This is a genomic window from Flavobacterium tyrosinilyticum (genome assembly GCF_023656565.1).
Lineage (GTDB): Bacteria > Bacteroidota > Bacteroidia > Flavobacteriales > Flavobacteriaceae > Flavobacterium > Flavobacterium tyrosinilyticum.
In genome coordinates this window covers 798,793-856,463 of sequence record NZ_JAMOKG010000002.1, presented here as the reverse complement: position 1 = coordinate 856,463, position 57,671 = coordinate 798,793, and the positions used below count along the sequence as shown (strand labels likewise).

51 protein-coding genes (1 of these 51 running past the window's edge) are annotated in these 57,671 nt (G+C 33.8%); 17 read left to right on the top strand and 34 right to left on the bottom strand.

Annotation, left to right across the window (positions count from 1 at the left end; genetic code table 11):
* Nucleotides 1-136: 136 nt before the first annotated feature.
* Together miaA and NCC77_RS11540 are read left to right on the top strand one after the other, a co-directional pair.
* Complete coding sequence (gene miaA, locus NCC77_RS11545) at nucleotides 137-1,057, top strand: tRNA (adenosine(37)-N6)-dimethylallyltransferase MiaA (RefSeq protein WP_250835692.1); 921 nt, start codon at nucleotides 137-139, stop codon at nucleotides 1,055-1,057.
* Nucleotides 1,058-1,137: 80 nt separating this feature from the next.
* Nucleotides 1,138-1,884 carry an acyl-[acyl-carrier-protein] thioesterase gene (locus NCC77_RS11540; RefSeq protein WP_250835691.1) on the top strand — a complete coding sequence of 249 codons (747 nt, stop codon included), beginning with the start codon at nucleotides 1,138-1,140 and terminating at the stop codon, nucleotides 1,882-1,884.
* A 174-nt stretch (nucleotides 1,885-2,058) separates the two neighbouring features.
* Here the strand turns inward: NCC77_RS11540 and NCC77_RS11535 are convergent, their stop codons facing one another.
* The 18 genes from NCC77_RS11535 to NCC77_RS11450 form a co-directional block, all read right to left on the bottom strand.
* Nucleotides 2,059-2,601 (bottom strand): hypothetical protein, encoded by a 543-nt coding sequence (locus tag NCC77_RS11535; RefSeq protein WP_250835690.1) that lies wholly within the window; start codon nucleotides 2,599-2,601, stop codon nucleotides 2,059-2,061.
* Entirely contained in the window at nucleotides 2,588-3,277 is a 690-nt protein-coding gene (gene prfH, locus NCC77_RS11530; RefSeq protein WP_250835689.1) for a peptide chain release factor H, read from the bottom strand. Before prfH ends, NCC77_RS11535 begins: the two co-directional genes overlap by 14 nt.
* Nucleotides 3,265-3,870 (bottom strand): hypothetical protein, encoded by a 606-nt coding sequence (locus NCC77_RS11525; protein ID WP_250835688.1) that lies wholly within the window; start codon nucleotides 3,868-3,870, stop codon nucleotides 3,265-3,267. The genes prfH and NCC77_RS11525 overlap by 13 nt, the downstream gene beginning before the upstream one ends.
* Before the next feature lie 12 nt (nucleotides 3,871-3,882).
* A complete protein-coding gene (locus NCC77_RS11520; RefSeq protein WP_250835687.1) occupies nucleotides 3,883-5,274 on the bottom strand; it encodes an RtcB family protein in 1,392 nt (463 codons plus the stop codon).
* Nucleotides 5,264-6,025 carry a hypothetical protein gene (locus tag NCC77_RS11515; RefSeq protein WP_250835686.1) on the bottom strand — a complete coding sequence of 254 codons (762 nt, stop codon included), beginning with the start codon at nucleotides 6,023-6,025 and terminating at the stop codon, nucleotides 5,264-5,266. The genes NCC77_RS11520 and NCC77_RS11515 overlap by 11 nt, the downstream gene beginning before the upstream one ends.
* A gap of 512 nt (nucleotides 6,026-6,537) precedes the next feature.
* On the bottom strand, nucleotides 6,538-7,254 hold the full coding sequence (locus tag NCC77_RS11510) for a response regulator transcription factor (RefSeq protein ID WP_095927693.1): 717 nt from the start codon (nucleotides 7,252-7,254) through the stop codon (nucleotides 6,538-6,540).
* A gap of 3 nt (nucleotides 7,255-7,257) precedes the next feature.
* Nucleotides 7,258-8,844 (bottom strand): sensor histidine kinase, encoded by a 1,587-nt coding sequence (locus tag NCC77_RS11505; protein WP_250835685.1) that lies wholly within the window; start codon nucleotides 8,842-8,844, stop codon nucleotides 7,258-7,260.
* Nucleotides 8,845-8,903: 59 nt separating this feature from the next.
* Entirely contained in the window at nucleotides 8,904-9,500 is a 597-nt protein-coding gene (gene coaE / locus NCC77_RS11500; RefSeq protein ID WP_250835684.1) for a dephospho-CoA kinase, read from the bottom strand.
* Between the two features lie 2 nt (nucleotides 9,501-9,502).
* Entirely contained in the window at nucleotides 9,503-10,501 is a 999-nt protein-coding gene (locus NCC77_RS11495) for a glycosyltransferase family 2 protein (RefSeq protein WP_250835683.1), read from the bottom strand.
* Between the two features lie 126 nt (nucleotides 10,502-10,627).
* Nucleotides 10,628-11,818: an enoyl-ACP reductase FabV gene (gene fabV, locus NCC77_RS11490; RefSeq protein WP_250835682.1), complete on the bottom strand. Its 1,191-nt coding sequence runs from the start codon at nucleotides 11,816-11,818 to the stop codon at nucleotides 10,628-10,630.
* Between the two features lie 21 nt (nucleotides 11,819-11,839).
* Nucleotides 11,840-12,361 (bottom strand): tetratricopeptide repeat protein, encoded by a 522-nt coding sequence (locus NCC77_RS11485; RefSeq protein ID WP_250835681.1) that lies wholly within the window; start codon nucleotides 12,359-12,361, stop codon nucleotides 11,840-11,842.
* Between the two features lie 9 nt (nucleotides 12,362-12,370).
* On the bottom strand, nucleotides 12,371-14,023 hold the full coding sequence (gene recN, locus NCC77_RS11480; RefSeq protein ID WP_250835680.1) for a DNA repair protein RecN: 1,653 nt from the start codon (nucleotides 14,021-14,023) through the stop codon (nucleotides 12,371-12,373).
* A gap of 58 nt (nucleotides 14,024-14,081) precedes the next feature.
* Nucleotides 14,082-14,966 carry a type IX secretion system protein PorD gene (gene porD, locus NCC77_RS11475; protein WP_250835679.1) on the bottom strand — a complete coding sequence of 295 codons (885 nt, stop codon included), beginning with the start codon at nucleotides 14,964-14,966 and terminating at the stop codon, nucleotides 14,082-14,084.
* A 69-nt stretch (nucleotides 14,967-15,035) separates the two neighbouring features.
* Nucleotides 15,036-16,250: a bifunctional phosphopantothenoylcysteine decarboxylase/phosphopantothenate--cysteine ligase CoaBC gene (gene coaBC, locus NCC77_RS11470; RefSeq protein ID WP_250835678.1), complete on the bottom strand. Its 1,215-nt coding sequence runs from the start codon at nucleotides 16,248-16,250 to the stop codon at nucleotides 15,036-15,038.
* A 7-nt stretch (nucleotides 16,251-16,257) separates the two neighbouring features.
* Nucleotides 16,258-16,575 (bottom strand): DNA-directed RNA polymerase subunit omega, encoded by a 318-nt coding sequence (locus NCC77_RS11465; RefSeq protein ID WP_008463064.1) that lies wholly within the window; start codon nucleotides 16,573-16,575, stop codon nucleotides 16,258-16,260.
* 9 nt (nucleotides 16,576-16,584) lie between these two features.
* Complete coding sequence (locus NCC77_RS11460; RefSeq protein ID WP_250835677.1) at nucleotides 16,585-17,379, bottom strand: outer membrane protein assembly factor BamD; 795 nt, start codon at nucleotides 17,377-17,379, stop codon at nucleotides 16,585-16,587.
* A 141-nt stretch (nucleotides 17,380-17,520) separates the two neighbouring features.
* Nucleotides 17,521-18,402, bottom strand: a complete 882-nt coding sequence (gene dapA / locus NCC77_RS11455) for a 4-hydroxy-tetrahydrodipicolinate synthase (RefSeq protein WP_250835676.1) — start codon at nucleotides 18,400-18,402, stop codon at nucleotides 17,521-17,523.
* Nucleotides 18,403-18,414: 12 nt separating this feature from the next.
* Nucleotides 18,415-18,927, bottom strand: coding sequence for a DUF6913 domain-containing protein (locus NCC77_RS11450; RefSeq protein ID WP_250835675.1), 513 nt, complete (start codon nucleotides 18,925-18,927; stop codon nucleotides 18,415-18,417).
* A gap of 47 nt (nucleotides 18,928-18,974) precedes the next feature.
* On the opposite strand from NCC77_RS11450, the gene NCC77_RS11445 reads away from it, so the two are divergent.
* Both NCC77_RS11445 and NCC77_RS11440 read left to right on the top strand, forming a co-directional pair.
* Complete coding sequence (locus tag NCC77_RS11445) at nucleotides 18,975-19,754, top strand: 5'-nucleotidase C-terminal domain-containing protein (protein WP_250835674.1); 780 nt, start codon at nucleotides 18,975-18,977, stop codon at nucleotides 19,752-19,754.
* A 45-nt stretch (nucleotides 19,755-19,799) separates the two neighbouring features.
* A complete protein-coding gene (locus NCC77_RS11440; RefSeq protein ID WP_250835673.1) occupies nucleotides 19,800-20,711 on the top strand; it encodes a bifunctional metallophosphatase/5'-nucleotidase in 912 nt (303 codons plus the stop codon).
* Here NCC77_RS11440 and NCC77_RS11435 read toward each other — a convergent pair.
* The 9 genes from NCC77_RS11435 to rpsF all read right to left on the bottom strand — a co-directional run bounded on the left by NCC77_RS11435 (nucleotide 20,701) and on the right by rpsF (nucleotide 39,898).
* The gene (locus NCC77_RS11435) at nucleotides 20,701-21,390 is read right to left on the bottom strand and encodes a hypothetical protein (protein ID WP_250835672.1); all 690 of its coding nucleotides are present in this window, start codon (nucleotides 21,388-21,390) and stop codon (nucleotides 20,701-20,703) included. The genes NCC77_RS11440 and NCC77_RS11435 overlap by 11 nt on opposite strands.
* Nucleotides 21,380-23,383, bottom strand: a complete 2,004-nt coding sequence (gene ligA, locus NCC77_RS11430) for an NAD-dependent DNA ligase LigA (RefSeq protein WP_250835671.1) — start codon at nucleotides 23,381-23,383, stop codon at nucleotides 21,380-21,382. Before ligA ends, NCC77_RS11435 begins: the two co-directional genes overlap by 11 nt.
* Before the next feature lie 243 nt (nucleotides 23,384-23,626).
* Nucleotides 23,627-25,564, bottom strand: a complete 1,938-nt coding sequence (locus NCC77_RS11425; protein ID WP_250835670.1) for an OmpA family protein — start codon at nucleotides 25,562-25,564, stop codon at nucleotides 23,627-23,629.
* 11 nt (nucleotides 25,565-25,575) lie between these two features.
* Nucleotides 25,576-26,508: a PorP/SprF family type IX secretion system membrane protein gene (locus NCC77_RS11420; RefSeq protein WP_250835669.1), complete on the bottom strand. Its 933-nt coding sequence runs from the start codon at nucleotides 26,506-26,508 to the stop codon at nucleotides 25,576-25,578.
* Nucleotides 26,509-26,555: 47 nt separating this feature from the next.
* Nucleotides 26,556-36,968 carry an Ig-like domain-containing protein gene (locus tag NCC77_RS11415; protein ID WP_250835668.1) on the bottom strand — a complete coding sequence of 3,471 codons (10,413 nt, stop codon included), beginning with the start codon at nucleotides 36,966-36,968 and terminating at the stop codon, nucleotides 26,556-26,558.
* Between the two features lie 1,170 nt (nucleotides 36,969-38,138).
* Nucleotides 38,139-38,612 carry a DUF6495 family protein gene (locus NCC77_RS11410; protein ID WP_250835667.1) on the bottom strand — a complete coding sequence of 158 codons (474 nt, stop codon included), beginning with the start codon at nucleotides 38,610-38,612 and terminating at the stop codon, nucleotides 38,139-38,141.
* A gap of 133 nt (nucleotides 38,613-38,745) precedes the next feature.
* The gene (rplI, locus tag NCC77_RS11405) at nucleotides 38,746-39,186 is read right to left on the bottom strand and encodes a 50S ribosomal protein L9 (RefSeq protein WP_095927713.1); all 441 of its coding nucleotides are present in this window, start codon (nucleotides 39,184-39,186) and stop codon (nucleotides 38,746-38,748) included.
* Between the two features lie 68 nt (nucleotides 39,187-39,254).
* Entirely contained in the window at nucleotides 39,255-39,551 is a 297-nt protein-coding gene (gene rpsR, locus NCC77_RS11400; RefSeq protein WP_002987043.1) for a 30S ribosomal protein S18, read from the bottom strand.
* A gap of 5 nt (nucleotides 39,552-39,556) precedes the next feature.
* Entirely contained in the window at nucleotides 39,557-39,898 is a 342-nt protein-coding gene (gene rpsF, locus NCC77_RS11395) for a 30S ribosomal protein S6 (protein WP_068842999.1), read from the bottom strand.
* 177 nt (nucleotides 39,899-40,075) lie between these two features.
* On the opposite strand from rpsF, the gene NCC77_RS11390 reads away from it, so the two are divergent.
* Nucleotides 40,076-40,774, top strand: coding sequence for a LytR/AlgR family response regulator transcription factor (locus tag NCC77_RS11390; RefSeq protein ID WP_008463025.1), 699 nt, complete (start codon nucleotides 40,076-40,078; stop codon nucleotides 40,772-40,774).
* A gap of 8 nt (nucleotides 40,775-40,782) precedes the next feature.
* Here NCC77_RS11390 and priA read toward each other — a convergent pair whose 3' ends face one another.
* The 5 genes from priA to nadC form a co-directional block, all read right to left on the bottom strand.
* Nucleotides 40,783-43,233, bottom strand: coding sequence for a replication restart helicase PriA (priA, locus tag NCC77_RS11385; RefSeq protein WP_250835666.1), 2,451 nt, complete (start codon nucleotides 43,231-43,233; stop codon nucleotides 40,783-40,785).
* Nucleotides 43,234-43,256: 23 nt separating this feature from the next.
* Complete coding sequence (bla-B1-FLAV, locus tag NCC77_RS11380) at nucleotides 43,257-44,015, bottom strand: subclass B1 metallo-beta-lactamase (RefSeq protein ID WP_250835665.1); 759 nt, start codon at nucleotides 44,013-44,015, stop codon at nucleotides 43,257-43,259.
* 10 nt (nucleotides 44,016-44,025) lie between these two features.
* Nucleotides 44,026-44,454 carry a DUF2147 domain-containing protein gene (locus tag NCC77_RS11375; RefSeq protein WP_250835664.1) on the bottom strand — a complete coding sequence of 143 codons (429 nt, stop codon included), beginning with the start codon at nucleotides 44,452-44,454 and terminating at the stop codon, nucleotides 44,026-44,028.
* 1 nt (nucleotide 44,455) lies between these two features.
* A complete protein-coding gene (locus tag NCC77_RS11370) occupies nucleotides 44,456-45,379 on the bottom strand; it encodes a YihY/virulence factor BrkB family protein (protein ID WP_095927719.1) in 924 nt (307 codons plus the stop codon).
* Between the two features lie 80 nt (nucleotides 45,380-45,459).
* Nucleotides 45,460-46,317, bottom strand: a complete 858-nt coding sequence (gene nadC, locus NCC77_RS11365) for a carboxylating nicotinate-nucleotide diphosphorylase (RefSeq protein WP_095927720.1) — start codon at nucleotides 46,315-46,317, stop codon at nucleotides 45,460-45,462.
* Nucleotides 46,318-46,522: 205 nt separating this feature from the next.
* On the opposite strand from nadC, the gene NCC77_RS11360 reads away from it, so the two are divergent.
* From NCC77_RS11360 to rlmH, 7 genes are all read left to right on the top strand, one after another.
* Nucleotides 46,523-47,623, top strand: a complete 1,101-nt coding sequence (locus tag NCC77_RS11360; protein ID WP_250835663.1) for a DNA alkylation repair protein — start codon at nucleotides 46,523-46,525, stop codon at nucleotides 47,621-47,623.
* A 251-nt stretch (nucleotides 47,624-47,874) separates the two neighbouring features.
* Nucleotides 47,875-48,756, top strand: coding sequence for a pirin family protein (locus NCC77_RS11355; RefSeq protein ID WP_250835662.1), 882 nt, complete (start codon nucleotides 47,875-47,877; stop codon nucleotides 48,754-48,756).
* Between the two features lie 2 nt (nucleotides 48,757-48,758).
* Nucleotides 48,759-49,154, top strand: a complete 396-nt coding sequence (locus tag NCC77_RS11350; RefSeq protein ID WP_095927723.1) for an OsmC family protein — start codon at nucleotides 48,759-48,761, stop codon at nucleotides 49,152-49,154.
* A gap of 6 nt (nucleotides 49,155-49,160) precedes the next feature.
* A complete protein-coding gene (locus NCC77_RS11345) occupies nucleotides 49,161-49,445 on the top strand; it encodes a GNAT family N-acetyltransferase (protein WP_250835661.1) in 285 nt (94 codons plus the stop codon).
* A 411-nt stretch (nucleotides 49,446-49,856) separates the two neighbouring features.
* Entirely contained in the window at nucleotides 49,857-51,272 is a 1,416-nt protein-coding gene (locus NCC77_RS11340; protein ID WP_250835660.1) for an amidohydrolase family protein, read from the top strand.
* Between the two features lie 175 nt (nucleotides 51,273-51,447).
* The gene (locus tag NCC77_RS11335; RefSeq protein WP_250835659.1) at nucleotides 51,448-51,750 is read left to right on the top strand and encodes an antibiotic biosynthesis monooxygenase family protein; all 303 of its coding nucleotides are present in this window, start codon (nucleotides 51,448-51,450) and stop codon (nucleotides 51,748-51,750) included.
* 210 nt (nucleotides 51,751-51,960) lie between these two features.
* Entirely contained in the window at nucleotides 51,961-52,434 is a 474-nt protein-coding gene (rlmH, locus tag NCC77_RS11330; RefSeq protein ID WP_008463006.1) for a 23S rRNA (pseudouridine(1915)-N(3))-methyltransferase RlmH, read from the top strand.
* Between the two features lie 28 nt (nucleotides 52,435-52,462).
* Here the strand turns inward: rlmH and NCC77_RS11325 are convergent, their stop codons facing one another.
* Both NCC77_RS11325 and folP read right to left on the bottom strand, forming a co-directional pair.
* Nucleotides 52,463-53,095: a hypothetical protein gene (locus tag NCC77_RS11325; RefSeq protein ID WP_250835658.1), complete on the bottom strand. Its 633-nt coding sequence runs from the start codon at nucleotides 53,093-53,095 to the stop codon at nucleotides 52,463-52,465.
* A 148-nt stretch (nucleotides 53,096-53,243) separates the two neighbouring features.
* Nucleotides 53,244-54,077: a dihydropteroate synthase gene (gene folP / locus NCC77_RS11320; protein ID WP_250835657.1), complete on the bottom strand. Its 834-nt coding sequence runs from the start codon at nucleotides 54,075-54,077 to the stop codon at nucleotides 53,244-53,246.
* Between the two features lie 212 nt (nucleotides 54,078-54,289).
* Between folP and NCC77_RS11315 the strand changes: the two genes are divergently transcribed.
* The 5 genes from NCC77_RS11315 to NCC77_RS11295 all read left to right on the top strand — a co-directional run.
* Nucleotides 54,290-54,832: a DUF1599 domain-containing protein gene (locus tag NCC77_RS11315; RefSeq protein ID WP_250835656.1), complete on the top strand. Its 543-nt coding sequence runs from the start codon at nucleotides 54,290-54,292 to the stop codon at nucleotides 54,830-54,832.
* Nucleotides 54,833-54,905: 73 nt separating this feature from the next.
* Nucleotides 54,906-56,006, top strand: a complete 1,101-nt coding sequence (locus tag NCC77_RS11310; RefSeq protein WP_250835655.1) for a BT_3928 family protein — start codon at nucleotides 54,906-54,908, stop codon at nucleotides 56,004-56,006.
* 137 nt (nucleotides 56,007-56,143) lie between these two features.
* Nucleotides 56,144-56,599 (top strand): hypothetical protein, encoded by a 456-nt coding sequence (locus NCC77_RS11305; protein WP_250835654.1) that lies wholly within the window; start codon nucleotides 56,144-56,146, stop codon nucleotides 56,597-56,599.
* A 41-nt stretch (nucleotides 56,600-56,640) separates the two neighbouring features.
* Nucleotides 56,641-57,300 carry an alpha/beta hydrolase gene (locus NCC77_RS11300; protein WP_250835653.1) on the top strand — a complete coding sequence of 220 codons (660 nt, stop codon included), beginning with the start codon at nucleotides 56,641-56,643 and terminating at the stop codon, nucleotides 57,298-57,300.
* A 325-nt stretch (nucleotides 57,301-57,625) separates the two neighbouring features.
* Nucleotides 57,626-57,671, top strand: the 5' end (the start) of a protein-coding gene (locus tag NCC77_RS11295; protein ID WP_250835652.1) for a TlpA family protein disulfide reductase. It continues 452 nt past the right edge of the window; only the first 46 of its 498 coding nucleotides appear in the window; it begins with the start codon at nucleotides 57,626-57,628; its stop codon lies off the right edge, out of view.

The window sequence follows — 57,671 nt, the reverse complement described above, 5'->3', positions numbered from 1 at the left end:
AGCTGTACATTGCAACTCCTCCTTATATTTGTAATTTTTTAAGGCATAAAAGGAGCTTCCGCTGGTCGCTCTTTTACACCAAAAAAATGCAACAAATATAAGTCCGGGGTTTCCATTTCCATCTGGGCTAAAAAATATGAAACACCTAATTACCATTGTCGGACCAACAGCTATCGGGAAAACAGCCCTGAGCATTGCTTTGGCACAGCATTTTAAATGCGAAATTGTTTCTTGCGACAGCCGTCAGTTTTTTAAAGAAATGACAATTGGAACCGCTGTTCCAAGTCAGGAAGAATTAAGTGCTGCAAAACACCATTTTATTCAAAACAAATCTATTTTCGAAAATTATACCGTTGGCAATTGCGAAAAAGAAGCACTTTCAAAACTAGAAGAATTATATCAAAATAATGATTTTGCAATTTTAATTGGCGGATCAGGACTATACGTCGATGCCATATTAAAAGGTTTTGACGAATTTCCAGAAATTGCTCCAGAAATTCGTGCCGAAGTAAATTCAAACTATGAAAAATTCGGAATCGAATATCTTCAAGAACAATTACAAAATTTAGATCCAGATTATTATCAAAAAATAACGATCGAAAATCCGCAGACCTTACAAAATCCACAACGAATGATGCGTTTTGTAGAAGTTTGCATCGGATCGCAAAAACCCTATTCTTCATTCTTAAATTTAAAGAAAAACAACAGAAACTTCACTCCTATTTTAATTGGCTTAGACGCCGACAGAGAAATCATCTATAGCAGAATCAACCAACGTGTCGATATTATGATGGATATGGGATTGTTGGAAGAAGCCAAATCACTTTATCCTAACAAAGAGTTAAATGCTTTACAAACGGTCGGTTATAGAGAATTATTTAGTTATTTTGACGGAGATTTCACTTTGCCATTCGCAATTGAAGAAATAAAAAAGAACACACGCCGATTTTCTAAAAGACAATTAACGTGGTTCAAACGAAATGAAAACACCAAATGGTTTGATTATTCGACTGCTAGAAATGAGATCATAAATTACATAGAAAATCTTATAAAATAGAAGTCTTTTCTCTTTCATCTTTATTCTATTTTCCTCAGGAAAAATCTAAAATCAACAATCTAAAAATCTAAAAATTAAAAATGCCAATATCACCAAATTTCACATCAGTTTTAAGTAAAGACTGGGAAATTAATTTTACGCAATGTACGCCAAACGGCTACTTAAAATACACCGATTTATGCAATCTTTTACAGCTTACCGCTGCTGCACATTCAGAAGTTGGCGGAATCAGCTTTACAGATATGCAGGAATTTGATCAGGCTTGGGTTTTAAGCAGAATGCGTGTCGAAATAACTGAATTACCAAAATGGCAGGATGTTGTAACTGTAAAAACATGGATTAACAGCTTAGAAAATTCACGTTCGGTTCGTGCACTTGAAATGTATGTAAACGGAAAAAAGATTGTTGGAAGCGAAACTTATTGGGCTGTTTTTAATACCAAAGCACGTCGTCCAGAAGCTTTAGCTTTGCCTTATGAACATTTCGAATTGTTCCCAGAAAAAAGAGCAACAATAGAAGGCTTTTCTAAAATAAATATCAACCACGAAAAAGAAGCTGTTTTCGAAAAAACAGTTTATTTATCAGATTTAGATATTGTAAACCACGTTAATAACGTAAAATACTTAGAATGGTGTCTGGATCATGTCGATCCAAGAAGAATTATAAAACAAGAAGTAAAAAGCTTTGAAATGAATTTCATGAAAGAGCTTTCATTACAAGATAACGTGGTAATTCATGAAAGCGAAGACGACGATCATACAACAGCAACATTCAGCATTACGAAAGACGATAAAACTTGTTTTGCTTTAGAATTGCATTGGAAATAAAATAGAAATTCCATTCCTGCAAGGTTTTCAAAACCTTGTAGGTATTTACTTTTCAAAACATTTTTTGAAATTTCGATATTCCTAAATAATAAACCTACAAGGTTTTGAAAACCTTGCAGGAGGTTAAACCTAACAAAAAAACGATGCAAAATTGCATCGTTTTTTTGTTTAAAATCATTTTGATTTCTTTTTAGATTCTTTCTTAGATTTGTCCTCTTTCTTTTCTTTCTTTTTTTTCAAGAGATCAATTTTACCTTTAATTCTTTTCTCCACTTCACTAATTCCAGAATCATAATCATGTTGAATAGAATATAATTTTGCTTGCTTAATTTCTTTTAAAGCATCTTTAAATTTATGCTGTACTTCTAACAGAATTGCTTTTTTGATGTAAATTTCAGACTTGTTTATTCCTTTTACAGTTAAAGCAAAATCAATTAGCTTTTGAGCTTCTTCATAATCTTCATTCACAATCAAGGTTTGCAAATAATACGGATATACTTCAAGAGCATGAATATTAATCGATAAAGCTTGCTGAAAATAAGATTTTGCCTCTTCATAATTCATTAATTGCTCTGCCTGAATTCTTCCGTATAAACACAAAACCATTGTATTTTTTGAATCATAAGAAAAAGCATAATCCAAAGATTCTATAGTTTCTTCAAGCGAGTAAGGATAATTATCCAACGCTTGAAAAAGGTATTTATCAGTTGTTTTCATTTCGTAAATCATTTTTTAATTTCTGACGAGTCCCTTTGTAACTTTTCTCCACTTTATTCTTTTTAAAATCACTTCCGGTAAAAACTCTCACTGGATTTCCTCGTTGTACATTAAGCTGATTTTCCCATTGTTTTCCCACATGATTTTTAAGCTGAATCAGTTTCTCGTCTTCTAGTTTTTTAATTAGCCTTTCTGTTGCCAATTTTTTATTTTGGTGCTGCGAACGGCTGTCCATAGAAACTACTGCAATTCCGGTTGGGATATGCGTCGCTCTAATCGCAGAACTTACTTTATTTACATGCTGTCCTCCTGCTCCCGAGCTTCTCATGGCCTGATATTGAATATCGTTTTCAGAAAATAAGTTGTTTTTCTGTTGTTCAATTTCAAAGATTCCAATAAACCAGTTTTTACGCTTGTGCATTTTCCTAAACTGACTTTGGCCAATCCACTGAACTGTTCCTACCCAAGAATTAACAAACACATCAACGTTCTTTCCTCTTATAGCGATTGATGCTGTTTCTACAGTTCCATTTTCAGTTCCTGCTTCTCTTTGTAGCAAAACAGTTTCCAATTGCTGTTCTTGTGCTTCTTCAAGTACTTTTTTAAGCACTTGGGCAACTACCCAAGTGCATTCTGCAGGTCCGCGACCCGCTGTTATCTGAATTATTCTTTCCATTTTTCTAATACCTTAAGAAGCTTTTCTCTGTTTTTTGCTTCTTTAATAAATTTTGGAAGTCTTGAAACCATAGTTCCATTACCACTTCCATTATTACTTCTTTCTCTTAAGTCGGCTTTAATATATCTTTCCAAGTACATTATGTGTTCATAATTGTAAACCCAAAAAATATTTCCTTTGATTTCTTTTTGAAACCAGAGAAGCAAATTATGCCATGGCTCTCTTATCAAACCGTCTTTCTTAGCTTCTTTTCTAATTCTAGAAACTCCTGGCTTTATTTCTTCCTGAAAACTGCAATGCGGGCATTTAACCTGGTATATTTCTGGAATCTCTTTAAAAATCTGAGATTCGTAATCGAATTTTTCAAAGCAATTACCACAATAATGCTTTCCATATGCTTTGTATTGATAAACAGGTTCATCAATCTTATAAAAACACGTTTTGCATTCGAAAGCCATTGTAGTACATTTTCCGCATTCACAATTTTCAGGCACTTCTTTTAAAACTCCTTTAGATTCACATTTGGGACATCTTACGAAAATCTCGTTATAAAAATTTCCCAACCATTTATTTTCGTCTTGAAATCTTTCCATAATTTTAAATTTTTAGCGGTCCATCCTAACAATTTTAGGCGTAAATGTTCCTAAAACTTCAACTAAATCAGTTTGGTTTGCCATTACTTTTGTAATGTCTTTGTATGCCATTGGTGCTTCATCAATATTTCCTCCAATTAAGGTTACATCGTTGGCTTTCAAAACCTTTTTGATTTCACTTTGCGTAAAAGTACTTTTGCATTTAGCTCTCGAAAACAAACGTCCAGCACCATGCGAAGCAGAGTTTAAACTTTCAGCATTTCCTTTTCCTTTTACAATAAAACCTGGCGCTGTCATAGAACCTGGAATAATTCCCAATTGCCCTTCACCCGCAGGTGTTGCTCCTTTTCTATGCACAATACATTCCTGACCATTTACCATTTCTTTCCAAGCAAAATTGTGGTGATTTTCTATTGTTACCACTACTCTTTTTCCAATCGTTTTAGCAATTCTTCTATGAATATCATCGTGACAAGCTTTTGCATATTCTCCAGCTAAATTCATAGCCAGCCAATATTCCTGACCATCATGTGTATTCAAATCTAGCCAAGCTAAATGCTGTACATTTTTTGGCAACGGACATTGTTTTGTGGCCAGATACGTGTAATGTTTTGCAATATTAGCACCCAATCCGCGGGAACCGCTATGCGAAAGAACAGCAAAATATTCTCCTTTCTCCAACTTCCATTCGTTTTCTGGATTATCGATTTTTGCAATTCCGAATTCTACAAAATGATTTCCTCCTCCTGAAGTTCCCAATTGTTTGTAAGCTTTTGGTAAAAGATTCTTTAACAACGGAATATCCTTGAATTCACTTTTATAAAATACTTCATGATCTACTCTTGAAGCATGCGTCTCGTACATTCCAAACTTTGTATTGTCTTTCAAAATAGCTTCTAATTGATGTTCTTTTCCTTTGAAATGAGAAGCTGGCAAATCAAAAATGGAAAGACTCATTCTGCATCCAATATCAACTCCAACTCCATACGGAATCACGGCATTGTCTGTTGCTAAAACGCCTCCAATAGGCAATCCGTAACCTGAATGTGCATCTGGCATTAAAGCTCCAGCAACCGATACTGGGAGTTTCAACGAATCGTACAATTGAAATTTAGCCTGTTCGTCTATTTCATTCTCACCAAAAATCTTAAAGGGCGCTCTTGTATTTTTAAGCTGATGCATTCTTACCTGAACAGGTTTGATTAAACCTTCCGCTACTTTACCCCAAGTTCCATTTCCTTCATATTTTTCAGGATTTAGCAAAACATCCTTTGCTTCTGTTAGAATAGATTCCTTTTTTTCTCTTTTTCTATATCTGTTTATCTGCCCTAAGGCAATATTTATTGAATTGTTTTTTGGAAAACCCAATTTAATCAGGTCTTTTCCAGATAATTTATTTCCCATGATTTTCTATCATTTCGTCTGCATATTGCTGATACAAAGCATGCAGACTTTTATTTTTAATTGGGCTTATCTCTTTTGGATTTTCCTTTTCATAGTAACTCCATTTATAAGAACTGCCGTGTATTAATCTATTTATTTTATCTCTCAGATTATGATTAACAACATAATTGTCAAGAAGCTGAATTTGGCTTTCTAAATCTGAATCGACCATTCTAGTATGTGTTATCATATAAGGGCTTACACGAAGAACATATCGCCAAGGTTCGTTAAATACATAATGAATTTTGTATCGTTTAAAATTGCTGCACCAACGTTCCCTTTTGTAAAAATGTGCTTTTTCTTTTTCGGTCAATTCTAATTTTGAACTTCTCCACTCCCACTCCGAAAATTCTTTTACAGTTTGGAGTTTTTCAACATACACATGTTTTCTTTTTCTCTTTTTCTTTCTTTTAAAAGATTTTTCAGGAGAAAACTGCCATGTATTAATTTTTTCCAATAACTCTCTGTAAAACGACGCTTCACTTGATCTGGCAATATCATCTCTTAATTTAAAATTACGTTGCCAGCCTTTTTGATACGGAATTTCCAAAGGAACCAATGGTAAGTCTTTACGCTTTTTCCAAAGTTCAACTTCAAGCTTTCTTAACTGAATTAATTGTTTTTCAATATCTTCTTTTACTAATCTTTTCTTTTTTCTTTTACTTTTAAAACGAGTACATAAAGCATACTCGTCTACCGTATAATTTTCCATAAAAAAATTATCGCGCATTAAATTAACAGCCAAAAGGCCAAACTATTTATCCTGACGGATAAATTCTAAAAATCGATTTTCGGGAAAATTTTGAAGAGTCTAGAATAAAAAAAAGCCCGAAACTTATTGTCTTCGGGCTTTTTTATATATCTAAAAATATATTTCTAGGATTGAAATAAGCCACGAAGAATTGCTTCACCAAATACGTTTGGTGTAAAGCTCTGAGATGTCAATGTAAGTACAAACATTTTTTCTTCGTTTTTAAAGGGTTATTATTTTTTTCGTGTGCAAATATTCATAATACTTTTTTGATTTTCCAAATTTATTTAAAGAAAATTCTTCAAAATAAATTTTACCAATATATTTTGAGCTTTTAAAACCAATACTATTGTTTTTAAAATCAAACAATTAAAAGCAAATCTATATCACAAAAAATAAATTAAAATATTTTAATTTCATGCACAAAAAAAGCCCTGATTTCTCAGAGCTTATCTATTTTTTTTGCTGAATGATTATTCAGAAACTTTGCTTTTTATCACCAATCTGAAACCTTCACCGTGAATGTTTAAGATTTCAACATCTTCATCTGCTTTTAGATATTTTCTTAATTTAGCGATGTAAACGTCCATACTTCTTGATGTAAAGTAGTTATCATCTCTCCAGATTTTTGTTAAAGCTAATTCTCTTGGCATTAAATCATTTTCATGAAGAATAAGCATTTTTAACAATTCATTTTCTTTTGGAGACAATTTAATTGGCTCTTCATCTTGGAAAGTTAAGAATCTTAGTTTTGAATTCAAGTGGAATTTTCCAATATTAAACTCAAACTGTACTTGTTCTGCTTTTGTATCAGCTGATTTTCTCTGAATGATTGCTTTAATCTTCATCAAAAGCACTTCTGAATCAAAAGGTTTATTTAAATAGTCGTCTGCACCAGCTTTATAACCTTTTAACACATCTTCTTTCATAGATTTTGCTGTTAAAAATATAATTGGCACTTCACTGTTCTTCTCTCTAATTTCTTTGGCCAAAGTATAACCATCTTTATAAGGCATCATTACGTCAAGAATACATAAATCGTACACATCTTTCTTGAACTTCTCGAAACCTTCCATACCGTTTTTAGCTAAAGTAACTTCAAAGTCATTTAACATTAGATAATCTTTAAGAACCGCCCCAAAATTTAGGTCATCTTCTACTAAAAGTATTCTTTTGTTAGTATTTTCCATATTTTAATTTATTAATGGTATTTTTATTATAAAGGTGCTACCTTTTCCTTTTTCGCTTTCTACATATACTTGACCATTGTGATCCTCTACTATTCGTTTTACGTAAGCAAGTCCTAATCCGTGTCCTTTTACATTATGAAGATCTCCCGTGTGCTCTCTATAAAATTTCTCAAACACTCGTTTTTGAGCTATCTTACTCATTCCCAATCCATGATCTCTCACTTTTATCAAAATCATATCTTTAATATTTTCAGTAAAGATTTCGATCTCTGGTGCGTCTGGAGAATATTTAATGGCGTTTTCCAAAATATTAACCAGCACATTTGTAAAGTGAACTTCGTTAATCAAACAAGTTGTTCTTGCTGCGTTATAATGCTTTACTACCGAACCATTTCTGTCTTCTAAAATAAGATTTACATGCTCAATAGCATCGTCAATTATATCTGTAATTACAGTTGGCTCTTTTGTTATGTCAAGTTCTCTCTTTTCTAATTTTGAAATACGGAGAACATTCTCAACTTGAGCATGCATTCTTTTGTTTTCATCTCGAATCATTTGAAGATAACGATACACTTTTTCTTTATCTTCAATAACTTTCGGACTTCTAATAGCATCTAATGCTAGGTTTATAGTTGCAATAGGAGTTTTAAACTCATGCGTCATGTTATTAATAAAATCGGTCTTGATTTCAGAAATGTGTTTCTGACGCAATAATTGATTTAACGCACTTGTATATGCAACTATTATAATTAATGTAAAAACTATTGATAAAATAGTAATACTTAATAATTCAGATAATAAGAATTTCTTTTTGTGAGGAAAAGTAACTGATAATTCATATTTGCTATTCCCTTCATTATCTGTATAAATTGGAATATCATAGGTAGATTCTTTATCAAAATGAAATCCATCGGATTTAATCTTTGTTGGAACGCCACTGCTGTATATTCCGAATTCAAATTTGGTTTTTACACCATATTCTTCAAGTTCTTTTTTCAATAATTTAAAAAGCCTTTCCTTTGTAACTCTCCCTTCAATTGGAGTTAGAGAAGCAATATCTTTGTATTGAATCTGCTGTTGAACTTTATTTAAAATATCTAAACTTCCTGATTTTTCAAATCTTTGATCAGGAATTATACTTTGACCTAAATTATTATTATCAATTCCGTTGTGGTTATTATAAACTTCAGTTATCCTTTTTGAACTAAAATTTTTAAAACGCTCGCTACTGAATTTTTTGTTAAAAACTGAACCATTAATATCGTAATCTTCCGATGTCAATGTGCTTGAATAAACAATTGTTTTATTCGTTTTTGTGTTTCTTTGTACATAAAGTACTTCTAGTAAATCTTCTTTTTTTGGAATTTTACCCGTACTGTCTTTAATACGGTTGTATTTGTCGTAGAAACTGTACTCTTCTTGTTGTTCCAGCTTGTCTGCAACATTTCCAATTACTTGAGTAACGTGGTATTTAAATTGCTCTTCATTATTTTTGAACGAAGAATTGAACCAAAACACTTGCACCAGAATTATCCCTATCAAGGACAAACTCATCAATAAAACAAGTATTCTAAAAAATAATTTATTCATCGAAACAAAATTAATATTTTAACAATATACTAAATAATACATTAACCAAATATTAACATTTAAGACTGTTTTTGTTTTATATTTAAAATTTTAAGAATTTTAACAACTTCTTCTTTAGCATTTTTAAGATTATTGTTATTAATCACGAAATTGCTCTTAGAAATTCGTTTTTCATCATTCCACTGCATTTTCATTCTACTTAAAACTTCTTCTCGGGTGGTTTGATCTCGTTTTATAACCCTATCAATTCTTACCTCTTCGGGGGCTGTTACGGTTATTATTACGTCACAATCTTTATATCGGCCACTTTCAAACAAAATAGCAGCTTCATACATTACATAATCATTATTCTTGTGCTCTTTTACCCAATCATCAAAATCTAATTTTACCGCTGGATGCACAATCGCATTTAATTTTGCCAATTGTTCTTTATCATTAAAAACAATTTGTGCTAGTTTAGCACGATTTAAAATATCATTATCAAAAATATTGCCACCAAATGCAGCTTTTACTTCTGCGAGAATGTTTTTTGACTGCATTACTCTTTTAGCACCGTCATCGGCAATATAAACAGGAACGCCCAATTCTTTAAAATAGTTGGCAACAGTAGTTTTTCCGCTGCCAATTCCTCCTGTAAGACCAATAACTTTTGTCATTCTTATAATTTAAAAAACATACGCGGAAAAGCCTCTTGTGGTTTTTTCTTTAATAAAATTACTTTAATGTAGGATTTTAAAAATCCTGTTCCGTAACCAAAAAACTGTTTCCACACTGCAATTACAGACAGGTATCCAATTTTGATACTTTTATTTTGAATACTAGCTGTAAGAAAAATTATAACGAAATATACGAAATATAATTGTAATAAAATATCGATATTGAAAATTAACAATAAAAAAGCTAATAATAATCCGAGTATAAATAAAGTCGGAAAGAAAAAAGTTAATTTATTATGCTCTGGATACCAACTATTTAAAATAGGTCGAGCAATCCCAAATTTATTTACTTGGATCGAGAATTTTTCCCAATCAATTCTTCTTTTATGATACACATAAGCCTCTTTGAAAAGCCTTGTCTCGAAGCCTAAATTCCATAAACGAATTGATAAATCTGGATCTTCACCCGGGTGAATGTTTCCAAATCCTTTTGATGCCTCAAAAGCTTTCTTAGAAATACCCATATTAAAACTACGTGGCTGAAACTTGTTTATCTTCTCCGAACCACCTCTAATTCCACCTGTCGTCAAGAAAGAAGTCATAGCAAAATTGATGGCTTTTTGAATATTAGAAAAGCTATCCAATGCTTTATCAGGCCCCCCAAAACAGTCCACATATTTTTCGTCCAATTCTTTACGAACTTCTGTCAAATATTGTGATGGAATAATACAATCTGAATCAAAAATGATAAAATAATCACCTTTAGCTCTCTGCATCCCAAAATTTCTAGAATCTCCTGGTCCTGAGTTTTCTTTAAAATAATATGATATATTTAATTTTCCTTGATAATTCATCACCACATCTCGACATGGAATAGAAGATCCATCTTCGACAAGAACAATTTCAAAAGCTTCATTATAATCAGATTTTGAGAGACTTTCCAAAAGCTCATCAACTTCATCAGGACGATTATACACGGGTATAATTAAAGAAAAAATCATAGCAGAATGTGCGTTATTAAAGGGTATATTTTTATTGTTTCAAAATTTTAACAAAGATATGGTATATTCACAAAAAAACCATCAACTTTTGGCTGATGGTTTTTCGTTTTACTAAGTAAAAATATATTATTTGATACTTTCAATCTCAACAACTTCGTTAGTATCTGCGTTGTAATCAACACCAGGAACTTCGAATCCGAATAAATTTAAGAAATCACTTCTGTAACCAGCTAAATCACCAATTTCTGGCAATGTTTCAGTCGTAGCTTCCAACCAAAGTTTAGCCACTTTTTCCTGAACATCTTCACGCATTTCCCAATCATCAATTCTGATTCTTCCTTTTTCATCAACAGGAACTTCAGAACCATTATACAATCTATCTTGAAATAAACGCTGAATTTGCTCAATACAACCTTCGTGAATCCCTTCTTCTTTCATGATTTTATATAAAAGAGAAATATACAATGGAATTACTGGAATTGCAGAACTTGCTTGAGTAACTAAAGCTTTATTTACAGAAACATAAGCTTTTCCTCCAATAGATTTCAATGAATCTTCGATAGTAAATGCTGTAGCCTCTAAGTGATCTTTTGCACGACCGATTGTTCCTTTTCTATAAACCGCTTCAGTTAAAGCTGGCCCGATATAAGAATAAGCAACTGTTGTAGCTCCTTCAGCTAATAAATTTTCAGCCTTCAAAGCATCAATCCACATAGCCCAGTCTTCACCTCCCATTACCGCTACAGTATTTTCAATATCTTCCTCATTTGCAGGATTGATAGAAACATCTGAAACTTTTCCTGTGTGAAAATCAACAGTTTTATTCGTAAAAGTTTGTACTATTGGTTTTAAAACTGAACGATGCGTAACTCCTGTATTTGGATTTGTACGCACTGGAGAAGCTAAACTATAAATTATAAGATCTACTTGTCCTAAATCTGCTTTAATCAAATCTAAAGTTTCTCTTTTTATTTCATTTGAGAACGCATCACCATTGATACTTTTTGCATATAAACCTGCTTTATGAGCTTCTTTTTCGAATGCTGCAGAATTATACCATCCTGGAGAAGCTGTTTTTCCTTCAACTGGTGGTTTTTCAAAAAACACTCCAATTGTTGATGCACCAGAACCAAAAGCACTAGTAATTCTTGAAGCCAATCCGAAACCTGTAGAAGCACCGATTACTAAAACTTTTTTAGCACCAGCAATTTCTCCTTTAGATTTTACGTATTCGATTTGATTTTTTACATTTTGCTCAGCTCCCGTTGGGTGGGCAGTCAAACAAATAAATCCTCTCATTCTAGGTTCTATAATCATCTTGCAATTATTTTTTTTGTATTATTTCAATTTCAGTTTTAATTTTTCAAAAATAGACATTTTATCCTTAACCCTTTTCATATTAGCCTTCATATTGTCAATAAAATTTGGGTTTAATGCATTCCTCTTTGCTTCTTTATAAAAATTGAATGCCTTAGTATATTGGCTTTCATACTCCGCCATCCTTCCTAATTCACTGTTATAAGTAGAGTTATCTGCATTTTCTAAATTAGCCAATGTAAAATCAATATGCTCTTTTGCTTCTGCATATCTCCCTATATCAATTAGCAGATAGGTGTAATTTAAATATGGAGCTGGATATTTAGAATCAAACTTCATGGCCAATTTATAATGATAGATTCCTCTTTCGAAGTCACTTAATTTATTATAGTAAATCCATCCCAAATGATTATGAGCTTTACCAAAATCAGGATACTGAGATAAAATTTCTTCCAGCAGCTCTTTTGCATCTGCTGAATTTCCTTCAGAAATTAATGCATCTGCCTTAATAAATTGATTTTCGTAAAAACTCAAACTTTCCATTCGTCTATTTTAATTCAATAATTCTTTTGCGTGATTTAATGCTGAGTCAGAGATGTTTGCTCCTGATAACATTTGGGCTATTTCTATAATTCGGTCTTCTTGCGATAAAAGTTTCAATTCAGATTGCGTATCGTCACCAACTGTAGACTTAGAAACTTTAAAATGAGAATCTCCTTTTGCCGCAATTTGAGGTAAATGCGTAATGGCAAATATCTGCATTGTTGCACTCATTTCTTTCATAATTTCTCCCATTCTGATGGCAATTTCTCCCGAAACCCCTGTATCAATTTCATCAAAAATCAAAGTTGGTAGTTTTGAATATTTAGCTAAAATTGCTTTTACAGCCAGCATAATACGAGACATCTCTCCGCCTGACGCTACTTTTTTTAGCAAGCCAAAATCTGTTCCTTTATTTGCTGAGAACAAGAATTGCAATTCGTCTTTTCCGTTTTGAAAATACGTTTCAGAAGGCTGCAATTCCATATTAAAACGTGCATTAGGCATTCCTAAAGTCTCGAGAATTGAAACCAATTGTGCTGATAGCGTAGGAATTGCATCTAATCTATTTTGATGTATTTTCGATGCGTAAACATCAAGCTCTGTTGCTTTTTCCTCGATAATTTTAGTCAATGAAGCTATTTCTTCATCCATATTATCAAGCTCAAGCAAAGAATTTCCTAAATCGGACTGAATTTGCAATAACTCATCTACAGTACTTACCTGATGTTTTTTTTGTAAATTATAAATCGACTGCAGTTTTTGGTTGATCAATTCTAATTGTGCAGGATCATTCAATAATTTTTCTGAGCAATTTTCCAATTCTTTAGAAACATCATCAAACTCTATCGTCAAACTTGTTACTCTTTCAAACAAATTTTGGTACTCTACAGAGAAAGGTGCAACTTTTTGCAAAGCATTTTTGATTTCATTCAGACTATGAAAAACACCAAATTGCTCTTCATTAGCAATTGTCAAAGATTTATCTAGAGATTCTTTAATTATCTCAACATTATTCAGTTTTTCGTAATCTGCTTCTAACTCTTCCTGCTCTCCAGATTTCAATTGAGCCGCAACCAATTCATTCAATAAAAATGTATGATATTCTTGCTCTTTCCCAGCATCACTTTGTTTTTTAAGCAAAGCATTTAACTTCGATTTATCTGACTTATAAGATTTAAGCAGTTTCTGATACTCAGCAATTATATCATTATTGTTTGCAATGGCATCAATAATTCTAAACTGAACATTTTCATCTGATAATTCCTGAGTTTGCTGCTGCGAATGAATATCAATCAAATACAAACTCAAATCTTGCAATTCTTGAAGATTTACCGGACTGTCATTTATAAAAGCACGAGATTTTCCAGAAGGTAAAATTTCTCTCCTAATGATCGTTTCCTCTTCATAATCCAAATCATTAGCTTCAAAAAACTCCTTTAAATTATATTTTCCAATTTCAAATTGTGCCTCAATAACACATTTTTCTTCTTTATTTTTTAATGAAGTCAGATCTGCCCTTTTACCCAAAACAAGACCAATAGCCCCTAAAATAATTGACTTTCCCGCACCTGTCTCACCTGTAATTATAGAAAAACCTTTAGAAAAATCTATAGCCAGTTTTTCGATAAGAGCATAATTTTTAATTGACAGTGATGTAATCATAGGTCGATTTGTAAAATATAAGGTTAAAAAGTAGCGAAGATAAAAATGAAAAACGAGATTAGTATTTAATCTGTGACCATTTTGTAGAATTTAACGGCGAAACTTTATTTAAGACATCGGTTAAATCTGTAATTGTAATACTTGGCCCTCCAGAAAAAATAGAAACAATTTCATCTGATTTTGCATCAAAGAAAACTCGGGTTATAAAAGAATTTGGCTTAACAGAGTTTAACTTACCAATAAGCATTAATGCATTTTTGATTTTTTCCTTAGCAGCTTTTGTATCCAATGTCATTGCATCCAATCCTGTATGATATGCATAAGTAGTCTGACGCAAATCGCTATAGGTTGGAGCAATCATATCATTAATTAAATAGTATCGATTTTGAAGTCCGTCTGATTGGTTCCACCCTTTAAAACCTCCCTGTTGTGCAACATTGGCAATATTTTGCGCGGTTTGAAGATATGGATTTCCTGCTCCCATCTGGAAGGTATCGGCATCCATTCCTAAAATCACATAACAATAGAAAGATATTACAGAAACCAAATTTGACTCGTAAGTACTTGGGTTAAACAATAATGGTTCGTACTCTGTATATCTAAAATTAAAATCTTTATCGTTGTAATTTAAAACCGGAGAAGAATAGGTTGAATTAAAAATCAATCTCGAAGACTGAACTTGAATGGTTCCAGTGAATTGATCTGAACTGTTAGATGATAAAGTAATATACATTGAACAGTTTATTCTTTCATTTTGTTTTAAAACAGAGCCTGTCCAGTCTGTTTTATTGACAAACTCAGCCAAAGAAGTCTGAAGCGTTTTAAAAACCTGATTATTTGGATTTGTTAATCGTTCTGTATTAATAGTCACTGTACAATTTAACTGTTGAGCTTGTACAAAACCAAAGCTTAAAAATACTAATAGCGTAACTATCTTCTTCATAATCGTCTAGATATTTAATTTTATAACATAAGTTGTTTCCAATTTATGTTTTCGGCGTATATTCTAAATTTATGATTTTGAAAAATGCAGAATAACTTTATTCAAAATATCAGCCGCAACAGATTCTTTTGATTTTAATTCCATAGGTTCGATTTCAAAATTTTTATCAATAAAAGTAACTTTATTGGTCTCTTTTTTAAAACCGGCACCTTTATCTTGTAAGGAATTTAAAACAATCAAATCTAAGTTTTTTTTCTGAATTTTCAGCTTAGCATTTTCAATTTCATTTTCAGTTTCTAATGCAAACCCGATTAAAAACTGATTTTTTTTGATAGCGCCTAAAGAAGACAAGATATCTTTTGTTTTCTCTAAATCTATCGAAAATTCGACAGTATTCTTTTTAATCTTTTGATCTGCAACAAATTTAGGTCTGTAATCTGCAACAGCAGCAGCAGCGATTGCCGCATCAACTTCATTAAAATACAAATGACAAGCATCGTACATTTCTTGAGCCGAAACAACATCTATCACTTTTATCAGACTATTTTTTGCTTTTAAATGAGTTGGTCCTGCAATTAAGAACACTTCTGCTCCTAAGCTTGCCGCTTCATTAGCAATATCAAACCCCATTTTTCCTGACGAATGATTTCCTATAAAACGTACAGGGTCTATCGCTTCGTATGTCGGTCCTGCGGTAACTAGTATTTTTTTTCCTTTTAAAGGCAATTTACTTTCTAAATCAGCTTCTAGAAAAGCTACAATATTCTCAGGTTCAGCCATTCGCCCCTCACCTGACAAACCACTTGCCAATTCTCCGCTTTCAGCAGGAATCATAATATTTCCGTACTGTTTCAATGCTGCAAAGCTCGATAAAGTCGAAGGATGCTTGTACATATCCAAGTCCATTGCTGGTGCAAAATAAACTGGACATTTTGCCGATAAGTAGGTCGCAATTAAAAGGTTATCACAATTTCCTGTAGCCATTTTAGACAAAGTATTTGCAGTAGCAGGCGCAACCAGCATAAAATCTGCCCAAAGAGCCAATTCTACGTGATTGTTCCAAACTGCGTCTTCATCATCCTGATTAAAGAAACTTGAATGTACTGGATTTTTTGATAATGTAGATAATGTAAGTGGAGTTACAAAATCCTTAGAAGCAGGTGTCATGATCACTTGGACATGTGCACCTGCTTTTATAAAAAGTCGTACTAAAGTGGCTGTTTTATACGCTGCGATTCCACCGGAAACACCCAGTAAAATCTTTTTCCCGTTTAAAACTGACATTGTACTATTATTTGTTTGAACTTCTGTGGTAAGTTTTACCGTCTAACCATTCTTGAACAGCTAAAGCGTGTGGTTTTGGTAATTTTTCGTAAAATTTAGAAACTTCAATTTGTTCTTTATTTTCAAAAACTTCTTCTAGACTATCATTGTAAGTAGCAAACTCTTCTAATTTTTCAGTCAATTCTTTTTTAATCTCTGAATTAATTTGATTTGCTCTTTTAGCCATAATGGTAATTGCCTCATACACATTTCCTGTTGGCTCTTCAATAACTGTTTTATTGTAAGTTATTGTGTTTACAGGAGCATTCGTCTTTTTTAAATCCATGACTTTATTTTATTTAGTAAATTTTTGTAAATCTGTTTCAACTCTGGCATTCATTTCGTCTGCCTCTTTTTTATATTTCGTATCGCTTTTAAACTTCAATAAGTTAGCATAGCATGTTTGTGCAACATGTAAACGATCTTCCATTTTTGAAGGAACACTGTTAATTGCTAATTTATATGCAGAATCGTATTTATAGAAAAGCGCATCTTCTTTAAATGGTGTACCAGGAAAATCAGCAATAAAATTATCAAAAGCTATTAAAGCCGATTTGTAATCTGATATTGTATTGTATCCTTTAGCATTCTCGTAAGCTTTTTTCTCCAATTTACCATTTAGCTTCTGTACAGTCTCATTTGCTTGAGGAATATATTCAGAATTTGGATAATTTTCAATAAAAGTCTGTAATTTCTCTAATGCCTTTACCGTATCTGCTTGATCTAAGCTATAAACTGGCGACAACTTAGAATAACTATAAGCTCCTAAAAACGCAGCTTCCTGCACTTTTTCACTTCTTGGATATCCCGAAACAAAAGCTTCAAACTGATAACCAGCTAAATAATATTGTTTTGTTTTATAATACGATTGCGAAAACATGTAAAACAGTTTTTCTGCTTGTGGTTTTCCTCTGTACGAAGTTGCCAGTTGCTCAAAAAGACGAATCGCCTTTGTGTATTTACCAGCATCATACATTTTTGTTGCCACTTCAAATTTTGCTGCAACATCATCATTTTTCAACGCTTTTTGATATTCTCCACAAGAATAAAAAAGAGTTACAACAATTAATAGCGATACTATTTTTTTCATTTTCTTACTGTTATTACAATCTCTCAGACAATTAATTATGCCAAAGTGAAATCGCACCGAAGTTTCGGTGGCAAATTTAGTTATTAATTTAGCTACTGCAAAATAATTTTTTAGTATCTTAAAATACTAGCACTTTAACAATTATTTAATGCTGTTTTTTACAAAGTCATTTAACCTTGTTGCTAGAGATTCATCAACAGAAACTAATGGAAGACGAACAGTATTCTCAGCAATTCCAAGGGCTTGGAAGATTTGTTTGATTCCAGCTGGATTTCCCTGCTCAAAAATCATATCAATACTGTCTGACAAAAAGTAATGTGTTTTGTAAGCGTCAGCCGCTTTTTTATTTAGTCCTAAACGAATCATTTCTGAAAATTCTTTAGGAAAACCTTGTCCGATTACAGAAATAACACCTGCTCCTCCAGCCAAAACGATCGGTAAAGCCAACATATCGTCTCCAGAAATCACTAAGAAATCTTTTGGAGCATTTTTAATAATCTGCATCGCTTGAGCCATATCTCCAGCTGCTTCTTTAATAGCTACAACATTTTTAAAATCGTTAGCCAAACGCACTACTGTTGAAGGAAGCATATTGCTTGCCGTTCTTCCCGGAACATTATATAGGATTACTGGAATTGGAGAAGCTTCAGCAATTGCTTTAAAATGTTGATAAATTCCTTCCTGAGTTGGTTTATTATAATATGGAGAAACCGATAATATCGCTTCAAAAGCAGAAAAATCTCTTGTTTTTAGCTCCTCAACAATCTGCATAGTATTATTTCCTCCAACTCCTAAAACTAGAGGCAATCTTCCTTTATTCACATCGATTACAGTCTTTATAACCAACTCTTTCTCCTCTGCTGTAAGGGTTGCATTTTCTGCTGTTGTCCCCATCACAACAAGATACTCCACTCCGCCATCTATAGAGAAGTTTACAATTCGCTGTAAAGCCTCAATGTCAACTGAAAAATCTTTTTTAAATGGCGTCACAAGCGCAACACCAGTTCCTATCAATGATTGCATATTATTATTAATTTATTTTATATTTTTTAAATACCTAAACAATTCTGAAACGAATAGTTTATAGCTTCCTAATTCTGTACTAATCATCCAACGATTTAGCCTCTGATCTACAGCAGAAAATCCGACTTTAAATTTAGCTTTTGACTTGCTCGTGATTAACATCAAAATACTATTCTCGACATTATAATAACTCAGCAAAAGATCAAATTCTGAATTCACAAAATCATTCAAGAAACCTTCTGTAATTTCTCCGTTCCAACTGATGTGTTTTTTACCAAAAGTAGGACGAGAATAGGTTTCTTTTTCCTTAAATTTTCCTGTGTACGCAAGAACTTTTATATTTTCTAAAGCAATTCCGTGGAGCGTTAACTCCTTTACTACCGCTTCCGAATACTCAAAATCGCTCTCATCTATCAATAAACCAATTGATTGGATGTTCTTAGTAAATACTTCGTTTTTTTCCTTATTTAAATTATTATTTAATGATTTTTTTACAAAAAATTCCTTTATATAATTCAAAAACATAGTACTTTTACTAGATTACAAAATTAATTATTTAAGTTGCATTTAAAATGGTAAAACTAAAAAAGTATAACGGATTTTTAAAACTTTTTGTTATATTCTTAACACTTTTTTTAATCTCTTCCTGTAGTAAGAATAACTACAATTTAACTAAAATTGAAGGAAAACAACTCCCTGTTACTGAAAAAGCTGCAGAAACTCCTGAAATTGAAAACTTTATTAAGCCTTATCGCGATCACATTAATAAAGATTTGGATAATGTATTGGCTTATTGCCCAGAAACTCTTGACAAAAGCACTGGAAAATGGCAAACTGGCATTGGAAGCTTGATGGCAGATGTTTGTGTACTAAGAGGAAACATTGTTTTTAACGCTCGCGAAAAGAAAGATATCGATTTATGTCTTTTAAATCATGGCGGTATTCGTGCTATTCTTCCAAAAGGAAATGTTACAACTAGATCGGCTTTTGAAATTATGCCTTTTGAAAACAGCTTGGTTGTTCTCGCTTTAAAAGGTGAGCAAATCTCAGAAATTGCTGCTTATATTATTAAGGAGAAAAAACCTCAGCCATTGTCTGGAATGACTTTTACAATTACAAAAGACAATAAGGCAAAAAACATCATGGTGCAAGGCAAACCGCTTGACTTAAACAAAACGTACTATGTTGCTACAAACGATTACTTGGCAAATGGCGGAGACAGCATGACTTTCTTTGCAAAAAGCACTCAAAAGTTTGACTTAAACTACAAGCTTAGAGATGTATTGATTGATTATTTTAAAGAAGTTGACACTGTAGTTGCTCCAAAAAATATCAGAATCACAGAGGAATAAAAATTATAAAAAACAAGCAAAGCATTTCTCCAAAAAATATATAAAATGAAAAGAAGAGAGTTTATCGAAAAAACAGCAGCGAGTACTGCCCTATTAAGTTTAGGATTGTCTTTGAGCAGTTTTGAAAGTAACGAGATTAAGCATTTAACGATTCTACATACTAATGATGTGCATAGCCATATTGACCCTTTTCCTGCTGATGATCCGCGTAATCCTAACAAAGGTGGTGTTTCTCGTCGTGCAGCGTTGATTGAAACTATTCGTAAAGAAAACCCAAATGTACTTTTATTGGATGCTGGTGATATTTTTCAGGGAACGCCATATTTCAATTATTACGGAGGTGAATTAGAATTCAAATTGATGAGTATGATGAAGTATGATGCTTCTACAATTGGAAATCACGATTTTGATAATGGTCTTGACGGATTATATGCACAGCTTCCGCACGCAACTTTTGACTTTATCAACTCTAACTATGATTTTAAAAATACGGTTATGGACGGACATGTGAAACCGTACAAAATCTTTAATAAAAATGGAATTAAGGTTGGTGTTTTTGGTGTTGGAATTGAATTGCAAGGTTTAGTAGATAAAAAATTATATCTAGAAACAGTTTACAATAATCCAGTGGAAGTTGCTCAGGATATGACAAAACTTTTAAAGCAAGAACAAAAATGTGATTTGGTAATTTGTCTTTCGCATTTGGGTTATAAATACAAAGATGATGCAACAAAAATTAGTGATTTGACATTTGCAGAACAAACGCAAGACATTGATTTAATTATTGGAGGACATACGCATACTTTCTTAGACAAACCTACAATTGTAAAAAATAAGGCTGGAAAAGAGGTTCTTGTTAATCAAGTTGGGTGTTACGGAATTAATTTAGGCCGTATCGATTTCTATTTTGATAAAAACAAAGCGCATACAAACCAAAGTGCAACTATTATTGTATAGTCTTTTTTTGAATTCTAGCTTTTTCTAAAAAGTATTCTACCATAAAGAAATAAGCTAGAATTTGAGTTGTATCTCGTATTAAAACTAAAACAATAGAATACGAGAAATATTCATTAAAAATATAGAAGATATCTGAGAAAATGTAGCTTATTGCCATGAGCGACATCAGTAGCGCTATATGTGTTCCCTTTGTGATGTAACTTACAAAACAGAAATAGCTCAAGATACTCAGAACGATTCCGTACACGGTGTATATTACAATAAATTTTCTCATGCTGTCGAGCTGCAGACTCAAAACAGAGATTAACAAATAGACTATAAAAACAACTACAATAGAAATTGGCAGAATATCGCGTTTGGTTAATCTGATTCTTTCGTGCTGTCGAATAAATATAGTGACGATTAAACTATAAACAACTAGAAAACTGAGCACTCCTCCTAATTCAGAGCTTTCAACATCCATTAAATCATAAACTTGTCCAACAAAACAGAATAAAAAAATTAATCCTTCTGTTTTTCCGATTTGAAACTCACTGCTAATTAAATAATAAATAAAAATAGCAGGGAGAACAATCGCTTTTGCATATGTCGCAAAAACATCTTGTTCTGTCCAATCAAAAATGATGGTACAAAACAAGCCGAAAAAGAACAAAATTAATGATGGTTTATTAGGCTTCATTCAATTTGTTTATAAAGTCTTCTTCTGACAATATAGTGATGTTCAGCTTTGTTGCTTTTTCCAGTTTTGCTGGTCCCATATTATCTCCCGCGACTACAAAATCTGTTTTTGCAGAAATTGAGCTTCCTACTTTCCCTCCGTTATCTTCGATAGCCTTCTTTAATTCATCTCTAGAAAATTGGCTAAAGACGCCAGAAACTACAAAAGTTTTTCCTACAAATTTATCAGTAGCATTTGGGTTTATTTTTTCTTCAATTTCAAATTGAATTCCATAACTTTTTAATCGTTCAATAATTTTTCTATTTTCTTCATTTTCGAAGAATTCGATAACACTTCTAGCAATTCTTTCTCCAATTTCATCAACCAAAATTAAATCCATTAAAGAAGCCTGTGCTAAAGCATCTATGTTTTTATAATGTTTGGCTAGTTTTTTGGCAACTGTTTCTCCAACAAAACGAATTCCAAGCGCAAACAATACGCTTTCGAACGGAATTTCTTTTGATTTCTGAACTCCGTTTACCAGATTTTCAGCAGATTTTTGAGCCATTCTTTCCAAATGCAGAATATCCTCAACTTTCAATTCATACAGATCGGCATAATTGTGCACTAGGTTATTTTTGAAAAGCAGCGCCACTGTTTCTCCCCCAAGCCCTTCAATATCCATTGCTTTTCTTGAAATGTAGTGCTGAATTCTTCCAATAATCTGCGGAGGACATCCATAGAAATTAGGACAATAATGATTGGCTTCTCCAACATTTCGAACCAATTCTGTATGGCACTCTGGACAATAAGAAATATAATGTGTTGGTTCTGAATTTTCAGGACGTTTTTCTAAATCTACTGCAATGATTTTCGGAATAATTTCTCCTCCTTTTTCAACAAAAACAGTATCATTTATTCTAATATCTAATTTTTCAATTTGATCAGCATTATGAAGAGAAGCTCTTTTTACAATAGTTCCAGCTAGCTGCACAGGTTCTAGATTGGCAACTGGCGTTATAGCTCCAGTTCTTCCAACTTGATACGAAATTGATTTTAATTTAGTTGAAACTTGTTCTGATTTAAATTTGTAAGCAATTGCCCAACGTGGCGATTTTGCTGTATATCCTAATTCCTCCTGATGCTGAATGCTGTTGACTTTTACAACAACTCCATCTGTTTCATAAGGCAAATTATGACGGTGAACATCCCAATAATCAATGAAGTCAAAAACTTCTTGCATACTATTAACTAGTTTTGCTTCTTTTGGAACTTTAAAGCCCCAGCTTCTAGCTAATTCTAGTCCTTCATATTGCGTTTTAAAAGGCAGATTGTTTCCTGTTACAAAATAAAGTAAGCATTCTAGTGGGCGTTTGGCAACCTCAGCACTGTCTTGTAATTTTAAACTTCCTGAAGCGGTATTTCTTGGGTTTGAATATGGAGTTTCGCCAATTTCTATTAATTCCTGGTTCATTTTTTCAAAACCGGCAAACGGAAGAATAATTTCTCCACGAATGTCAAACTTATCAGGATAATTTCCTTTCAAATGCAACGGAACTGATTTTATGGTTTTTATGTTGCTCGTTACCTCATCTCCTTGAAAACCATCTCCACGCGTTAAGGCCTGAACCAATTTTCCGTTTTCGTACGTAATACTTATTGAGGCTCCATCGTATTTTAGTTCGCAGGTGTATTGCAAGTTTACGTTTCCTAAAACTTTCTGAATGCGGTTTTCCCAGTCTAAAAGATCTTCTTTAGAATAAGAATTATCCAAAGAATACATTCTGTATTGATGCGCTATGGTTTTGAAATTTTTGGTAACAGTTCCTCCTACTCGTTGAGTTGGCGAATTTTCGTCAAAAAACTCTGGATGTTTATTTTCTAAATCCTGAAGTTCTTTTAGCTTAATATCAAAATCATAATCTGAAATTGTAGCATTGTCTAACACATAGTAATTATAGTTGTGCTGATTAAGTTCATTTCGTAATGCTTGAATGGTCTCTTGAATGCTCATAAATAGTAAAATATTGCAGATTATAATAATGTAAAACTGAATATCAAAATTAGAATTTATTTTTGTTCAAATGCAGAAAAAATAAAAGTTTTAAAAAATCAAAAATCAGACTGCAAATACATGCAGTCTGATTTCCTCCTTGTCCATTATTCTTAAAAAAGAATTAAAAAAACCAACTTCCAAATGGTTTCGACGTTTTATATTTTAAACTGAAAATCAATACTTTACAGCACAAATATAGAACTATTTTTGAATAATGATAAAATCTGAACGTCTATTTAGCACATGCTCCTCTTCAGAACATTTTACACCATTTTTACATTTATTAATTAATCGTGTTTCACCATAGCCGATAGCACTTTCGATACGAGAAGCATCTATGCCCTGCGAAAGGATATAATCTCGAGTTGATTTTGCTCTATTATCTGAAAGTTTCAAGTTGTACGAATCCTTTCCGCGTGAATCGGTATGCGATTCAATTTTGATTCTGATGTTTGGAAACTTCTGCATAATGAAGACCACTTTAGACAATTCTTCTACAGCTTTTGGTGTAATGTCATACTTGTCATAATCGAAGTAAATTGGATTTACATCCACTTTTTCAACTCCTTGTTTTTTGACAACTAAGTCATCATAATTGCTCAATTCAAAATTTACATCTTTTATTTCGCCACCATTTTCACCAGTTGTTTCAACTGTTTTATCATCACTACTGTAATTTTGTTTTGCGGCAATCATTTTTACCACTTTGTTGCAAGGAACTTCAATAGCATATTTTCCGTCAAAGTTTGTTTTGGTTTCGCCCAGAACTTCACTAAAAGAGTTGTACGCCATTATCGTAACATCTGTTAAAGGCTTTTTTGTTTTATGATCGATAGCCATTCCAGAAATACTTTGGTTGCAAACTGGTTTTCCTTTTACAAAAGAGTAAATATCATCATCGCCCTTTCCTCCTGCTCTATTTGAAGAAAAGTAGCCATAAGCATCTGTTCTATCAATTATAAAAGAAAAATCGTCTTTATTACTGTTGATAGGTGCTCCAAGATTTCTTGGCGCAGAAAATGTTCCATCGGGTAAAAGTTTACTTTCATAAACATCTAAATCACCCCAGCCATAATGTCCATCAGACGAAAAGTACAAAACTCCATTTTGGTAAAATGGAAACACTTCGTTACCAATCGTATTAATATTTGGCCCTAAATTTTTAGGAGAACTCATGGTTCCGTCGGCCGCAATTTTCACCACGTACAAATCTGTTTCGCCTTGACCTCCAGGCATGTCTGAAGCAAAGAAAAGCAATTGTCCGTCTTCGCTTAATGATGGATGTCCTACAGAATAATCATCGCTATCAAAAAATACTTTCTGAGGATTTTCTAATTTATTATTGACAATTGATCCTTTGACAATCTGAAAATTGTTTACTCTGGCCTCATCAACAACCAATTTATTTTTCTTTACAATATTGGTCGAATAATAAATGGTACTTCCTTTACTATCAAAACTTGCCGTAGCTTCATGATACTTGGTCATTACGTTTGGAAGAAAAACCGTCTCGTTGAATAAACTTCCGTCTGCGGGATTTCTTTCTGCAATGTACAAGTTAAGAAAAGGCTGATTATTCCAGGTATACAATTTCTCACTAAACTTTGTTGTATCACGAGCTGACGTAAATACTACATTATCTTTAAAAAATGTAGCTCCAAAATCTGATTTACTGGTATTAATATCCAAATTTTTAATAGTGTAAAGCGGTTTTGCTTTAGCAACGCTGTCCATATATTTCTTTTGGGCAACATATTTATTAATCTCTACTTTATCACCTTTTTTATCTAGATATTCTTTTGTGATTTTATCTGCCTCATCATAATCCATAACTGCTTTCATAGATTGAATATAACGCAGGTAGTAAATATCAGTCAGATTATTTCCTTGCACTTCATATAGCTTTCTATACCATTTTAATGCATTTCTAGAATCAGAAATAAAATAGTAGGAATCTGCCGCGTTCTTCAAAGTCTGCGCTGATGGATCTTTTATGTTTTGCAAACATTCTTCGTAAGCTTTGGAAGCATCCAAATAAGAGAAGTTTTTAAACAAAGCATCAGCTTTCTTTAAGTTAGTTTTTTGAGCGAAACTAAACGTAACGCTCAAAATTAAACATAGGATATATAGTTTTCTCATAAGTTTTGTTTTTAGAAGAATCGAGGAGATTTAATTTTGCTTTGGTTTTTCACAAATTGATAACGCAAGATGATCTCGTGTGAGCCATCATTGTATTTATTCAATTGGCTTACAGTATAATCAAAAGCATATCCAAGAGAGAAACTTGGTGATATTTGAAAACCTGCCAATATGCTTATCGAATCATCTGTTCGATACGCTCCTCCTATAACAAACTTTTCTTGAATCATGAAATTTGCTGATACATCTGCGGTAAGCGGTGCTCCACTTACGGCTTTTACTAAAAATGCTGGTTTAAATTTCAAATTTGGATTCAAATCAAAAACATATCCCCCCATTAAATAGTAGTGCAAACGATCATAATCTATAGATTCTTTCACATCGTCATAGTAATCATTCTGAATAAAACTTGGAATAGAGAATCCTACATACCATTTTTCTGTATAGTAGTAAATACCAGCTCCTACAGCTAGTTTCATCTGATTGTTAATGTTCTGATTTAACAAAACATCATCATCATCGTAGTATCTTCCTTTAGACCAATCGATGTTTAACATTCTCGTACCAGCTTTTATACCAAAAGCTAATCTTTTTTCATATCCGAGAGGTAATGAATAAGAGAAGTTCCCATCAAGATACAGTTCGTTGGACGGTCCGATTTTATCATTTACAATACTTAGACCTACTCCTAATTTTTCATTTCTAAGAGGAGCATGAATAGAGAAAGACTGTGTTTCTGGAGCTCCAGGCATTCCGACCCATTGAGAACGATATAAAAGTGCTGCTTCTATGGTTCCGGTAGATCCAGCATACGCTGGATTTACCGCCATAGTATTATACATATACTGGGTATATTCGGGATCTTGTTGTGCCGAAGCGCAAACCGTAATAAAAGAACATATTAAAATGAAATATGTTTCTAATGATTTTATATATAGTTTCATAACGATACTTATTTAGTTTAATTAATTAGATGATTAATAGAAGTGGATTATCTCATAATAGACAACCAGCCTTTTTTAACCGTTCCATCTCCAATGGTTATCACATAAAAATAAGTACCTGTTGGCAGCATATCTCCTCTATTAACTACACCGGATACATTTGCTGTACCGTTCCAATCATTTTCATAACGTGTTTTACTATACACTAATGCTCCGTATCTGTTAAATACTTTCAGTTCGTTGTTTGGATAAGACTCAATACAGTCAATTCTGAACAAATCGTTTTTACCATCATTGTTTGGAGTAAACTCATTGTAAACCGTTAGACAAATTGGTTCTAATGTAACCGAAGCTGAATTATTTGATGCATCAACATCTAAAGGAGTCGAAATTTCAACGGTAGCAACGCTAGTGTAGTTTCCGCTTGATAATACTTCTGCAACAACTGTCAATACTACGCTCTGACCTGCCGTTAATGTTGGTATAGTCCAAAGCTGTGTCGCTGGATCGTATGTTCCTGCGGTTGCCGAAGAACTTACCAATTGTAAACCGCTAGGAAGCAAATCACTCACAATAGTATTTATAAAATCTCCTTCACCTACATTGTTTACTGTAATCGTAAACGTTACTTTATCTCCAAAGTTCGGTGTTGGATTATCTACAGTATGCGTAATAGTTAAATCTGAACAGCTTGCAACAGTAACATCTAACGTTTTAATTGTTCTTTCGTCGCAATTATTAACATAAGCTACAGTTACTTTTCCTGGACCAATATCTGACCAAGAAACGGTTACAGAACCATCGTTTGTACCACCGCCTGAAACAATTGTACCTCCATTAATAGTCCATACATAATTAGATTTACCATTTGCAATTGAATACGTTACACCTTTGAATACACAAGGAGTATCATCTGTAGTAGCAAGCTGAACTGCAGAATCATTTTCGAATGCAATTGTAACTCCTAATCTTGGTCCGTTATCACAGCCATTAAATGTATTAGTCAACGAACCTGCATAATAAGTAGTCGCCGTAAGCGGAGTAGTATTTGCTAATGCTGTTCCGCCAGTTGCAGATGCGTACCAAACTACATTTGTTTCGTTTACAAAAATACTAGCCAATGTTGGCAAAGCTGATAAACAGAATGTCTGTGTAGTTCTTGGTGTTGTAATTACGCTTGGCGAATTTACATTTACCGTAACAGCTAATCTAGCTGGGTTTTCGCATCCAATAGCACTTGAAACTGCACCATAATATGTACCTGTAACAAGAGCTGTTGTTGGCGCAATTGCTGTTCCTCCTGTAGCTGTGCTATACCAAACAACATTTGCTTCGTTTACTTGAATATTTGCCACTGTTGGCGAATTTAAAGTACAGAAGTTTTGTGTTGTGTTAGCTGTAGTCGGTGTTGGACTTGGATTAACTAAGGTAACAGTCACCTGAAGACGAGTTGAACTTTCACATCCTGATGGATCAACTATATTTCCGAAATAAACTCCTGAAGTAAGAGCTGTTCCTGCTGGAATTGCTGTTCCTCCTGTCGCTGCTGTAAACCATGTTACATTGTTTTCGTTTACCTGAATATTGGCAATAGTTGGAGCATTTGCAGAACAGAAAGTCTGTACTGTACTATTTGTCGTTGGATTTAATGTATTACCAACTGTTACAGCCACTTGCAATCTGACACTGCTTTCGCAACCTGTTACTGGATCTTTAATTGCTCCGAAATAAGTTGTTGTAGTTAGCGCAGTTGTCGCAGCCAAAGCAGTTCCTCCTGTTTGAGTTGTGTACCAAACTACATTACTTTCATTCACTTGAATATTAGCAACTGTAGGATTTGTACCTGTACAGAAAGTTTGTGCTGTAGCAGTTGTTGTTGGTGTTGCAGGGTCAGTCACATTTACATTAACTGTTAATCTTGAAGCGCTTTCGCATCCTGTTGATGGATCTAAAATTGCTGCAAAATACTGGCCTGTTGTTAAAGCTGTTGCTGATGGAATCAATGTTCCGCCTGTTAAAGCTGTATACCAAACAATATTTGTTTGATTAAACTGAACACTTGCAAAAGTCGGCGCATTAACCAAACAGAAGTTTTGTGTTCCTGCTGTTACTAAAGTTGGCGTTCCTGGATCGTTTACAATTACATCAACTGTTAATCTTGAAGCGCTTTCGCAACCTGTTGTTGGATCTGAAATTGACGCAAAATATTGTCCTGTTGTCAAAGCTGTTGTCGGCGCAATTACTGTCCCGCCTGTTAAAGCTGTGTACCAAACAATGTTAGTTTCATTAGTTTGGATGCTTGCAAACGTAGGAGCATTTGCCAAACAGAAGTTTTGTGTTCCCGCAGTAACCAATGTTGGAGTTCCTGGGTCATTTACAATCACATCAACTGTTAATCTTGTAACGCTTTCGCATCCTGTTGCAGGATCTGAAATTGCTGCAAAATACTGTCCTGTGGTTAAAGCTGTTGTTGATGGAATCAATGTTCCGCCTGTTAAAGCAGTATACCATACAATATTCGCTTGATTAAACTGAACGCTTGCAAATGTCGGAAGGTCTTCTTTACAGAAAGTTTGTGTTCCTGCTGTTACTAAAGTCGGTGTTCCCGGATCACTTACAATTACATCAACTGTCAACCTTGAATTGCTTTCACAGCCTGTTGTTGGATCTGAGATCGCTGCAAAATATTGGCCTGTTGTTAAAGCTGTCGTTGGCGCAATTACTGTTCCGCCTGTTAAAGCTGTATACCAAACAATATTTGTTTGATTAAACTGAACACTTGCAAAAGTCGGTGCATTTACCACACAGAAGTTTTGCGTGCCTGCTGTTACTAAAGTCGGTGTTCCCGGATCGTTTACAATTACATCAACCGTTAATCTTGCAGCGCTTTCGCAGCCTGTTGCTGGATCTGAGATTGCTGCAAAATATTGTCCTGTTGTTAAAGCTGTTGCTGATGGAATCAATGTTCCGCCTGTTAATGCTGTGTACCAAACAATGTTAGTTTCATTAGTTTGGATGCTTGCAAACGTAGGAGCATTTGCCAAACAGAAGTTTTGTGTTCCCGCAGTAACCAATGTTGGAGTTCCTGGGTCATTTACAATCACATCAACTGTTAATCTTGTAGCGCTTTCGCATCCTGTTGCAGGATCTGAAATTGCTGCAAAATACTGTCCTGTGGTTAAAGCTGTTGTTGATGGAATCAATGTTCCGCCTGTTAAAGCCGTATACCAAACAATATTCGCTTGATTAAACTGAACGCTTGCAAATGTTGGAAGGTCTTCTTTACAGAAAGTTTGTGTTCCTGCAGTCACCAATGTTGGTGTTCCCGGATCGCTTACAATTACATCAACTGTTAATCTTGAATTGCTTTCACAACCTGTTGCAGGATCTGAAATTGCCGCAAAATATTGTCCTGTTGTCAGAGCCGTAGTAGATGGAATCAATGTTCCGCCTGTTATAGCTGTGTACCAAACAATATTAGTTTCATTTGTCTGAATGCTGGCAAATGTAGGCTGATCTACCTGACAGAAATTTTGTACTCCTGCTGTTACCAAAGTTGGCGTTCCTGGATCGTTTACAATTACATCAACTGTTAATCGTGAAGCGCTTTCACAACCTGTTGCAGGATCTGAAATTGCTGCAAAATATTGTCCTGTTGTTAAAGCTGTTGCTGATGGAATCAATGTTCCGCCTGTTAGAGCTGTGTACCAAACAATATTAGTTTCATTAGTCTGAATGCTTGCAAATGTCGGAGCATTAGCCAAACAGAAGTTTTGTGTTCCCGCAGTCACCAATGTTGGAGTTCCTGGGTCATTTACAATTACATCAACTGTTAATCTTGTAGCGCTTTCACAACCTGTAGTTGGGTCGGAGATTGCTGCAAAATACTGTCCTGTAGTTAGAGCCGTAGTAGATGGAATTAATGTTCCGCCTGTTAAAGCCGTATACCAAACTATGTTAGTTTCATTCGTCTGGATACTTGCAAATGTTGGAAGGTCTTCTTTACAGAAAGTTTGTGTTCCTGCAGTCACCAATGTTGGTGTTCCCGGATCGCTTACAATTACATCAACTGTCAACCTTGAATTGCTTTCACAACCTGTTGCAGGATCTGAAATCGCTGCAAAATATTGTCCTGTTGTTAGAGCCGTATTAGATGTAATCAACGTTCCGCCTGTTAGAGCTGTGTACCAAACAATATTCGCTTGATTAAACTGAATGCTTGCAAATGTAGGCTGATCTACCTGACAGAAATTTTGGACTCCTGCTGTTACTAATGTAGGTGTTCCTGGATCGTTAACATTTACTGTTACTTCCAATCTCACTGAACTTTCACAGCCTGTAAGTGCATCTGTAGCTGCTCCGTAGTAAATTCTGCTTACTAAAGGAGTAGTTGAAGCAATTACATTTCCACCTATCGCTGCATCATACCAAATAACATTGCTCTCGTTTACTTGAATATTTGCAACTGTAGGATCAGTAGATAAACAGAAATTCTGAGTATCGTTTGTAGTTGTTGGCGTATTTGGATCGCTAACTATAATTACTGCATCTTGTAATGTTCCTGCTAAATTTTCACACGTATTAGTGCTTGAAACCGCTACATAATAGGTGATCGGACTTACTGCTTTTGTTAAACCTGTAGCAGTTAAAATACCAGCTGCATCTATTGCATAAGTTACTCCACCTATAATAGCTCCATTAGTAATTGGTTGCGTTTTTGCAGCGTCTAAATACCAAGTAAATACTGGACTAGTTAATGCTGGTGCAGTCGGAGTTAATGATGCTGATAAACCTGGGCAAACCGTTACATCATCAACCAAAATATCGCTTCCTATTGAAGGAGGCAAAATTGTGAATGTGATTTGTTTTCTATCTGCTGCTGCAGTTTCACACAATTCATCTGAACTCACTCCAACGAAATAAGTATAAGTTCCTGGAGCCAATCCGTTTACTATCAACTGTGCAGTTGTTTCACCAGGAATTAACTGACTCGTTGTTCCATTAAGACTATACCAATGGTATACAGGATTTGTTAAAATAGGTGTTCCGCTTAAACCCGTTGCTAAAGTTACAGTTCCAGAAGCAGAACAAATTGATGTTGCTGTTCCTCCGTTTAATGTAATATCTGTTAAAGCATTTACTGGAGCAGAAGCTTTTACTTCGACAGTAACCTCTCCTCTTGCGTAATTTTCACAACCGTAACGTACTGGTTGTACATAATACTTGTAGATACCTGCAGTTAAATTATCTGGTAACGTAAAGGTTGGTCCGCTAGCCACCAAGTTTCCTCCTGTCTCGGCATCATACCATCGATAGGTCGAACAGGCGACTTCAGGAATCTGGAGTTCAATTTCGCTGCCCGGACAGACCGTAATTTTATTCTGCGGATCTGCTCCAATAACGGTGGTGTTAGCTGTTCTTTCTACAGTATGAACTCTTAAGAAATCTAATACTCCAGCAACACCTCCTAAACGAATTCTAACTCTATCATAAATCTCTGTTGGAGAAGACACTAATACCATTGCCAAAGAATTTCCTGGCAATAATTTTATACTCAATAATGTACTAGTATTTTGAATTGGAGCACCAACTGCCACATTTCCTAAATAACGCTGAATTGAGAATCCTGTAAGCAGATTCACGCTTAAAAGACTGCCTGGTTTTGAAACCACAATTCTTAAAGTATCACTAAGAACAGAAGGTGTTTTAAATTGCACCGTTAAATCTGCTGCTGCTGCAACTCCAACTCCACTATACATTGTAGCAAAAGTTGTTACGTCATTATCAGCAACATTCCAAGCATCACTTACACCTATTAAAGCAGTTGCCGCACCTATAGGAAGGTTTATATCTGTAGCGCCATAAAAAATATCCTGAATATCTCCTGGAGTACAAGTTACAGCAGTAACTGGTTTATTATAATGAGCTTCAAACACTTTTGTATTTTGAGCAAGACTTAAAATTGAAGAAGATACAATACGAATACCATCATAATCTTGCGGACCTGATGCATCTGAAGGAACAAAAGTAAACTCATAAGTATTGTCTCCTGAAATTAGTTTTAATAGCGATCCCGACACAGGCTGCATTGCTCCAATAAGATTACCTCCAATAGTTCCTACTACCGATAAGTTCTCACCAACAGCCAATAAACTATATTCTGAACCTAATTTAACTGTTACAGGAGTACCTTTAGCAATAGGAGTTGCCCAAGTTAAATTCTGCCATGTTGTGCCAATTCCTAAAAGTCCTAAACCAGTAGTAATTGTTGAGAATGTCTGAGGATTTCCATCAATTGCATTTGCATTGTTTGAAACACTCCCAGTAAGTATAAAGCCTTCACTTTCTCCTGATGCATAAACTCGTTCTGTCAAGTTTTGACAGCTAGTAAGATCTATCACATTGATTACCTTAGTTGCAGTAACACTACAAGTTCCTAAAGTTGCAACAGCCGTGTAGGTGTAAACTCCCGGAACATTTAAAGAACCTGTTGTAAATGGAGGACCTGCAAGCGCAACACCTTGTGGATTAAACCATGTTACAGTTCCTGTAGAAGTAGCATTTAATGCAACATCAGCTCCAACATTTACAGATTCTTGCGGATTAGTCACCACTAAAGTTGGTACCGCATTAATTGTTACGGTCACAGATTGTCTAGCTGACGGGCAAGTGCTTGTCGCGCCCTGTGCTTGTATAGAATAAATACCACTTACTGTTACATTTGCAGCAGCATCGGCGGTCATTACATTATTTAAAGGATCATAAAAAGTATAAGTAGCTGCTGAATCAAAATTAGTGATTGCATTAGCCAAATTGGCGGTACCACAGGCTACTAATGGAGTAGTGATAACCGTTAAAGGTGTTGTTGAAGGAAAATTAACCGTTACTAGTTTTAAATCTCCATTCACATTCTCACAAGTACCTCCATTAACTGCAGATATATATAAATTGTAAGGAGAATTTAAAGTTGTTAAACCAGTTAATGAAAGAACACCAGTAATAGGATCTTTTGCAAATGTTATGCTTCCATCTACACTTCCATCTACAATTTCTGTTACTTTATTTTGATCTTTATAATACTTAAACTGAACACCAGCAATATCAGAAGATGGAGTTAAAACTGCCTCTCCAGAACAAGTAGCTTCAACTGGACTTGTAATTACAATATTTGCCGCAGTCGGAATTGGTAAAACATTAACAGTAACCGCTTGGCGCAAGCTGTTAACACAACCTCCTCTTGTTGATTCTAAGTAGTATGTAGTTGTAGTTGTTAATGGAGCTGTTGGAGCTACGCTTACAACATTTCCTAAAGTTGGAGAATCATACCATTGAAAAGTTTCTCCTCCTGTTGAAGTTGCAGATAAATTAGCTGATTGACCAGCACAAATTGGTGCAGTTGCTCCAGTTATTGTGGCATTTGGAAATCTATAAGAAGCTCCATAAATGTTTACAGTAGTCAATAAGCCAACTAATGCTCCCAATCTAATATCCACTCTATCAAATGCAGCAGTTGTTGGGTAACTAACTTTGAATTTGTTTCCTGATAATACCTGCAAGTTCAATAAACTATTGTTTACTGCAAGTCTGCCTGGATTTTCAACTCCTCCTAAAGAAGTTCCTATGCTTACAGATCCCAGCAATGCAATATCAGCAAGACCGCCTGGTAATTCTAATTCAACATCAATGATATCTCCTGCTTGACCAGGTGTTAGAAAATTTAGTTGTTGTTGTATGTATGAATTAAGTACTCCCGCAGTTATAGTCAAAGAAGAAAATGTATTTGGATTTCCATCAACTGCGTTAGGTCCATTTACACCATTACATAGAACACACAATAAGCCCGGGTCAACAGTTATTGCTTGTGTACTTGGTTGAAGACAAGTACTAACTGTATTGGTTACTATTACATTAATAGCAGCTCTTGAAGTGCTTCTACAATCTGATGCCGTACTTACAGCTTCTACATAAAATGTTTTATTTGCTGTTAAAACTGGATTAGGTATATAAGTATTACTACCAGTACCTTGCAAAAGAGTTCCTCCTGTTGGAGCATCATACCATAAATAAGAAACTCCAGGGCTACTTACAACAGACAACTGTACATTCTGGCCTGACTGAATAATAACGCTAGAAGATACAGGGACTGGTGCCGCTGGTCTAGGATTTACATTTACATTTACCGCTGTACGAGCACTTAAACAAGTTCCAATTACTGCTTCAATATAATAAGTAGTTGGAACAGTTAGATTTGGAGTTACAAAAGAAGTTCCTGTAAATACCAAAGTTCCTCCTGTTGCAGCATCATACCAATTATACGTTGTGCCTGCAACTGGAGATTGAATTGTTATCGTTGTCGTTTCTCCACTACATAAATTTGCAGGAACAGTAGAAATCGCCGTTGGAGCCACTGGACTATCGACTGTAACAGCAAAAGGATTTCTTACACTATTAACGCAACCATTACGAGTTAATTCAACATAATAAGTTGTATTAGCTGTCAAGGCTGGAGTTGTAAACGAAGCTGTACTGCTTAATAAATTTCCACCAGTTAAAGCATCATACCATCTAATGGTTTCGCCTAAAGCCAGATTAGCATTTAAAGTTGCTGTTTGTCCACTGCAAATGGCAGTATTTCCAGAAACAACCGAAGCTTTATATCTATAGGCCGCCTGATAAATATCCAGATTAGTTAAAAGACCAAGCACACCTCCTAAACGAACTTCTACACGGTCAAAATTAGCACCAGCCGTAACGCTAGCTCTATATCTAGTACCGCTCAACAACTGCAAAGTAATAAGAGGATTATTAATTGCAACTCTATCATTATTATAAGTTGCACCATTGTAGGTTGCCAAACTAATCACGCTTAACAACTGAACATCTGCTAATCCTCCTGGCAATTCTAAGTCAACATCAACAATATCACCAGCTTTTCCTGGATTTGTAAATTGTAATGTTTGCTGCATAGATCCTAATACATTGGCAGGAACAGTCAGTCTTGTTGCAGTTGCAGGATTTCCGTCTACAGAAAAATTCGGATTTGTAGCATTACACAATAAACATACACCAACTTGAGAAGTTACCTGACTGCTGGCTTCAAGACAACCGCCTAAAGCTGCTGGCTGAACCGTTACTGTAACCGGTACTCTAGTTGCACTAACACAATTTCCGTTTGGGCTTTGTGCTTCAACATAATACGTTTTAGTAGCTGTTAAAATTGGTGTTGTAAAAGTAGCTGTATTTGTGGCAACAGCTGTTCCTCCAGTTGAAGTTTCATACCAGTTTAATTGTGCTCCAATCTCTGTAGTCGATGCATTTAACGTTGCATTCTGACCAGATTGAATAGTCACACTTTGCGTTAAAACTGTCGGTGTTATTGGAACGGCTGTAGAAACAACACTAACTGGCGTACGTGAACTAACACAACTACCAATAGCAGCTTCTACAAAAAATTGAGTTGTTCCTAATGGTACTATTGGAGAATAAGTAGTTCCACTAGCTAAAGCAGGACCACCAGTTGCCGAAGAGTACCAGTTGTAAATTGTTCCTGGAGCAGCATTTACAACCGATAAAGTCGTTTGCTGAGTTGCGCCTGTCGAACAAACCGTTGTTCCAACATTACTAATGGCCGGAATGGCTGGGTTAGACACATTCAAGACCACAGGTACGCGAACATTTCCTTCGCAGCCTGCAGCTCTAGTTATTCCTATATAATATGTTGTATTTGCTGCTAAAGCAGGAGTAGTATACGTATTTCCCACTGCCAAAGCTGTTGTTGAAAATTCAGAACTGTACCAAGCCAACGAAGTACCCGCAGCTGGTGTAGCTGTTAGAGTGGTTGGAACTCCCGCACAAACTGTTTGTGATAAACCTCCAGATACAGTTGGCTGTGCAAATTCTAGCCTAACATCATAGACTCTTAAGCTTACCAAAAGACTTAAAAGTCCACCACCAACCTGAATTTGAATTTGGTTGGTGTCACCCGTAATAGGGAATTTTGCAACAGCAACAGTATTGCCACTTAGCAAATTCAAATTCAAAAGCGGACTATTTAAAGCCACGCTCGAACCTACATTGGTTCCAGAATTTTTAGCTTGAATCGTTGCATTTGACAACAAGGTTAAATCAAGTAATCCGTTGCCCGTACCAAAGTATATCGCAACTTGGTCACCGGCTCTGGCCGTTTGATTTAAGGTCATTGTTTCTTCTGCAAAACATCCAAGTACTGCAACACCATTTGTTAAGGTTGCATAAGTGGATAAGCCAGCGCTATCATAAGCATTGGCAGGACTATTAACATCTACTCCTAAACACAAAAGCCCTCCTCCTGCACTATTTGTCTGAGACACAGGTCTACAAATAGTCTGAGAGAATGCATTGCTGCATATAAAGAATAACGTTAAAAGTCCTAATAATCTCATTTGAGGATTGAGACTACAAAAAGTAAATTTTTTTTTCATAATTTGGAAGATTAGAAAATGGACAATAAAACACCTCTTGCAGTAAGTGCAAGCACCTACGCAATTAAACAATCAGTTAAGAATCAAACAGTTAAAACAAACAATAGTAGCCTATAAAAAAGCTGCTAAATTCTGTTTTAATAAAAAAAATTATGTTGAATTCGGTATATCAAAGTATACCGTAGAACAAATTCTATCTCTGTGAGACAAAATAAGTTCTGCATTTTTAGAGGAAAAATGATTGTAATCAATTTTCCAAGAGGAGTGATTTGTTGCAGGCCTAATTTTCATAATGAAAATTTTAGTTGAAAGTAGAACTGGGGTTCTTTATATATGTTGATTCATTTTTTCAGAAAGTTGATTAGTCTTTTCTAAAATTAACTAGCTGTAAAAAACTAGTTCGAATCTATTTATATCCAATAAAATTATTCTCCCTTATCATTAGCCCGCCAAATGGGGTAATTAAAAGACAGCAAACTAAAAGGTAAGCCTTTTGAAAAAAAATTAAGTATTAGGTAACGATCAAATTTATCGTTGAAACGAAGTAAGCGAAATAGGTTAAAAAATAAAACTAAAACAAAATGTACGATTAAGGTAAATTTGATAAAGAAAGTAATTGTCAATTCCATACGCAGACTTATTAGGTTGTGGTATAATTTCTCAATTTTCAATCTTAACAACATGGCATATAATTTTCTAACCAGTATGTCTTGAAAACCAAAAGAAAAATTTTGTTTAACTTTTGTTACCTAAAATTAGGAAAAACAAAAACATAAAACAAACATAAAATTCTTATAATTTATTCATAAAACTTTAATTCCAAAATTATAGACACATCAAAACATCAAGAAAATAGCTACTTTTAACATAATTAGCTTATAAATTTCACATTAAACAAAATATTAAACAAAATATGTTAAATCGATTTAAATAAAGAATAATCTTACATTTTAAATAATTTTATCGACAAAACTATCCGTATTAAAGACCAATAGCCACAAAACTGTTTCACGAAAACTAAAAATCCAAAAAAAATGAAGAGTTTTAAAAAAACAAGTAGAAATACGGGGTCAAAACTTTTAAAAAGATTAAACAAAAGTTAAAAAATAAAAAAAAGCAGACAATTGCTAACAACTGTCTGCCTTATTCAAAAACCTTATAAAAATTATTTTAAGATTCTATAATTGTATTAATTTGATTAAACAACTGCCCATCACTTAAAAAAGCGCCTTGTTTAATCAATTCAAAAATCGAAGAATTACGTTCCTCTGTAAACACTTTCTTTCCAACTTTCATTTCAATATTGTCTGTAAACATATTATCGCTTAACCATTGAAGCCCTTCTTTAGTCAAAAAGTCTACCTCTGGAGAAAAAGTTTTCAAAACAATTGACTTAATATAAGTATCAAAACAATGAAACAGAAAAATATGGCTCTTAGAAAAATGTTCCAAATATTCTGCTCTACCTAATACGCCTTCCCAAATCAAATCTGAAAAAACATCAAGTTCCTGTTCTGCAACTTCTGGTTTATTAATCTTAAGCTCTTCCCACTCTTTTCTGTCTACTGCTTGTGTTGCCAAAAAACTTGCAAATTCAGCATGTAATTCGTCAAACTGCTCTTTTGTTAATCTTGCGTATTTCATTTCTTTTTTAGGCTTTATGCTTTACGCTGTGAGCTCTAAGCCAACAGCCATAAGTCTAATTATTACTATTAATCTTGTCTTAAACAAAAAAATCCCGACTTTCATCGGGATTTTTGTATAGATCTAAAAACTATTACTTTTCAGCAACAATTTCGTAAGCTAATTCAACGATTACATCTCTATGTAAACGAACTGTAGCATTGTATTTACCTAAACGTTTTACAACACCGCTAGTGATGAATTTTCTATCGATAGCATTACCAGATTTCTCTAAAGCTGCAGCAATATCGATGTTAGTGATAGAACCAAAAAGTTTCTCTCCACCAGCTTTTGCAGTAAGTTTAATTTCAAGAGCTTTTAAAGTTTCAGCTATTGCTTTAGCATCAGCTACAACTTTAGCTTCTTTGTGTGCTCTTTGTTTTAGGTTTTCAGCTAAAACTTTTTTAGCAGAAGGAGTTGCTAAAGTAGCAAAACCTTGAGGAATTAAAAAGTTACGACCGTAACCAGGTTTTACAGATACTACATCATCTTTAAACCCTAGGTTTTGTACGTCTTGTTTTAAAATAATTTCCATGTTGTTGTCCTTATATTTTAGAAGTTAGGTTCTGATCAAACAGAAACCAGCGACTAGATTTTTTTATACTATTTTAATAAATCGGCCACGTATGGCATTAAAGCTAAGTGACGAGCTCTTTTTACAGCTACAGAAACTTTTCTTTGGTATTTTAATGAAGTTCCAGTTAAACGACGTGGAAGAATTTTTCCTTGCTCGTTAACGAATTTTAATAAGAAATCAGCATCTTTATAATCGATGTATTTGATTCCTGATTTTTTGAAACGGCAATACTTTTTAGTTTTGTTAGTTTCAATGTTTAAAGGCGTTAAATATCTGATATCTCCGTCTTTTTTTCCTTTTGCAGATTGCTCGATTGTAGACATAATAATTACGCTTTAGTAGATTTTAATTTCGCTCTTCTTCTCTCAGCCCATGAAATAGCATGTTTATCTAAACTTACAGTTAAGAAACGCATAACTCTTTCATCACGTCTGAATTCAGTTTCAAAAGCTAAAAGAACTTCTCCAGCTACTTTGAATTCGAATAAATGGTAAAAACCACTTTTTTTGTTTTGGATTTCGTAAGCCATTTTTTTAAGACCCCAATCCTCTTTCGATACCATTTCAGCTCCTCTACTAGTAAGAAATTCTTCAAATTTCGTTACTGTTTCCTTCACCTGAACCTCAGATAAAACGGGATTTAAAATGAAAACAGTTTCATAATGATTCATAAATAAAAATTTTATTTGTTAAAATTGGGTGCAAAAGTAAGCATTTAATTTACATATCCAACATTTTTTTTCTTTTATTCGTCATAATGCAAAAAAGATGCCTCAACCTTAGTTTTTTTTACAAAAAAATAATACATTTACTACTGCTATCCTGAATTTATTCTAAATATAAATGTTATGAAACTAAACTGTGTTGTTGTAGATGATAGTTCTATACAAAGGACAATTATTGCCAAATTGGTCAATAATCACCCAGGCTTGCATTTAATCGGGGATTTTTCTAATGCAATTGAAGCAAAAAGTTGTATCTCATTAAATAATATTGACTTAATATTTCTTGATATTGAAATGCCTGTTATTAACGGCTTTGATTTTCTTGACGGATTAAAATCAAAACCGCAAATTATATTTATTACATCTAAAGCCGAATATGCCCTTAAAGCTTTCGACTACGACGCTACCGACTATCTTCAGAAACCTATTGCAGTAGATCGTTTTAATGCCTCTGTAAAGAGAGCAATTGATATGCATTTGCTAAAAAAAGACATCAAAGAAGAAGAAGGCGAACATATATTCATCAAAAGTAATCTAAAAAAACTTAAAATCTTCACTTCAAAAATAAAATGGATTGAAGCTTTTGGAGATTACGTAAGAGTAGTAACCGAGGATGACAGCAATCTGGTTCTCTCCACTATGAAGTCTTTTGAAAATGATTTATCGAAAGACAAATTTATTCGTGTCCATAAATCGTATATTATTAATATCGATAAGGTCGAACGTTTCAATAGTAAATTTGCCGAGATAGGCATTACCAAAATACCGCTAAGCCGCAATAAAAAAGAAGATCTAGTAAAGGCACTTTCAACTTCTTCTTAATTACCGTTTTAATAAAAATCAACGTTTACTACAACTTTTATAGCTCTGTATTGAGCTACAGCTTCAAAACTATTCAGCATTTTCTGAATAGTTTTTTTTGTATTTCCTAAATGAAGATTATTAGGAATCTTTATTAAAATAGTTCTGATATATTCATTACGTATTCTGCTTATCGCTGGCTCTTCTGGACCTAAAACAGGCATTCCTAAGTTCTGACTTAAAACCTGATACAGCCACATAGCCCCTTCCTTCAATTTATCAAAATCTTTATGCTTTAGCGTAAGCTTAATAATCCTGAAATAAGGCGGATATCTATAAATTTGTCTGTCATACAACTGTTCTTTATACATACCTATATAATTATGGTGTGTAACTTGTTGAATTGTATTATGATTCGGATTGTAAGTTTGAATGACAACTTTTCCTTGTTTTTCTGATCTCCCTGCTCTTCCCGCAACTTGCGTCATCATTTGAAAACTACGTTCAAAAGCTCTAAAATCTGGATGATGGAGCATATTATCTGCATTCATGATTCCGACTAAGCCTACATTATCAAAATCAAGTCCTTTGGCCAGCATTTGCGTGCCCACCAAAATATCAATTTCACGATTTTTAAACGTATCGATTATCTTTTCAAAACCAAATTTACCTCGAGTAGTATCTTGATCCATTCGAGCTGTTTTTGCTTTCGGAAAAAGCGAAGCCAGCTCCTGCTCTATCTGCTCAGTCCCAAATCCTTTTGTAGTTAAATCTATACTAGAGCAATTATGGCAATTTGTAGGTTTTGCTATAGAATAACCGCAATAATGGCATCTCAATTGGTTCTTATGCTTATGGTAAGTCAAACTTACATCGCACTGCTGACAATGCGGAACGTGCCCGCAAGTCAAACATTCTATTATAGGCGAATATCCCCTTCTATTTTGAAACAAAATAACCTGCTCACCTAATGACATCGATTCTGCAATCTCTTCGATTAAAAGATCGCTAAAATGTCCCGTCATTTTTTTTCTGAAATGCTTGTCTTTTAAATCAACTAAAAGCACTTCAGGCAAGCGGACATTTTTGTAACGTTCAGAAAGTGTTACCAATCCATATTTATCATTTTGGGCATTAAAATAGGTCTCAATGCTAGGCGTTGCAGAACCCAATAACACTTTCGCTTTATGAAAATTAGCCAAAACAATTGCAGCATCTCTGGCATGGTATCTTGGTGCAGGATCTGTCTGCTTAAAAGTCTGCTCGTGTTCTTCGTCAACAATTAATAATCCTAAATCATTAAAAGGTAAAAACAAAGCCGATCTTGTTCCAATTACAATTTGTGCTTTTGGAGAATTTTCAAGCGTTTGCCTCCAAACCTCAACTCTTTCATTATTACTGTATTTGGAATGAAAAACAGCTACTTTGTCTCCAAAATGAAAACGCAATCTCGAAACCAACTGCGTAGTAAGAGCAATTTCTGGCAATAGATACAAAACCTGTTTTCCTGTCTGTAAATACTCTTCAATTAACTTGATGTAAATTTCAGTCTTTCCGCTAGAAGTCACACCGTGAAGTAGACAAACTTCTTTCTCTAGAAAACTATTTTTGATTCCAGAAAAAGCACTTTCCTGAGCCTCACTAAGCTGCAATTGCTTATCTGATACTTCTCCGTTAAATGTAACACGATCATGCTGCAAATAATATTCTTCGAAAATTTCTTTTTCAACTAAAGCCTTTACAACTGCTGCTGTTACATTTGAAACTTCCGTAAGTTTTTTGACCGTAATAGGCTTTTTCTCAGAAGCATTTAACTGAAAATAATTTAAAACAATTTCTTTCTGTTTATTAGCGCTTTTCAGTACTTCGAGTAATCCAGCCAAGCCATTATCCGATTCGTATTTTGAATGCAATTTAACATAGCGAACCAATTTTGGCTTGTATGTTTCTTTTATTTCTTCATCCAAAAAAATAATATCTTTCGCGATTAGTTTTTGCAGAATTGGAAGTATATTCTTTTTATTTAAAATCGAAGTAATCTCCTGAATCTTTAATGAACTTTGATGATGTAGCGCTTCATAAATCAAGAATTCATCATCAGAAAGTTCGCTGTCATTTACCACAACATCAGGTTTGTGCGAAATGATTGTTTCACTTTCCAACAATAATCCACTCGGAAATGCGCCTCGATACACATCTCCAATTCCGCACATATAATAGTTCGCAACCCAAAGCCAGTGTTTAATCTGGATTTCGGTCGCAATGGGTACTTCATCTAAAATTTGATGGATTTCTTTAGCTTCGTATAATGTTGGAGCATTTTCATGAACATCCAGAACAAGCGCTGTATATATTTTGCTTTTACCAAATGGCACAGCAACACGCATTCCTTTTTTTATGAAATGAAATTCGGCTTCAGAAATTCGGTATGTAAATGTCTTAGCTAAAGAAAGCGGTAAAATAACTTCAATGAAATGCATGGATTTTTATTATAAGTCAGTTATTATTTCTGACCTGATTTAGAGGAAGTGTCATTTGAAAGATTATAATCCTGAATCAGCTTTAAAGTATGCTCAACAGATTCATTTGTCGTTCCTCCATCGTGCCCCGGAATAACAAACTTCGGATTCTTAAATTTTGACTGAACTTTTTTTATGGATTTCTCCCATTCCTTAACATCAGCATCGCCTAAATACCCTAAATCTTGTGCTTCAACACTCTTTATAAAACAACCTCCATAAAGAATTTTCTCTCTCCCAAACCAAACTACAATATTATCTGGTGCATGGCCTTTACCTGGATAATACACTTCAAAATTATATTGCCCAACTGTAAAAGTCGCATCATCTGGAATTACAAATTCTGCTCTTCCTTCTTTATTCCCATTAAGGATTTCATCTGTCAATTTACCTGAGTAGGTTTTAATTCCTTTTTTTCTATAAAAATCCAATCCACCCGCGCGATCTTCATGCGAATGCGTTGCAAAAACCATCACTACCTTTTTATTGTGTTTTGCTTCAATACTATCCAATAAAGGCTGAAACTGCGTTTTATCCCATGGAGCATCAAAAAGAACAACACCTTCTTTTGTAACGACATACATAGCATTAGCAGAAATCTTTACCCCTTTGTATTCGTTAAAAGTTTTATAAACATAAAAGTCACCCGTAAGATGACTTATTTGTAATGGCGAGTTCTTAGATTGTCCAAAGCTATTTGAAACCATAACTAAGAATAAAATTATTGAAGCAATTTTTCGCATTATATTTTAATTAGTTTTTTACTCTGGTCCAATATTGCGTTCTTCCCATCAAAGAAATCCCAACATAACCGCGAAGTTTTAATTTGTCTGCAGATTCTAAAGTAACATAACATTTATACTTTTTACCACTTGTAGGATCCAAAATTGTTCCTCCATTATACTCTGAACCATCTTTCTTAAGACCATTCATGATTACCATACCTAAAATTGGCTTATTTTTTTCGGCTCCATCACACTTTACACAAACATCTTTTTTGTGGCTGTCGCGAAGGATATCTACTACTTTACCATATATTTTTCCTGATTTCTCATAGATTTCTACTATAGATTTAGCTTCTCCTGTTTCATCGTCAATTGTTTTCCATTTTCCAATTACACTTTGACTTTGCATGGTCAGCGCAAAGAAGAACACTCCGATAGTTAGCATCAAATTTTTCATATTATTTTTCTTTTTTTTGTTTTAATTTTCTGATAGAAGCATTCAATTCGAACCCTAAAAGCAGAATCATACAGTTTATCCAAATATAAAACATTAGAATTAATAATGTCCCAATTGAACCATAAAGTTCATTGTATTTTGAAAATTTTATAACCCAAATCCCAAAAAAGAATGAAGATATAACAATTAAGACCGTTGTAAAAACAGAACCAATGCTTATAAAAGGCACTTTATTATACTGTTTTGTACCATAACGCAATAATATTGAAGATGTTATCAAGATCATTAAAACAACAAACAGATATCTTCCTAAAATGATCAACGGAATTCTATCACTCAGTACATCCTGAATTATCGTTTTTTGAATAAATACCTCGAAAACCACAATTGTTGCTACTGTTACAAACAGAATAACAGTCATAACAATAGAGATCGCAAGCGCAACTAGATATTGTCTAAAAAAACCGCGTTTATCAAAAACATGTTTGGAAGATTCAAAACCGCTTAGAATTCCATTAATACCATTTGCCATTAAGAATATCGAAAGCAAAAAACCTGACGATAACAATCCTGAGTGACTATTATTTAAGATATCGCTGATGATTTTACTAATAGCATCAAACGTATTCGGAGGAACACTCTGTTGCACAAACTGCAAAAAATCTTCCTGAAAATTGTCTATAGGAATAAACGGAATTAAGTTTAAAATAAACAGCGCAAAAGGAAATAAAGCCATAAAAAAGCTAAAAGAAACCGCACTTGCATGATACGAAAAAGCTCCATCAATAATCCCGATGGTGTACATTTCTAATAAATCGTACAATGAAAATCCTTCCAGCCAAGGCAGTTTTATTTTCTTCAAAAGTCGGGCTAAAGTCCGCACCACAGGCAGTTTCTCAATCCGATCTTCTATCTCTTGCGACATATTTTTTTGATTTTAGATTTCAGAGTTCTGATTTTAGATTTACAAAACTCATAACTTATAACTCAAAACTTATAACTTCCTTAAAACGCTTTCAAACTCAAATCCATATTATAAACAGAATGTGTTAAAGCTCCAGACGAAATATAATTTACACCGCACAAAGCATATTCGCGAACTGTTTTTTCGCTAATATTTCCTGAAGATTCTGTCTGACATTTTGTACCAATTAAAGCAACAGCCGTTTTGGTATCTTCATAATTAAAGTTATCAATTAGGATTCTATGAACACCATCACTCAATAAAATTTCTCTAATTTCATCTAGATTGCGGGCTTCAACAATAATCTTTAAATCCAGATTATTTTCCTTTAAATATTCTTTAGTTTTAGAAATAGCGCGAGTAATTCCGCCAGCAAAATCGATATGATTGTCTTTCAACATAATCATATCATACAAAGCGTAACGATGATTTTCTCCTCCGCCAATTTTTACAGCCCATTTTTCTGCAACTCTAAAATTTGGAGTTGTTTTACGTGTATCTAATATTTTTGCATTTGTCCCTTCCAAAAGTTGCATTAAATGGTTTGTTTTTGTCGCAATTGCAGACATTCTCTGCATCGTATTTAAAACAACTCTTTCTGCTTTTAGTATAGATTGCGAGCTCCCAGAAACTTCAAAAACAATTTCGCCATACTCTACACGCGTTCCATCTTCGATAAAAGTTTTCACTTTCAGTTTCGGATCTACATGCTCAAATATCATTTTAGCCAATTCAACACCAGCAATTATTCCTTGATCTTTTACCAATAATTTAGCCTGACCGTGTGCTGTATCAGGAATACAGGCCAACGAACTGTAATCGCCTGGACCAACATCTTCTCTAATGGCATTACTGATTAAAAGTTTTAATTCTGCTTGAAATTGAGCTTTGCTTATCATTTTTCTGTTTTTAATAATAATGCTAAATTAGGATATATTTTATGGATTTGAAAGTTCTAACAACATGAAAAATCACATAAAACATTAAATATCTCTTTTTTAACCATTAAGATATTCAGAAAAATAAAGTTACAATTCTTAACAAAACTTAATCTCTTAATAAGTGTTCAATTAAATATCTTTGAAGTTCAATCAAGCAAAATTTATGGGATTAATTAAAGATATTTACTCGCTTCCTTTTTACGAAAAATTTGGTCAGGCTGTCGCCGAAGTGCATCCTTCATTCGACAAAAAGAAATTCATCGATACCATTTACGAAGGTGATTTTGCTCTAAAAGAATGGAAAGAAAGAATGAAGCACACAACAGTTGTACTTCATCAATTCATGCCTCAAAATTTCGTAGAAGCCACTTCTTTAATTGATAAAATCATCGAAAATTTAAAGAGAAATAATTTTGCAGACAGCAATTTGGCTTTCATTTTCTTTGCCGATTATATCGAAATGTATGGCTTAGATGATTTTGAAACTTCGGTGAAAGCTTTTGTTTCCATAACACAATTTATAAGTTGCGAATTTGCCGTTCGTCCTTTTATCTTAAAATACAAAGAACAAATGATCAGAGAAATGATCCAATGGTCATTGCACGAAAATCATCACGTTAGAAGATTGGCCAGCGAAGGCTCAAGACCAAGATTACCTTGGGCAATGGCGATTCCGTTTCTTAAAAAAGACCCCTCGTCTATTCTTCCAATTTTGGAGAACTTAAAGAATGATCCCTCAGAATATGTCCGCAGAAGCGTTGCCAATAATTTAAATGATATTGCAAAAGATAATCCGCAGATTGTATTAGAAATCGCCAATAAATGGAAAGGACACAGCAAAGAAACCGACGGAATCATCAAACACGGATGCCGAACTTTATTGAAACAAGGACATCCTGAAATTTTAGGCCATTATGGTTTAGAAAGTACCAATATTGAGCTTTCTTCATTTGAAATTAAAACGCCAATTGTAAAAATTGGTGATTATTTGCAGTTTCAATTTCACTTAAATAATAAAAACGAAGAACCAAAAACAATCCGTTTAGAATATGCGGTTCATTATAAAAAAGCAAAAGGGCATTTGGCGAAAAAAGTCTTCAAAATCAGTGAGAAAATTTACCAGCCGAATCAATTAACCAAAATCGAAAGAAATCAATCTTTTAAATTAATTACGACGCGAGTTTTTCATACTGGAGCGCATCAGTTGTCGATTATTATTAATGGAACTGAGAGTGAGGTTTTGGAGTTTGAGTTGATTGATTAAACAGAATCTCTTTAGTGTTGTCAGACTGAGCGAAGTCGAAGTCCCGCAAAGTGATTCAGCATGCGGGACTTCGACTTCGCTCAGTCTGGCAAAAATACACTTCACTTTACAATAACAAAAATGAAATAAATTATTCGGAGGTTTTCCTTACTTTTATAATTCAAAAATCCAAAAACAACTTTTCTTAATCTAAATTAAGTTACAGAGACGCATCACAACTGTAATTTTGTTTTCAAATCAAATAATACCACATGTCAAATATCAGTTTAATTATCGAAGAACGTGCTGCCAATATTGGCAACTTTATGGTTGGGCGTTTATTGCCTTTCCGTGAAAAAAGAGCTGTCGGACCATTTGTATTTATCGATCATATGGGACCTGCGCATTTAAGTGATCATGAAAATATGGATGTTCCTCCACATCCGCATATCGGACTTTCTACTCTTACATTTTTGTTTGAAGGAAGCATTATGCACCGCGATAGTTTAGGGACGGAACTTGAAATAAAACCAGGTGCTGTAAACTGGATGACAGCTGGAAAAGGAATAGTTCATTCTGAAAGAACTCCTGAATATTTAAGACATTCAGACAAAATGCTTCACGGATTGCAAATTTGGGTTGCGCTTCCAAAAGAATTGGAGCAAATGGAACCTAATTTTACACACGTTGAAGCAGATGATATTCCGGCTTGGGAAGAAGATGGCGTTTCATATAAATTAATTGCTGGTGAAGCTTTTGGCAAAAAATCTCCAGTTCCTGTTTATAGTCCGCTTTATTTTATTGAAATTAAAAGCAAAGAAGCGAAGAAAATCAATATTGGACATCATTTATTTGGCGAAAGCGGTTTATATATTTTAGATGGAAGCATTAAAAATGGCGAACATACTTACGATCCGAGACAAATTCTGATTACAACTGAAGCTTCTCTTTGCGAATTCGAAATTGCCGCGAATTCGACTGTTTATATCTTTGGCGGACAGCCTTTTCCTGAAGAGCATTTTATCTTTTGGAACTTCGTTTCATCTGACAAAAACCTCATCGAAAAAGCAAAAACAGATTGGACAAATCAAACTTTCCCGAAAGTTCCAGGAGAAACTGAATTTGTGCCATTACCAGAACCAAGAATCAAATAAATATGGATACAGTAAAAGCAACAATAGACACCCGAAAATATCGCACAGAAATAACTTCTAAAACAGGCAACATTCTAATTGCTGACGAACCGCAAGAAATGGGCGGAAAAAATTTAGGCTTTAGTCCGTTTGAGCTCCTAGCTTCTTCTCTCGCTTCCTGTACTTTAATTACATTGAGAATGTACATTGACCGCAAAGCTTGGGATGTTTCAGAACTTACAATCTGGGTAGATTTTGAAAAGAATGAAGAACATACCGTTTCTTTGTTTTCAACCAAAATCTTAATTACAGGAAATGTAGATGATGCTCAAAAACAGCGAATTTTGAAAATTGCCAACAGCTGTCCTGTTCATAAAACACTTATAAATACAATTAAAATAGAAACTTCTTTAGTATAAAACAACATGGAAATTCAACAAATAAACGATACAAGAAAAGGCCATTTTGAAGCCATAGAAGACGGAAAAGAAGCCGGAAAAATGACTTACACTTGGGTGGGAGATTCAAAATTCATTATTGACCATACCGAAGTAAGCCCAGATTTTAACGGAAAAGGCGTTGGCAAAAAATTGGTTATGGCTGCCGTAGAATATGCAAGAGCAAACAACTTAAAAATTATTCCGCTTTGTCCGTTTGCCAAAAGCGTTTTTGATAAAGTTGAGGAAATTCGTGATGTACTTTTTTCTTGAGTTTCTAAGGTTCTGAGATGCTAAGATTCTAAGTTTTTTTAACCGCAAAGTTCGCGAAGGATTACGCAAAGTTCGCAAAGTTTTTTTCGTAAAGCTTTGCGAACTTTTTCGTTTATATTAAGTTAAGCTTGGAATAAAACCTTGCGAACTTTGCGATAAAAAAAACTGGTTATGCCCGCAGTAGAGTTTTTCTTAACCGCAGAGAACGCGAAGGATTACGCAAAGTTCGCAAAGTTTTTTTCACAAAGCTTTGCGAACTTTTTCGTTTATATCAAGTTAAGCTTGTAATAAAACCTTGCGAACTTTGCGATAAATCTTTGCGCTCTTTGCGGTAAAACTCACCACAACAAAAAACAAATTTTCAAAATTCTCCGAAAACTCGTATATTTGCGCGTAATTTAATCTTAGAGTATGACAAGAATAATTACGCTTTTCTGTTTTTTTATAGCACAAATCGGCTTTTCTCAATCGGCTGAGAGTTATTTAGAAAAAATCAGAAATAATGAAGCTCTCTTAACGGCTTTCTTTCAACAAATGCCTAAAGGAGGCGATTTACACCACCATTTTTCAGGATCAGTTTATGCAGAACCTCTTTTAGAAAGAGCTATTGCAGAAGACTTTTATTTAAATTTGGAAACTATGGCAGTTTCTAAAACCAAACCCGAAAAAGGAAACTGGGAAAACTTCTCTTCTCTTAATAACAAAGGAAAATTAGAGTATTACGAACAGCAGATCATGCAAACTTGGTCGGTAAAAGATTATAATGGTTCTGTACCTTCGGATGATCAGTTTTTTGATTCTTTCATGAAATTTGAACCCACTATCGCAGGTCATTTTGCAGAAGGAATGCTTGAACTAAAAAAACGCGCCATTGCAGAAAATGTTACTTATATTGAAACGCAACTATCAACAATTCCATGTGATATGAATGTTTCTGACTTAGCTGATTTCAATACAAAACTTCGTCAAGCTTCAGAACAAAAGGACGAAAAAGCGGTTCTGAAACTTTTGGATGAATTGTATAAATCACTTCAGAAAAAAGAGGCTAAAAAATATGCTGAAGATTTCAACACTAATTTCATTGCCAAGCTGCACAAGGAATTAAAAATGGATGACGATAAATTCACGATGCGTTATCAAAACTTTGTGCTTCGTTTTATGGAACCGGTAGATTTGTTTAAAAATCTGGTTATTGCTTTTATTTCGTCAAGCGAAAGTAAATTGACTGCGGGTGTAAATATCGTTTCGCCAGAACACGGACAGACTTCTATGAAAGATTATTGGTTGCACATGGTGATGTTTAAATACTGTCATTCCAAATTTCCTGACGTAAAATATACGCTTCATGCTGGTGAATTGACTTTAGGTTTAGTTCAGCCAGAAGAATTGACTTGGCATATTAATGATGCCGTTTATGTAGCAGGTGCCAACAGAATTGGACACGGAGTTGATATCGCTTACGAAGCCAATTCTTATGATTTATTGAAATATATGGCTCAAAAAAATATTCCGATTGAAATCAATTTAGTCAGTAATGAATTCATTTTGAAAGTAAAAGAAAACAGACATCCGTTTACGCTTTACAAAGAATTTAATGTGCCAATTGTAATCAGCACAGACGATGCGGGAATTTTAAGAAGCAATATGACCGAACAATATGTTTTACTGGCAAAAAGATATCCTGATGTGAATTACGAAACAATTAAAAAATACGTTTACAACAGCATCAATTACAGTTTTATTCAAGACGCATCAGTAAAAAAACAATTAATAAAAGATTTAGATAACCGTTTTAAAACTTTTGAAGCAAAGTTTTCTAAAAACTAATCTAAAAAAATCTGTGTAAAAATTTCACGCAGATTTTAAACGGATTTAGGCTGATTTAATACAGATTTTTTTTACCAAAATACTAAGAATAAAATCAGCTTAATCTGCAAAATCTGCGAGAGTATAATTTTTTCCCGCAGATTTTGCAGATTAAGCAGATAAAATTCCTTTAAATATGATACTTGAAGCCGCATTTCTTTTCGTTAAACCAGAATTAACTTCTCAATTTGAAGTCGATTTTACAAAAGCAAGTCAATACATTTCTTCAATTGATGGTTATTTAGGGCATCGATTAGAGAAATGTCTGGAAGTCGAAAACAAATGTCTTTTATTGGTCGATTGGAATACATTAGAAGATCACACAGTAGTTTTTAGAACTTCTGAAGCGTACCTGGAATGGAAAAAGATTTTACACCATTATTACGAACCGTTTCCAATTGTAGAACATTTCGAAACGGTCTTTGCAAATAAAAAATAATGTTTTTATTTGCCACAGATTAAAAGTATTAAAAAGGATTTTCTATTTGCTGTTTTTGTCAGGCTGAGCGAAGTCGAAGCCTACGTCCAATTGGAACGCCCTTCGACTTCGCTCAGGGTGACAATCTAAAGAAATCATTCTAATCCTTTTAATCTGTGGCAAAAATAAATTCGTGCGAATTCGTGCAATTCGTGACAAAAAAATTAACCAATGAACATCAAACTTATAGCCATAGGCAAAACAGATAATAAATCGCTTCAAACTTTGATAGATGATTACACCAAACGTTTGTCCTTTTATATCAAATTTGATCTGGAAATTATTCCCGATATCAAAAATGTAAAAAACTTATCTGAAAGTCAGCAAAAAGAAAAAGAAGGCGAATTAATTCTGTCTAAACTTTCTGCAACCGATCAATTGATTTTGTTGGATGAAAACGGAAAAACATTCTCAAGCGTTGGTTTTTCTGAAGAACTACAAAAGAAAATGAATTCTGGCATAAAAACTTTGGTTTTCGTAATTGGCGGTCCTTATGGATTTTCTGAAACCGTTTATAAAAAAGCGCAAGGAAAAGTTTCGCTGTCGCTAATGACGTTTTCGCATCAAATGGTTCGTTTGTTTTTTATAGAGCAATTGTACCGCGGATTTACCATTTTACGAAATGAACCTTATCATCATCAATAGTTTTTTGTTTCAGGTTTAAAGTTTCAAGTTAGAAAATGAATTCTACAGGAAGTGTGTCAAGATTGTAAGTCACATCTTTTTGCAGTAGAATTTTATATTGAATATACTCTTCGTAACTCATATTCTTATCAAATAAAAACACTAGATCTGGCACTTTCTCAAACTTTATACTGTAAAAATGCTTTAGTATTTCTGCTATTTTTATTTCCTGATTTCCCATAAAAACCTGTTTTTTACCTTTTCTAAAGTAAACCACAAAACTTCCTGCCGTAGGTTTTTCCATTTTATAAAACACTTTCGTGAAAGGAAGAAAAGCCAGATTTTTTCCGATAGAATCTGCATAAGAATAATAGTTTTCAGATTCTTCATTCTGATGCATTTTCTCGTTACGCTTTTTCTCTTGCATTTTTATTACCTGTGGCATCACCAATTTCAAAGGCAAGCGTTTGTCTATATTGAAAATCCAATTAGTTGATATAATGGCACTTTTTCTATTCAAATCGGCAATTGTATCTTTTCCATCAACTTTGAAAAAGATGTAAATCGGCGAATGATCTTGTACATCTTTTACTATTGTAACATTTGATTTTGGTAATAAAACGTCTTCTTTTTTTCCGCAGGAAAACAAAAGGCAGATCATAAGTATGGTGAAGTATTTCATTTTATTTATTTTTTACACAAAGAATTAATACAACGTTTTGTCATTCCGAGGAACGAGGAATCACACTCGAAACTCGACAAAGATTGGCGACATACTTTGAGGAAATACTAGTGTGATTCCTCGTTCCTCGGAATGACAAAACTATCGTTTAAATAGTATTCAAACTCATTTTATTAAACAAAGTAACGCATTCCATTGCTTCTTTTACATCATGTACACGAAGAATTTTAGCGCCTTTTGTCAAAGCAATTGTATTCAGAAAAGTTGTTCCATTTAAGGCTTCTTGAGGCGTAATATCTAACGTTTTATAAATCATTGATTTTCTTGAAATCCCTGCTAAAATGGGTAATTCTAAAATATTAAAAAGTTCCATTTTTTGCATGACTTCATAATTCTGATCTGTTGTTTTGGCAAAACCGAAACCAGGGTCTAAAATCAAATCGTTGATTCCTAAAGCTCTCGCTTTTTTCACTTTTTCAGAAAAATAAAAAAGCATTTCTTTAATGATATCTTCATATTGGGTCAAACTCTGCATCGTCTGCGGGTTTCCACGCATATGCATCATGATATATGGAACGTTATAATGCGCAATTACTTCAAACATTTTTTCATCCAATTCGCCTGCCGCAATATCATTTATAATTGCCGCGCCACTTTCGATACTTGCTTTTGCAACCTCAGCCCTAAAAGTGTCAATAGATAATAAAGTCTTTGGAAAGTGTTTTAAAATCAATTCGATTGCAGGAACAATTCGGTCAATTTCTTCTTGTTCAGTTACAAACTCAGCGCTTGGTTTGCTGGAATACGCTCCAATATCGATAAATGTTGCGCCTTCAGAAAGCATTTTATCTACTTGCGAAATAATTTCGTCTTCGTTTTTATATTTCCCTCCGTCAAAGAAAGAATTTGGCGTAACATTCAGAATTCCCATTACTTTAGGAATCGATAAATCTATAAGCTCGCCTTTGCAGTTAATCGTCATACGTTTTGTTATTTTTGTTTCATGTTTCATGTTTCAAGTTGATGCAGATTGCGTAAGTTCGAAAAGTTAAAACTTGAAACATTTTTTAGTTTCAAGTTATTGCTGTTAACACTTTGTTTAGAAAAAACTTGAAACAAAGAAAACCTGAAACTTGAAACTCTTTAATTTAATCCTTATTTTTGAAGAAATTTTAGCAAATATACAGCATATAAATGAAGAATACTTCCCAAGAATTTGATAATGTTATAGCGGTTTGTCGCACTTTGTTTATCAATAAAATGAAAGATTACGGCAGTGCGTGGAGAATTTTAAGGTTGCCATCGCTGACGGATCAAATTTTTATAAAAGCACAACGAATTAGAAGTTTACAGGAAAATGATGTCCGTAAAGTGGATGAAGATGAAAAAGGAGAATTTATCGGAATCATCAATTATTCTATTATGGCTTTGATTCAGTTAGAACTTGGCGTTGTTGATCAGCCGGATCTTGACGTAGAAAAAGCAACTGAATTATACGATGCTAAAGTAAAGTTAACCAAAGAATTAATGGAAGCTAAAAATCATGATTATGGAGAGGCTTGGCGTGATATGCGCGTGAGTTCTTTAACCGATCTAATTTTGCAGAAACTCCTTCGCGTAAAGCAAATTGAAGATAATAAAGGAAAAACAATCGTATCTGAAGGTATCGATGCTAATTATCAGGATATGATTAATTATTCTGTTTTTGCTTTAATCTTAAACCCAATTACTAAGTAAAATTCCAAATTTTAAATTCCAAATTCCCAATGCTAAACTTGGAGTTTGGAATTTGAATTTTTAAATATTCATTATGAAAAACATCATTACCCAATTCTCCCGATTATTTGTCGGTGTCCTATTTATCATTTCCGGATTAATCAAACTAAACGATCCTGTTGGATTCTCTTATAAACTGGCTGAATATTTCAGCGAACCTGTTTTCAATATGCCTTTTTTAGAGCCATTGGCTTTAGGATTGGCGATCTTTTTAGTGATTTTGGAAGTAGTTTTAGGTGTAATGCTTTTAGTTGGCTATAAATCAAAACTAACGATTTGGGCTTTACTTTTATTGATTGTTTTCTTCACATTCCTAACTTTCTATTCAGCCTATTTTGATGTGGTAAAAGATTGCGGATGTTTCGGAGACGCTTTACACTTAACGCCTTGGCAATCATTTACAAAAGATATTGTTTTACTATTCTTTATCTTGATTTTATTCATCAACAAAAAATTAGTGAAACCTTTATTCTCTAAATTGGTAACTAACATTATCACTTTAGTCAGCATTGTTTTATGTGTTTTTATGGCCGTTTGGGTTATTAACCATAATCCAATCAAAGATTTCCGCCCGTATAAAGTAGGTACAAACATCGAAAAAGGAATGGAAATTCCAGAAGGCGCTCCAAAATCGGTTGTAGAAATGATTTTTATCTACAAAGTAAATGGCGTTGACAAAGAATTTACAGAGAAAGATTTAATGAATATTCCAGAAGGTGCTGTTTTTGTTGACAGAAAAGATAAAGTAATCTCTGAAGGGTACGTTCCTCCTATTCACGATTTTACTATGACAAAAGATGATTCTGATTATAAAGAAGAATTATTAAAAGAGCCAAAATTGTTAATCTATGTAACTTACGATTTGAATTTATCAAATCCAGAAGGGATGAAAAAATTAGCAAAAGTTACTGCTGATGCAAAAGCAAAAGGTTACAAAGTAATTGGAATGACGGCTTCTGGAGCTGATGAAATTGCTAAAGCCAAAAAAGAATATGCTTTAGACATTGATTTCTATTTCTGCGACGGAACAGCTTTAAAAACTGTCGAAAGAGCAAATCCAAGTATTGTTGTGGTACATGACGGAACTATCGCTCAAAAAGTGCATTACAATGATGTTGATGATTTGAAATTGTAATACTTCAAAAAAAAATTAAAAACGCCAGCAAACGTATTGTTTGCTGGCGTTTTTGATTTTTAGCATTCCGTCAAAAGTTAACTTTTAGATTACGAATAATAATCCTACATTTGAGCAAACCAAAAACTATTTTAACCATGAAAAAACTGCTACAGATTTCCGCTATTCTAGTTTTATTTTTTGCTGCAGGATGTGACTCGCCTCAAATAATTTGCGAAACGGGACCTTTGATTTATACTTTTGAATTTGTTGATATAGATTCGGGAACAAACTTGTTTGACAATGGCACTTTTACCCCAAAAACACCCGTGACAGTAACAGATTTGAATCAAAATAAGATAATTCAAACTACTTATGTGAAAAGCAACAATTCAGATCGTGCTCTGTTAGTATTAGCATTTGAAACAGGAACATTTAAATATGCTGTAAATATTGGAGACAAACCTGCCTTTGAATTATCTGTTGTTACGGAGAGAATGAAAGGAAGCCAATGTAATGGTATCGTGAAAAAATCAATTGAAATTAAAAATGCTGAATATGAAGAAGAAAAAACAACTGGGATTTATAAAATTCTAATAAATACAAAAAACTAAAATCAATTTTAATTCAGCTTTACAATCCTTTAATCCAATCAATGAAAAGAATCTTTCAATCACTTATTTTCGCGTTCTCCATTTTATTTAGCATTTCAGGTTTCAGCCAAACAAAAAATAAAGACCAACGTTACATTTTCTTTTTTCACAACAAATTTGTTGAAGAAAATGATTTAAATGCAGTTCATCCAGAATATGGCAGAGCAGAATACAATGAGATTTTAGAATCTTATAGAAAAGATGGCTTTATTGTTTTTAGTGAAAAAAGAAAGAAAAACACCAATTCTGCCAAATATGCCAAGAAGATTTCAAAACAAATCAAAAAGCTTATAAAGAAAGGCGTCCCGCCAAATCATATTACCGTAATTGGAACGTCACAAGGTGGTTATATTGCCCAATATGTTTCGACTTATCTCTCTAATCCAGATGTGAATTTTGTTTTCATTGGATGCTTTAGAGATATTGATATTCAAGAAATTCCAGATATTAATTTCTGCGGCAATATTTTAACCATTTATGAAAAATCAGATATTTATGGAGTTTCTGCCATTAAAAGAAAAGAAACTTCGAAATGTAAAATAGATCATTTTAAAGAAATTGAACTTAACACAGGTCTAAAACACGGCTTTTTGTTCAAAGCTGCAGACAATTGGATTGCTCCGAGCAAAAAATGGGCAAATGGCAATTATGAATTAAATTAAGCATTGAAAAACTTACAAGGAAGCCTTCAATAATTTTGATTTTATTGAAGGCTTTTTTATTGCAATCTGACGTTTTTTTGAATTAAAATCTTCTTCAAAAAATAAAATTTTTATCATTTTTTTATTTGCAAAATACCTCCATTAGGAAAAAACACCATTTCCTATCTCAACTATTACGATTTCAATACTCTTTTTTCAACCAAAAAACGTCGATTTGTTACAAAATAAACGACTCTTCAAATTTTGTTAATCTACAATTGGCATTCGATTTGTTTGTTTAACTTTGTGAATTCAGTACCCTAATAAAAAATAATTTTAATCAAATATGAAACAATTAGTTCTAGTCGTAATTGCGTTTATTTCTTTTTCTT

Excerpts from the sequence above, each read along its gene's own strand:
- ligA (WP_250835671.1), bottom strand. The coding sequence starts at position 23,383 with ATGAGCATTCAAGAGACCATTCAAGCATTACGAAATGAACTTAATCAG.
- fabV (WP_250835682.1), bottom strand. The coding sequence starts at position 11,818 with ATGATTATAGAACCTAGAATGAGAGGATTTATTTGTTTGACTGCCCAC.
- porD (WP_250835679.1), bottom strand. The coding sequence starts at position 14,966 with ATGAAGAAGATAGTTACGCTATTAGTATTTTTAAGCTTTGGTTTTGTA.
- NCC77_RS11435 (WP_250835672.1), bottom strand. The coding sequence starts at position 21,390 with ATGAAGCCTAATAAACCATCATTAATTTTGTTCTTTTTCGGCTTGTTT.
- NCC77_RS11525 (WP_250835688.1), bottom strand. The coding sequence starts at position 3,870 with ATGGAAAGATTTCAAGACGAAAATAAATGGTTGGGAAATTTTTATAAC.
- NCC77_RS11415 (WP_250835668.1), bottom strand. The coding sequence starts at position 36,968 with ATGAAAAAAAAATTTACTTTTTGTAGTCTCAATCCTCAAATGAGATTA.
- rplI (WP_095927713.1), bottom strand. The coding sequence starts at position 39,186 with ATGGAAATTATTTTAAAACAAGACGTACAAAACCTAGGGTTTAAAGAT.
- NCC77_RS11520 (WP_250835687.1), bottom strand. The coding sequence starts at position 5,274 with ATGGGAAATAAATTATCTGGAAAAGACCTGATTAAATTGGGTTTTCCA.
- bla-B1-FLAV (WP_250835665.1), bottom strand. The coding sequence starts at position 44,015 with ATGCGAAAAATTGCTTCAATAATTTTATTCTTAGTTATGGTTTCAAAT.
- nadC (WP_095927720.1), bottom strand. The coding sequence starts at position 46,317 with ATGATAAGCAAAGCTCAATTTCAAGCAGAATTAAAACTTTTAATCAGT.
- priA (WP_250835666.1), bottom strand. The coding sequence starts at position 43,233 with ATGCATTTCATTGAAGTTATTTTACCGCTTTCTTTAGCTAAGACATTT.
- coaBC (WP_250835678.1), bottom strand. The coding sequence starts at position 16,250 with ATGTCAGTTTTAAACGGGAAAAAGATTTTACTGGGTGTTTCCGGTGGA.
- coaE (WP_250835684.1), bottom strand. The coding sequence starts at position 9,500 with ATGACAAAAGTTATTGGTCTTACAGGAGGAATTGGCAGCGGAAAAACT.
- NCC77_RS11310 (WP_250835655.1), top strand. The coding sequence starts at position 54,906 with ATGAAAAACATCATTACCCAATTCTCCCGATTATTTGTCGGTGTCCTA.
- NCC77_RS11340 (WP_250835660.1), top strand. The coding sequence starts at position 49,857 with ATGACAAGAATAATTACGCTTTTCTGTTTTTTTATAGCACAAATCGGC.
- NCC77_RS11485 (WP_250835681.1), bottom strand. The coding sequence starts at position 12,361 with ATGGAAAGTTTGAGTTTTTACGAAAATCAATTTATTAAGGCAGATGCA.
- NCC77_RS11355 (WP_250835662.1), top strand. The coding sequence starts at position 47,875 with ATGTCAAATATCAGTTTAATTATCGAAGAACGTGCTGCCAATATTGGC.
- NCC77_RS11360 (WP_250835663.1), top strand. The coding sequence starts at position 46,523 with ATGGGATTAATTAAAGATATTTACTCGCTTCCTTTTTACGAAAAATTT.
- NCC77_RS11445 (WP_250835674.1), top strand. The coding sequence starts at position 18,975 with ATGGTAAAACTAAAAAAGTATAACGGATTTTTAAAACTTTTTGTTATA.
- NCC77_RS11440 (WP_250835673.1), top strand. The coding sequence starts at position 19,800 with ATGAAAAGAAGAGAGTTTATCGAAAAAACAGCAGCGAGTACTGCCCTA.
- miaA (WP_250835692.1), top strand. The coding sequence starts at position 137 with ATGAAACACCTAATTACCATTGTCGGACCAACAGCTATCGGGAAAACA.
- NCC77_RS11505 (WP_250835685.1), bottom strand. The coding sequence starts at position 8,844 with ATGAATAAATTATTTTTTAGAATACTTGTTTTATTGATGAGTTTGTCC.
- NCC77_RS11300 (WP_250835653.1), top strand. The coding sequence starts at position 56,641 with ATGAAAAGAATCTTTCAATCACTTATTTTCGCGTTCTCCATTTTATTT.
- NCC77_RS11315 (WP_250835656.1), top strand. The coding sequence starts at position 54,290 with ATGAAGAATACTTCCCAAGAATTTGATAATGTTATAGCGGTTTGTCGC.
- NCC77_RS11495 (WP_250835683.1), bottom strand. The coding sequence starts at position 10,501 with ATGATTTTTTCTTTAATTATACCCGTGTATAATCGTCCTGATGAAGTT.
- recN (WP_250835680.1), bottom strand. The coding sequence starts at position 14,023 with ATGATTACATCACTGTCAATTAAAAATTATGCTCTTATCGAAAAACTG.
- rlmH (WP_008463006.1), top strand. The coding sequence starts at position 51,961 with ATGAACATCAAACTTATAGCCATAGGCAAAACAGATAATAAATCGCTT.
- folP (WP_250835657.1), bottom strand. The coding sequence starts at position 54,077 with ATGACGATTAACTGCAAAGGCGAGCTTATAGATTTATCGATTCCTAAA.
- NCC77_RS11510 (WP_095927693.1), bottom strand. The coding sequence starts at position 7,254 with ATGGAAAATACTAACAAAAGAATACTTTTAGTAGAAGATGACCTAAAT.
- NCC77_RS11325 (WP_250835658.1), bottom strand. The coding sequence starts at position 53,095 with ATGAAATACTTCACCATACTTATGATCTGCCTTTTGTTTTCCTGCGGA.
- NCC77_RS11350 (WP_095927723.1), top strand. The coding sequence starts at position 48,759 with ATGGATACAGTAAAAGCAACAATAGACACCCGAAAATATCGCACAGAA.
- NCC77_RS11305 (WP_250835654.1), top strand. The coding sequence starts at position 56,144 with ATGAAAAAACTGCTACAGATTTCCGCTATTCTAGTTTTATTTTTTGCT.
- NCC77_RS11345 (WP_250835661.1), top strand. The coding sequence starts at position 49,161 with ATGGAAATTCAACAAATAAACGATACAAGAAAAGGCCATTTTGAAGCC.
- NCC77_RS11425 (WP_250835670.1), bottom strand. The coding sequence starts at position 25,564 with ATGAGAAAACTATATATCCTATGTTTAATTTTGAGCGTTACGTTTAGT.
- NCC77_RS11420 (WP_250835669.1), bottom strand. The coding sequence starts at position 26,508 with ATGAAACTATATATAAAATCATTAGAAACATATTTCATTTTAATATGT.
- prfH (WP_250835689.1), bottom strand. The coding sequence starts at position 3,277 with ATGGAAAGAATAATTCAGATAACAGCGGGTCGCGGACCTGCAGAATGC.
- rpsF (WP_068842999.1), bottom strand. The coding sequence starts at position 39,898 with ATGAATCATTATGAAACTGTTTTCATTTTAAATCCCGTTTTATCTGAG.
- rpsR (WP_002987043.1), bottom strand. The coding sequence starts at position 39,551 with ATGTCTACAATCGAGCAATCTGCAAAAGGAAAAAAAGACGGAGATATC.
- NCC77_RS11540 (WP_250835691.1), top strand. The coding sequence starts at position 1,138 with ATGCCAATATCACCAAATTTCACATCAGTTTTAAGTAAAGACTGGGAA.
- NCC77_RS11335 (WP_250835659.1), top strand. The coding sequence starts at position 51,448 with ATGATACTTGAAGCCGCATTTCTTTTCGTTAAACCAGAATTAACTTCT.
- NCC77_RS11465 (WP_008463064.1), bottom strand. The coding sequence starts at position 16,575 with ATGGATTTAAAAAAGACGAATGCTCCTGTAAACACAATAACTTACAAT.
- NCC77_RS11460 (WP_250835677.1), bottom strand. The coding sequence starts at position 17,379 with ATGAAAAAAATAGTATCGCTATTAATTGTTGTAACTCTTTTTTATTCT.
- NCC77_RS11515 (WP_250835686.1), bottom strand. The coding sequence starts at position 6,025 with ATGGAAAATTATACGGTAGACGAGTATGCTTTATGTACTCGTTTTAAA.
- NCC77_RS11410 (WP_250835667.1), bottom strand. The coding sequence starts at position 38,612 with ATGAAATACGCAAGATTAACAAAAGAGCAGTTTGACGAATTACATGCT.
- NCC77_RS11450 (WP_250835675.1), bottom strand. The coding sequence starts at position 18,927 with ATGTTTTTGAATTATATAAAGGAATTTTTTGTAAAAAAATCATTAAAT.
- NCC77_RS11375 (WP_250835664.1), bottom strand. The coding sequence starts at position 44,454 with ATGAAAAATTTGATGCTAACTATCGGAGTGTTCTTCTTTGCGCTGACC.
- NCC77_RS11390 (WP_008463025.1), top strand. The coding sequence starts at position 40,076 with ATGAAACTAAACTGTGTTGTTGTAGATGATAGTTCTATACAAAGGACA.
- NCC77_RS11370 (WP_095927719.1), bottom strand. The coding sequence starts at position 45,379 with ATGTCGCAAGAGATAGAAGATCGGATTGAGAAACTGCCTGTGGTGCGG.
- dapA (WP_250835676.1), bottom strand. The coding sequence starts at position 18,402 with ATGCAATCATTGATAGGAACTGGTGTTGCGCTTGTGACGCCATTTAAA.
- NCC77_RS11535 (WP_250835690.1), bottom strand. The coding sequence starts at position 2,601 with ATGAAAACAACTGATAAATACCTTTTTCAAGCGTTGGATAATTATCCT.